This is a genomic window from Pseudomonas grimontii, assembly GCF_007858185.1.
GTDB lineage: Bacteria > Pseudomonadota > Gammaproteobacteria > Pseudomonadales > Pseudomonadaceae > Aquipseudomonas > Aquipseudomonas grimontii.
Genome location: NZ_VFES01000008.1, coordinates 1 through 55,723 on the forward strand (window position 1 = coordinate 1; position 55,723 = coordinate 55,723).

Below are 55,723 nucleotides of genomic sequence, written 5' to 3' on the forward strand. Positions count from 1 at the left end.
GATGAGATCGGAAGGCATTAAAGCGAAGGGGGAAGTCGGTCGGGCCATGCGCATAACCAATCCATGACATTGGACGCACAGTATATCGTTACCATTAGATAAATGAATTAACCGCTCAGTCCACTAGTGTTTTCCTGCGAGTAGATATGTCATCCATAAAATCTTCAGCGGGTATAGCCTTTGCCTTGTCATACATAGACTCGACCCCGTCGAGAGCGAAGAAGTAGACCTTATTCACCATTGCTACATCGGTGATGGAGTCTTTTCTGTTCGGTGGAGCTGAAATGTCGAAGCGCTCTGGACTGGTTTCCTCATCTTCGGTGGTCTCACCGGGCTTGGCATCCTCAACGCGACCAATGCAATTGGCGAAAACAACAAGTTGTGGATGATTGGCAGTACCTCTAGCCCATCGGTAAAGGTCGTTCGCCATATCTCTTACACCGAAATCGTCATTTGCCCACGCCAGCACGTTGTACTCGCCTTCAGCGTTGCTGAACTGCAGGTGGCCTTTCGTCCCAGACTCGCTGATCCAAGCAGAGTCTTTGTGAGACTTGAGGTAGCTCAGCGCTTTCACAGCTCTCATCACATATTTTCCGGAGGAGGCCATCTCTTCTAACGTAAAATCGTTATCGGGCCTTACTCCGTACCTGGTCTGATAGGCAAAGCCCTGCGAGTCTTTAATGCTTCCTGCTTGCACGAGTGTGTCAAGCCGCTGGAATTCTTCCTTTACCACGTCAAGATAATAAGCGTCCGGCGGATGACGGTCGAAGAGTTCGTGGAACTCTAGCGCAGCTGGTTCCAGGTCATCTTCGACTACACCATCTTGCAGTCTATGGCCCTTCACACGCTCCAGAGACCCATTCGCGTCCCATGTCAGCGTGAGCGTCATGCCACCACTGGTGCTCCTGCGCATGACACGGCTTGGAGGCTGTATCCCTGGTAGGCTCGAGCGGGTGCTGTGTGCTCCGTCTGCAGCTGGAAAAATCCCGGTTGCGCTGTGAATCTTCATCGCACAATTTCGCAGCTGCTCACTGTTGGCAGCCGCAACTACAACCGAAGAAGCCAGCCGTCTTGCGTAGTAATCCGGCAGAGATTTAGCGATCCCCTTGAGGTCGGAGATGTGTTGAGAGGCGAGGATCAGATTCTGTCGGCGTTGCCGATCGTCAGCTTGGCTCGCGATAATTCTCCGCAATTGAGAGTTTTTATTCTGGAGTGGATTAGTGAAATCATTTCCTAAGGTAGGCCAGACGATAAGATCCTTGAAAGCAAGCCTCAGAGAAATGTTACCTCGATCAAAGTCAGTATTATTGGGTTCGTTTTCGACCAGAACATAGCAGTTGATAAGCCCTTCGGCAGGGTCGGTTACCCAGCACCATCCCGCCCTGAATTTCTGTGCGGGTGCCGGCTTCCAAGAAGGGTCTATGGACGACATTCCGTCGGTTGCAGTCCAGTCGATCAACATAGCACCGGTGACCTCTCCGCATCCGACTACGAATACGAGAGGATTTGGGTAGGCTTTTACAAGGGCGTTTATGTCGCTCCACTGCCCAGGAGCAGCGCCTGCCGAACCTGCCGCGAGCACTACGGGGCGGTTACCAAAAGTTTGCTCGAATATCCCCACTTCTGGAGCAAGCATGGTCTGTAGAAAAGGAATTAAATCCTTACCTTGGATGAGTCCGATATTGAGTTGATCGCCCTCACGCAGCTCCCGATCAATGTACTCTGTACGGATCTTTTTCAGGTACGGCTCGTCAGCACCTGAAAGCGCTCCACCTTGAGATACTAGATAGTCACGAATGCTTTCGATAATCGCGGCGCTATCGGATTCTAGTTGGAAATAGGTACGTTTTACTGTTGGGTACTTTGTCACGAGGCTTGAAAGGCTATCTTTCTTGAAAACCGCAGTCCGTAAGTGCGGTATCCATTGCCAGACAATATTGCACAGCTCAGCTTTTGAGAGGTCTTTGAGCAGTGGGTGTTTTTTTAGGGTTTCAGATCTGGTGCGCACAGTGCCGCATTTTGTCTGGAAGGTCGCACGCAAATCATCAAAGCGCGCCTGCCCCGTGCCTTGCATAAACTCAAAAAGCTTGGTGCTGACGCTATCGGCAACTGCCACGTAATATCTAAAGGGAGTTCCCGGAGCCGAGCAGATTTGAGGTCTGATGTGAGCATATAAAAAGAATTTACAGATCTCATAAATCAGTGCTTCGAGCTCGAGTGTTGTCTTTAAGCGCTTGCACTGAATTACGCCGACGGGATTGCCATCGTTGAACAAAATTACGTCACGCCCTTGGTCTGCGCCGTCATTTAGACGACTTACAGTGTCGAACCAGTCCTCTGAGCCAGCTTTCAGTTCAGCGCGAAAGATATCAGCGACCAAAAGCTCAAAATGAGCATCACCCATTCGTTCGAAAGGTAGCTGACCGGAGTCGAGGGTGAACAGTTCGGGAGCTTGAGTTCTGTCCTCTCGAACAGCCGCTTCGTCTTCTGGGGAGATGAATGATACTGCTTCTTCAGCCAATTTTTGCTCCTAGCATTGAGTGACTGACATTGTGCGGGAAGCGTACTTTCCTCTTGAATGTAAGTCCTGACGACCATTTCGCGAATCGCGGAGCCCAGGATCCATCCGTTGTTAGAAAAGCTGCGTAGCTCCGAAACGCTCCGACAAGGAAACGGGGCAATGCCAAGCTGCCATCATCATAAGCCGTGCGGCGATGAGTAGCTAGAATGTCCAGACGAAGAGGGCGTGGCCAGCATTGCTGCGGTTCAATTGGTGACGTTCGGACTTTACCGTAGCAGGACTTATCTTCCACTACCCACCGCGTAACGCTCTCTAGTGCTAGGCGACCCGAAGTGGTGATCGAGCGACGTTCCTAACCGCCCCTGAAGAGGGAGCGCGATGGCAGAGTCTCATCACAGCCGCTCTCCGGGTTGGACAAGTGGTCGAGGTGGATGGCCGCAGTGTCGATTCGCTACAGCCTGGGGCACGAGCGGTTACGGTGCTTGACGACTTGGGGGATGTGAGAGTTCGAAAGCAGGTGCAGTTGTGGCTAAAGCATCGAATTGAAAAAAATATGAGGCCGCAAAGACCGTTATTGATCGTGAAAGTACTGAGTGCAGAGGACGAAAGCTGGCAAGTACTCGCGATACAGAACGTCGTAGGGATCCAATAGCCTGCTATGGAAATTTAAGCACTGACGATATTAAGAAAAGGATTGTCGGCAGGCACAATGTTGAGCAACAACGCCGGTGTCTCGAGTAAGTAACCTTTGAGATTTGCTTTCTTCCGAGGACCTTCGACCTGACAGATCCATATGTTCAAGCCATCGTCACGTTTTCTGTGGGCCTTCAGTTTCTCAAACTGCTTCTGCACCCAACGCCATTCTTCAATCTCTTGAGTGGCACCCTGTGAGATACCAGGAAACTCCTGAGCGTAGCGTTGGAAGAGGCCAGGTGTTACTAGAAACACAGTTCCGCTTACGGTATGGATTTTTGCCTTACTGTCGTTGATGATCAGCTTGTGGCTCAGGATGCCTTCCTTGACCCAATTTAGGAAAACCTGACCAGGGTTATTCGAAGGGGGAATTGAGATTTCGAGAGCGCTTTCTGACGGTGCGTCACTGGCCTCGGGGTCTGCCAATTCGAACATGTCCAGCAACGTTCCGAGGTAGTCGGCATCCTCCATCGCCATAGGATCTTCCAGCGATTGGTTTTGATGCGATCCTGTTCCGCCTGCCTTGGGGGCTAGTGCAGGTGCCGGAACGTCAGTCGGGTGGTCATCGAGTGCAATGCTCACCGTTCCGCTGAAAGCTTCTGGGCGGTCTTCGCTTCCCCATATCAATGCCGGTTGAATGCGCAGAAAGGTAAAGCTCTGCTGCCAGTTTCCCTGCGCGATAAGCGCGGTCCAGATGGCTTTGCCTTCTGGTGTGGACTCGACCAGCCCATGCGATTGCAGTTCGTCGAACACCGCGATGTTGGAGGAGGGAATGCCCTCAATCGATTGCGACAGCAGGTAGGCTCGCAGCTTGTCGGTGACGGTCTTGCTGACCAGCCAGAGTGCGTCTTGAGTCAACCAACCCGTGGCACCTGGCTGGTTGAGTTTCAGCTCGTGCTGAACCAGATGACGCAGTCCGCTGATCAAGTGATGTTGCAGCGAGTGAATCGGTGCTTGCAGCGCCTTGCTCGGGTTACCGCCAATGTTCTGCGCAGTGGAAACACGGTCGGCTTGAATGACCAGCTCACCCAGCACGCCGGCGCGTTCGTATTGGCCGGCCAGGACATACAGCAGGCTGGCCCAAAGCGACGGAAATCCACTGAGCCAATCCAAGATAGGTCGGTCGAGAATCTGGGTGTAGAGCAAGCCTGCGGCGGCGCCGTGCAGGTGGTAGTCGCGACCTTTGAGGTAGCGAAAACGGTAGGGCTGATCCAGGGGGCCGTGCCAAGGATGCCAAACACCGCCATCTTGGCGTTCGACCTGCAGGTCCACGGCGATCTTGCCGATGTCATGGAGCAGGGCCCCATAGGCGATGCCCGCGGACCAAGCGTCGGTCTGGGCGGCTTGGTCTTCGGGCGCGGCGCCGGTGGGAAGCAGATACGACTGACGCAGTTTCAAACTGCAAGCGACCAGCTCCAGGCCATGGTCGAGCATACCGCCGAGATACGCGTGGTGGTGGGTCTCGCTGGCCGGGAGTTGCTGGACCTGTTCGGCGTAGCGATGGATCGGATTTAAATAGAGCTGGATGAACTGCGCGTGGGAGAGGGCGGTGTACTGCCAGATGCGATCGAGCAACTGGCGGCGGTGCTCCGCAGCTAACAAGCTGTGAGCCGACTCGATGGGCAGGTAACCTTCGGCGACGTTGACGGTCAGTGGCGGAGAGGGCTTCTGCCTTTTGCGGCGAAACAGGCTGAGCATCTTGACCTCCGGGAAGTGGCTGGGTCAGTGGCCTTTTAGCCTTTTCGGATAGGGCTCTTACCCTTGACCCCCCATTCCTTTCCAACCCTTACCGTCCTTTTGGCGCGTGTCCCTTTGCGCGGCAATCGGAATATGGATACTGCTAGGCATCGTTTTGTTGGGGCTAGTACGGCAAAGACAAGAGTCGGTACACTGCGGTGCCTATTTTTTGGGTCTTGCCATGAACCTCACTGACGCCACGCTCGTGCTGCTGCTCGCGGCACGTATCCATGGGACCGACGAAGCCGTCCGGGCCTCGGCGAAGAGCGTGGTCAAGAAGTTGCCGCGCAGTAAGCGTGATCTGATCTACAAGGTAATCGATAGCCGAAGTCCGCTCGAGCTGGTGGATTTTCTGGCGCAGAACCTGGATGCGGAATGACAGGCTGCGAGTGTGTGCCCATCCCTGACTCTTTGCATCAGAGCCCCGCGGCATGGGGATTTTTCTGGGCGCAGAAAAAGGGCCCAACTCGCGTTGGGCCCGGTGATGCGATTGCAACGGTGAGTTAACGATCAAACTCCATCGTTCATGCATCGTGAGTCATCCATTACCATCTGCTTCAGCTGCTGCTCCAGGTTGAGTACATACTCCGAGGCGCTTCGGGCCAGACCACTGGCGCGAAAGATCGCGCGTTTGTCAGCCTTGAGCAGGCCGAGCCAGGAGTCGATGTAGCCCTCGTGCCGCAGCTCCCCCTGTATACCAGCGTAGGCACATAAAAAAGCAGCGCCCATCTCGGCGATCAACTCCTCAAACGCGTAGCCTGGCGAGCCGAACGGACAGGCTGACGTCATGCCTTCGCGCTGCAACCGAGAGTGATGCCCGGTCCAGTGCGTCAGCTCATGAAGTGCCGTGGCGTAGTACCCACCTTCATCGTGAAATTGTGCCTTTGTCGGCAGTTGGATGAGATCCCTGATCGGGTGGTAAAAGGCTTCGTCGGCAGGCCGATGAACGATGCGTGCACCTGAACTTAATAGCAGATTTTCCGCGGCGCTGTTGGGCTGGAAGGGATCACTCTGTTCCGTCTCGAGCAGGGTTTCATTGAGCATTTCGAGCCCCTCCGTTTGCTCGATGTTGAACAGAAAATGTGTCCTGAGAATGCCGAAGTGAGCGACCTTGGGCTGACCGTTTTCATCGAGTACGGGTTGGCCTGACTCGGTCTGTTCCTCGCGCTCCATCGGCTTGTAGAGCACCGCCAGAGTGCTGTGCTCACCCTTACGGATGTGCCCACCGGTCTTTTTGGCTTGGTTGAAGGTCAGCCAACGATCTTGAGTGAACCCCTGCAACCTAGCCTCGGCCCAGAGCAGCGGTAAATTGATGCCCGAATACGGACGTCGCGTGATGGCGTTGATGGGGTAGGGTTGATGACCGATGTAAGCGGAGCCACTTGAGGACCAGGGTTTGATCCAGGGAGCAACGCTTTGGTCTAACGCGGTAACGATCTTGTCAGTTACGTCTTGGTAGATATCGCGCATGGCAATTTCCTCGAGAGAAAAACGGAGGAACGCCTTGCCCGTCGGGGGAGGGTTCCCCGGTTGGGTGATGGGTTGGATTGATGCAGGTCTTGCATGCCGTCCGAATGTGGAGGCGGGCGCCGCCCATTACGCTTAGCGCTGGTGTTCTCCTGCAAGCGCTATCAGCAAGGCGGCAGGCTGACCAGGTTCTTGGAGTAGGCTCAGACTCAATTGCAGCAACGGGTCGTGGTCTAAGTGATCGGTTGGTTCAATGTGGATTACCTCGAACAGCACGTAGGGCTTGTGTGGATAGGCCAGGTGGGCTTCGAAGGCTGCGCGCAATACGTGGCTCAACCGATCGACCTGCAGCTTTTCAGCGTGATCGGATTGCTCGAGCAGTACTGCGCGTTGCCACGCGCCAGGGGTGAACACGATGGGCAACCGAAGGGTGTTCAGTGTTTGCGGTGTAAGTGAGTCGGGCATGGTATGTCTCCGTTTAAAACGCGAAGAAACCTGTCCTGTGCGGGGAAAGATTTCCCCGCAGTGGGTTGAAGAAAATCAAGAGGGCTTATCTCACGAGCAGCGCTCGAAAGGCGCTCAGGAGAGCAGTAGGCGTTCATCACCGTGGCAACGGTCACCGTGCGAGCCACCGAACGCTAATCGCACTTGGGGAGAACCATCACCGAAGTGACGTAGCCTTGAAGGTTCTGGCTACCTGGGAAAGTGCTGTCGATAACAGCGATCCGTACCTTGTATTTAACCGAGCAATTTGTGCGGGTCAATCACATCGGCGATACCATTCCAATGGTCTTGTCTGCTGACTTCCAGAGCGATAGTTTTGGCCCAATTACCTGATAAGCGGTCAAGTGCATGCTTGCGTTGAGCTGACACCACCGCGCCCCTGAAGACGCTATCCAGCGATCGCTCCTGACCGTGTTTTACCGATATGTGCTGGTCAACCTGAATGCGAAAATGCCGCGTATATCTGCGAGAAAAAGCCCCTCGATAGAGGGGCTATGAACGGATTTCCCGTCAGGACATCGATCAGGATATGACACAGGTAACTGCCTTAATCAGGCATTCAGTATGTTTTGGCAAGATTGCTGATCTTTATCGCATGCCCGTTTTTGTTTTCAATACTTCCATGTAAAGGTGAGTGTCGGTCGCGCGAATAATCAAGTCATCACCTGTCTCCAATAGCTCGGTAAGCAGTCCATCATTGACGTCCAAGTACTCGCTAAAATCGTCTCCTCCTAATTCGCTAATGGCGACGTTCCACCATTGCTCGAACTCATCGCGGTCCGGGTTGCAGCCAATCGCATAAACAAGGACCTTGCGACTGCCGTTGGGAGTTGTCTCGCCGACCTCAGACATGAGGTACACCCCATGATCCTTGACCAGAATGATCCGACAGTCGTTTGCTAGGGCTTCGGACAAGACCGCCCGCAGTTCAGTGCCTGCAAATTGCAGCATGATTGATATCTCCGTTGACAGTGCGAAGAAACCTGTCCCCATGCGGGAAAGATTTCCTCGCAGTGGGTTGAAGAAAAACAAGAAGGTTTGCCTGGCGAGCGACGCTCGAAAAGTGCTCGGGAGAGCAGTAGGCGTTCATCACCGTAGAAGCGGTTATCGTGCGAGCCACCGAACGCTAATCGCACTTGAGGAGAGCCATCACCGAAATGACGTAGCCTTGAAGGTTCTGGCTACCTGGGGAAGTGCTGTCGATAACAGCGATCCGTACCTTGTATTTAGCTGGACGATTTATCTGGGTCAATCACTGTAGAGACGCTGTTTCACGGGGTTTGTCTTCTGGCTTCCAATGAAGATTTTTCGGCCGGAAAAACTGATAAGCGGTCAGGCACGGGCGGTTTTCAGTAGTAGGCTGTTACTCTTGTCTCAACCATGAAAACGCTCAGAAGAGGGCGAGACCATGCCGACTCAGCAACCTGTTCAGAGTTCACGTGCCCACCGCTGGGCGTACGCCTGTGGTCTGTCGGTGAAGCGTGGTTACCGTAAGTTGAAAACGTTTGAATCCCGCGTGGTTGAGCGTGCGGAAACGGCAGGTATGCCCGCAGGTAAATTACTTGTTAGCGGGAGTTTTCTGACTGCCAAGTTTGCTCTGCTCGGAGCATTTCTTTTTGTTAGCTTCTGGTTGTTTGTGCTGATGTGCACAATCGTCGTATTAGCAGCTATCCCAATTCAAGATTCAGACACTCCAGGTATTGACGATCTCGATGATCCAACGCATAGAACGTCTTGGCCTGAGCGGTACGATAAATGGGGTTCTCTGAAGTAGCGTCTTGGTTATTTTGAGCTCGATTTACCCGAAACAATTCTTGCACCGCTCATCAACTGAGAGGTTCCGTTAGAACTCGCTGTCTGTGCTGCGTGGGTTCCCCTGCTGAGCATTCCTTCTACGCCTGAACCTACGCTATATCCGGCCCAACTCATGGCCCCTAGAAACAGCATCGGCAGCACGATGAACATCGCCCCCATCACATACTCGATCACCTGTGCCGTGACGGTTCCATCCATGAAGCCGGATGTGGGCAGCGATAAAAGCACTTGATTGGACACCGACACTTGGTTGTACAAGGTATCGAGCATGCTGGAGTCGACCCAGCGTGCTAACTCCCACCAGAAGCTCAACATGTGCAGCGTGAACAGCGCGAACGTCACCGTCATGACGGTCTTCAACTGGTAGGTACTGACCAGCAAGATCAGCGGCAAGCTGATGACGATGCCCATGATCAGGAAAGCCTGCACCATCGGCAGGGCGGCTCGTAGCGCATTCATTGCCGGGAAGTTGCTGAAGGAGCCGAGTGCCAATCCGGTATTGGTGGCGAGGTTATTGAGCCCCTGATTGATCGATCCGCCGCGGGCGCTGGAGCCATAGTCTTGGTACACCTGTCCGGGCGACATGGACATCGATTGATGGCGCGGGCTGACCAGCTCACGCAGGGTGGCATCCTCGATCTCGTTGCTCGAACGACCAGTTAACCAACCTTTCAGCTGAGTCAGCAGCGAGGGATCGACCTGCTGGATCAAGCGCTCGCGCAAGCCAACACCGCTATCACTCCACCACTGCTTGCAGGTGGGGTAGCCCGCGCCATTCTCCAGTCGCGGTAAGGAAACATCGCGGTTGTCGTCATACGGCCAGCTGACTCGCGGAGTGCGTGAACGATCCGTGTCGTAGTAGCCGGGCGTCTCGAGAAAATAGCTTGAACCGATCCACGCTGCGTCGTGACTTTGTGCCTTGTCCAACTGCGGACGGTTGGTGAATAGCCGAGAACGGGAATAGCCGTAGCAGTCGCGGGTGAAATCGGCGACCTCCTGCAGCAGCACCTGGCTGTCGATGCGCGAGCTGTCGATCTCCATGCGCATTTGCCGGATATCCGGTGCGCAGGGGATGGAAGCGGTGGCCGCGGCGCTCACGCCTTTGCTCAAGGCATGTACGAAAAACCACCAGATCGGTACGTTGGCGGAGCGTTCGCCGATAGTATTGAAGGTCATCCCCCAGGCGGTTTCCGTCGGTTGGGCCACACTCACGCCGCAGCGCTGACTCGCCGCATCATCGAACGTCATTGACGAGAGGCTCAACGGAAAGACCGGCGCGCAGCCGAACAACACGACGATGTAGGCCAGCCACAACCGGTTCTCGATCCGCGGTACCGAGAGCAGCCCCTTGTTGCCTTCATCTGCGCCTTGCTGGCGGGCCGATAGCCATTCTTGCAGGATGATTGCACCAAAGGGCGCGGCGAACAGCCCGGTGTCGGACAGGACGCTCCAGAGGCCGTTGTTGATGATCCAGGCCAGGAGAGAGAGGTAAAACTCCAGGTAGCTGTTGGTGCTCATGAGCATGGTGGTGACCTCACAGTCGGGTGAGTTCGACGCAGGTAAAGAGTACGAGCCCTAATGCTCCTATGCGTTTCACGCGCAGTCGATCCTGTGGTCGGTGGCGGTAGCGCCGAAGCAGATCCCACCAGAGCGCAAAGAGGGCGGCGTAGAGCAGGGCGCGCCACCACCGCAGATAGGGCCGTACGGATTCGAATGCCTGCTGCCAGGCCTCGAAACTACCTAGCGCAGTTCGGCCGATCCATGCAACTAATGCGGCGCTCAGGATCATCACCGCGGCAATCCCCAGACTCGCAAGCAAAGTGAATAGCGGTGAGCGTTTCATGGCTCACTTGCGCCTGGCGTCAGCATCATTGAGTCGACCGGGCTCGGGGTCGCCTTGCTCGACGGTACGCGAAGCATCGGCACCACCGGCATGCCGATCGAGCACCAGGCTGGCGGTATTGGTGGTCAGCATCTGCCGTATCTGCAGCTCGGTTTGCAGCAGGCGAATTTCTCGCTCCAGGGTGTCGATGTTTTTCGTCAAGGCGGTCTGCGCTGGTTCGGCGGAGGCGATGTTCGGTTCGTGACTGCCCGCCAGTAGCGTGCGCAGTAGCAGCAGTGCCTTATCGAGTACGCTGGACAGGGCCGTCTCGCTGGCTAGGCGTCGCGCCAGCAGATCCTGGTCGGGATCGTCGCGCAAGGCTTCGATCACGCCACGGGTCACCGGCAGCATTGGGCTCGAGGCTTTAGCCAGATTGTCAGGGGTAGGTGACAGTGAGCCGGACAGCAGCCCTTGCAGGGCCTTGAGACGTTCGCTGTAGGCCGCCTGAATCAGCGGCGTCAATCCGCTGCCAGCGGTAGCTCGAAGGGTTTCGCAGCTGTCGCAGGTCGCGACCTCGCTCTCGCCCAGCACGCGAACGGCCCATTCGGATTCCTCTTGGGGCGAGGCCCAGGTCTGGCAAATAGCCCCACCCAGGCAATCGCTGCTATTGATCGAGGCGCTGTCATCTACCGTTCGGTTATGCAGCAGGTTGTAGCCCGCGCGCACCACATCGGAGGTCACCCGGATAGGCGTCTGTCCGCTACCTCCAGCCTTCTGCCCGCCGACCCAGGACACCCCCTTGTTGCCGTTATGGGCCTCGGTGTTTTTCACCGCAGCCACCGCATCACCGCCAGATTGCTCCAGATTGCCCTGCATTTCTTGGTTCTTGGCCAGCGCGCCCCAGCCGGCTTGACCGACCTTGTCTGCCATCTTTTCGGCCATGGCCTGGCAGGTCAGTTTGGAACGATCGAAGTCGATGCGCCCCTGCATCACCCCGTTACTGAGCAACTCATAGAGACCGGGGTTGGCGCGCTGGATGATCAACGCCGGCAGCGACATCACCGCTTGGGTCGCGTTCTGCACGATGCTGCCCATGATCTGCTGGAAACCTTCGGTGACGCCGTTCAGCTGGTTTTGCAGGGTGTTGGTGAGGCTCATGTTTCCGCACATCATGTTCGCTCGCCAGGACCCGCCGACACCGAGACCACTGGGTCGGTAGAGCGAACTCGGTGAGCCGACTGCCGAGCCGCCACCAATGGTGTACATCACTCGGTCGTCGAGTACTTCGCCTTGAGTACCCAGGCGGTAATCGCCCTCGGCGGTGTGGGCATGAGTAGCCATGGCGAGCAGTCCACAGAGCAACAGACTCATCGCGCCCAACCAGGGTCGTGCGAGAAACCGACTCATGAAGCACCGCCTTCGAAGTCGATGCTGAACAGAAAGGTCTGCCCCTCACGTTTGCAGCAGCTATAGGGACGCCACAGCGACCAGGCGTAGCCGCCATCCGCGCTCTGTACCTGATTGCTGGGGAAGATGGCGCACGTGGGCTGAACCTGAGGGTAGAGCAATTGCCATTTGTGGGTCGAAGCGTCGTTTTCAACGATCGGGCCAGGCGGCCAGTAGCCGTCGCGTTTGGCGGGCGCGAGTGGTAAGTACACATGCGGCTGCCAGTTGCGGGTAATCACATCGCCGGCCCGTTGCGCCATGACTGCGGCCGCCTTGAAATCGTCGGGCTGTACCAGAAAACCCTGCCGGGGATAAACGTTGCCCCACATGTTTCCCGAGGCCTGACGACCGATTTCACGGATCCCCGGCATGAGCGACTCGGGGTAGAAACTTTCCGGGATGCCATGGCGCCAGGCCAGTGAGTCCAGGGTACTCAGGTAGTAAGGCATGAATGCAGTTGCACCGCTGGCGCAGGCATAGCCGGATTGCGAAGCCAGTTGCGTTGCGATCCAGCCACCGGGGTGGCCGATGCCATCGACGTTCTTGAAGCGGGGCAGGTTGTCGCGGTGGGTGTTCGGGGTGATCAGGTTGCCGCCACCTTCCGCACCGCTGATGGGCGAGGAGAGGGTGGCCATCTCGGTCCAAGGGTTATTGCCGGTGGTGGCGTAGCTCGAGACCACCAGTTCAGGAATGAAATGACGAACCTTGGTCGAGGTTTTGACTGTGCAGCCGAAGGGCGTGCAGAGGAGCCAGAAACAAATGCCGACGACCCTGTATTCGAGACAGTTTGGCGAAAGCACGGAGGACGTGATGCTGCCGGTGTCCAGCGCCACGCTTGGGCCGCACGCCAGCAGGACGCTCAGCGCCAAGGGTCGTAGCTTTGTGGGCGGGATTGACGAGCAGGCAGCAGGCATGATCCAGGCTCTTGGGGTATGGCCTGGGCAGGTTCGGTTACGGACTGAAGACTGTCAGTGGAAATTATGAAGGCGGATCTATCGGATTTGTGAGAAATGAGACTATTATTTGACGTGAAGGGAGCTGCGCAGGATATCGGGTTCTATAAGTAACTGATCTGCGGTAATTTCGAAAATATTGGCGAGTTTGCACAGGACCAACAGCGACGGATTGCCCGTGGATCGTTCGATTTGGCTGACGTAGGTGCGATCCACCTCGGCCATGAGCGCTAACTGCTCTTGGGTAAGGTTCTTTACGCGCCGCATCAAGCGGATGTTTTCCGCCAGTTGCAGACGAAGCTGTTCGTAGTCTTGAGTCATGCGCGCAAATTGCGCCTTGAGGGACTCTCAATCCACGGGATATAGTCTACATTGGCATTGATCTACGCCATTTGATGCTCATGCCTGTTATCGAGCGTTTATTTGGTTTCGTTAAGATTTTCGAAGCTGGGCCCAGCGTCTAACAATAAATCAGAAATCTAGGGTGTGTATGGACGAAAACTACATATCAATTCCTGCGGCGGATGGTTGCCCAAGTCTTCTGACACCTTGGAGCAGCGAATTCGCACCAATGATCGAGCGCGGCGTGCAATGCGCCCAGGCTTGGCTTGAGGCAACGACCGATATTCCTTTGTGGTGGGAACTGGCGCAAATCCGCAAGACCTTTCCTCTCGGTGACAGCCAGGATGCCTTTGAAGCCGGTTTTTTATTGAGGATTCAGCAGCGGCTCCGGGGCGTCGCACCGTAACCTTGTCGCTCATGGGCGGTTGCGTCAGCTTGAGTGCCCGTTAGCATTCAACCTGACACTTCGCACAGACCAACTGATTGCAGGTTTATACCGAGTGTCGCTTCTAGGAGGCGCGTTTTTGTCCAATTGCTGAAGAGCTAGGGATATCGCATCCCTTATTCGGGCACCGCGCGAAGGGCCGTGCTTGCCCCAAATGCCTCCGGTCATGCATCAAGCGTAAAATCTCTTGATGGGTATGGTTCCAGACGCCATTGCTCTAGAATGGGGGCTGACAGAAGTAGCTTTCGCCCTGTTCAAACAGGTTTACGTAGCTAAGATTCTGATTAAGTGCAGATTCTGCACGCTCTGAGAACGTGGAGCGCGATATGAAAGCCAAACGAGTGTTGAGTGACGATCTGGTGAGCCGACTGGAGGATAAGATCCCGGTCATGGCTGAAGGCGCCATCAATACCGCCTATATCAACGCCCTGGCTGCCGGCCGCAGTGTGATGGAAGTCATGAACGGCATGCTTGTTGAAACGACTGCTGACGGTAAGCACAAAGTCATTCGGGTGGCCAAGCCCAAGCACAAAGTGACTCTGGGTGGCGTCATTAAGGTGCGCCGTTGCTCATGACTGTCCCTCGGTTGAGGGTCTTTGCTGGACCCAACGGCTCCGGCAAGAGCACGATGAAAAGTGCCATCCCTTCCCACCTGATCGGTATCTACATTAACCCGGATGAAATCGAGAAGGCTGCCAAAGACAGCGGCCGTCTGGAGTTCAGTGATTTTCAGCTGGAAGTTGAGGGGGACGAAGTCCTTGATTTCCTCGGGACGCATCGACTGGTCAGGTCCTCCCAGCTCGATGAGGAGGCGGCCAAAATAGGCTTTAGCAGCAACGGTCTGAATTTCCAGACGGTCGCGATGAACTCCTATTTTGCCTCAGTGCTTTCCGACTTCATCCGGAATAAGCTTCTCGAAAACCAGCTATCTTTCACCTTCGAAACGGTGATGTCCAGCGACGATAAAATCGCGTTTATGGTCAAGGCGAGAGAGTCTGGATACCGAACCTACCTCTACTTTGTGGCAACTGACGACCCTGACATCAATATCAACAGGGTCCGTAACCGTGTCGCGGCAGGTGGGCATCCCGTTCCCACAGAGAAAATTATTCAGCGCTATGGCCGTTGCCTGAACCTGCTGCCTGCGGCTATTGCCACGTCGAATCGGGCCTACATCTTCGATAACTCCGGTGCCGACCTGGTGCTGCTGGCCGAAGTTTCAGATGGGACCGAACTTGAATTCAGGGTTGATGAGGTCCCTGACTGGTTCATGCATGCCTACGTTGAAAAGGTGTCCAACGGCTAGCTGCCGAATTGTCAGGGCCGGGGCCAAATCCCCCTTATTCCGGCTCTATTCCTCGCGCTCTGTCGATCCGTTCTGCTACCCGGTAGGCCGCTTCCAACTCCGAGTAGCCATTGTCTTGCATCAGTGTCCAGCGCTCGGCTTTTTCCTCGGGCTCCGTCATGGCCAGGGCGAGATAAAGACTGGGCGGCACGACTCGAAACAGTGTTTCGAGTTTCTTCGACAGCACCACGCCTTCAGTGTATTTGCCCGGTTCCTTGCTGGCTGAGAGCAACAAGGCTTTCTGTGCTGGTGAAAGCTTCTTGAAACGAGCGATCTCCTCGATTTCAGCGGGTGGCATATTCAAACAAATCCACCATTCGATCATATTGAGCATGGTCTGTGCGGCAGTCGGAAAGTCGGCGAGGTTCTGTGTCGCCAACCAGAACCATGCGCCAAGTTTGCGCCACATCTTCGTGCCCTTGACCACGAACGGTGCCAGCAACGGGTTCTTGGTGATGATATGGCCTTCGTCGGTGACCATGATGATCGGTCTTCCCAGATACTGGTCGCGTTCGGCAAGGTTGTTCACGGTGTTCATCAGGCTGATGTAGCTGATGGACATCTGTGCCTCGTAGCCTTCGCGAGCGTAAGTGGCCAGATCGACAATGGTCACATCGCGCTCGGGCCAAGGCGTGCCCTCGCGATCGAACAGTTCACCCTCGAAGCCCTGGCAGAACAGGTCGATGGATTCACCCATTTCCTGGGCGCGCTCGCGACGCTTCTCCGGCAAGTGCGTGTCGGCGGCGACGCGCAGCAAGGCGTCGCGCACGTCGTGGGTCAGTACCTGTCTGCTCGCCGCGACACACGTCTGCGCCGCATCGAGAATGCACTCGCGGATCAGACTGCGATCGGCTCGGCTCAGGCGCACTTCTTCCTTGGCCTCGCCGCCAGTGATCATCAAGCGGGCGGTGATTTCCAGTTCGCCGAGAACATCGCGCTGGTCTTCGTGACTGGTTACCACCTCATCGTCCCACTCATCGATCGACAGACTCGCCACCTGATCCGGCTGCTCGACCAGACGCCAAGCATCGGCGAACGGGGCGAGACTGACCGAGGCGCCAGGTTTCAATTGGACCTTGTTGACCGACAGGCCCTGTGTCACGAAGTACTCTCCCTGCAAACCGAATGAGTTGCCGGCCTCGACGATAAACAGGCGAGGGCGGTACACCGCCATGACCTGCATCAGCAGGGTGACCAGGGTGGCCGACTTGCCGGCGCCAGTCGGACCGAACAACAGCAGATGGCCGTTCATGGCCCGGTCTAGACGTGACAACGGATCAAAGCTCAACGGCGAGCCACCACGATTGAACAGGGTGATGCCCGGGTGGCCGGTGCCGGTGCTGCGGCCCCAGACTGGAACGAGGTTTGCCAGGTGCTGGGCGAACATCAAACGCGTGTACCAGTTGCGCGTTTCGCGGGCCGGGTTGTAAGCCATCGGTAACCAACGCAGGTAACTGTTGCAGGCGGCGACCTCGTCGCCTTCACGTACCGGTTGCAGCCCCGCACCCAGCAGTGCGCTGGCCAGGCTGACCGAGCGCTGGTGCAGTTGCTGTTCATCGTGACCGCGCACGTAAAACGCCAGGGTTCCCCGATACAGCTTGTGCTGGCGGCCGATGATCGCGCGGGCTTCTTCGACATCCTGACGGGTCTGGGTCGAGGCCAGGTTTTCACCGATGGCTTTTCGCGCTAGGCGATTCAACTGGTCTTCGAGCACATCTTGGGGTTTGACCACCAAGGTCAGACTCATCACCGTCCCTTCGGGTAACTGGTCGAACAGGGCATTCACCGCGTCGCCCTTGCGGGTTTCGCCAGTGAGTTGACCAATCGATGGTGCCCGCCGCAGTTTGTCCACCACCATGACCCGGTGGGGCTGATCGTCGAAAAACCAAAGTCCGCGTTGGACATCCGAACGCGGCTCATTGAAGAACAGCCGCTCGGCGAAGTCATGATCGAAGGGCAGTTCCAGCGACTCGCCGTCGCCCGACTCCGGATAGGCCACGTGTTGGTAGAAATCCTCGGGTGCTTCATTGGTGAGCGTGGGGGCTGGATTGAACCAGGGCACTAACCAGGCATACAGACCTCGGCCATCGACACGCGCCGATTGCACCCCGCACGCTTGCAATGAAGCCGTGACCCGTTCGCAAGCCTGTTGCAGGGATTGCACCGGGGTGAGTCCCGCCGCCTCAACGTCAGACTCAAGCCAGCGATAGACCACCAGGCGCACCCGGCGGTTATTGCCACGCCAGGGCAGGCGTGTCACCACCTTATCCTCAAACAGACCTCCGGGCTTGGCGATGGCCTTCAGATGACGGCGGCTGAGTTCCAAATACGCCTCGGTGAAGATGGTGTCTCGCGCACTGTCCTTAATATAATCAATGAGCCGGGTCAGGTAGGGGGTGAAGTCGTTGTCGTCCTGGCAGAAAAACTGCGCCACCCAAGGCGCTTGATCCAGCTCGTCAAAGCTATCCTGCAGGGCATCCTCAAGGGCATCGCGGGCCGCCATCAACCAATCGGGTTCGCGCCCTTCAGTGCCGATGGGCAGCAATTCGAACACCGCACCCACCGAGCGATTGTCATCGAGCAGAAAACATTGCTCGGTGTCGAGGTACTCGACCCACGGCAGGTGATCGGTGAAGCTGGGGTTGTGCGCATAGAGTGCGGCGTCATCGGCCAACGTGGCGCGAGGGCGTAATGGGTTGCGCCAGGTTTTCCACGCGGCAGTGCGGTTGCCCGAATCGCCGGTACGCACTACAAGTCGTCCTGACGTTCACCAGGTAATGCGTACTGCACACGTTGGTAGAACGGAAAGACGGTAGAGTACCCCGGAACCGGTGCCTGCTCGGTACCACTCAAATGCGGATACACGTACAGCACCAGATCGGGATTGGGCAGGCGAGGGAACAGATTATGGATCTCGTTCGTCGCTGTGCGAGTGTATGGTTCTTGGAGAGAGGCGGAGAAATCTGCCTGAGCCAGGGGGCGGCGTAACTGCTGCCGAGCGTCCAGCAGTTGCTGCTGAGTGCCTTGCGAACCAGCGCCGTTCCAGATGTCCAGCATGGTTTGCTCGCCATGGGGCAGCAGCGTCTCCTTGTTGGTGGAACACCCCGTCAGGACCCAGCAGGGCAAACTAATCCAGGTCAGGCAGAGAAGCATGGTTTTTTTCATGGCGAACGCTCCGGCCCTTGGGCTCGTAGTCGATGGTGATCTCATGGTCGAGGTGCAGTGCGACTTGGGCGGCCGGTGGGACGTACACGGCAGCAAAGGCCTCGCCATACAGTTTGGTGACCCACTCGCGGATGTCGCTGACCCCACCGCTGAGAATTGAATTCAGCGCGCTATTGCCACTGCTGCTGGTGACCCCGAGCGTACTGCCGCCCGAACTGATCACGCTGCTGTTGTTGTTCTGCTCACTCCCGAGCAAGGCGGCGACACCCGCGCCGGCCGCAGTGATCAGACTCTGGCTGCCGAGGTACTGCTGGGCGTTCGAGCGGCGCTCGCCGGCAATGCAAGGAATGCCATACGGATCGGACAAGTAACCGAGTCCACCGCGGATTTTGTCGGTGTTTGAGCTCTGGGTAGTGGAGGCATTGCGGCTGGCAACCGCCTTCGGCTGAGGCACCGTGCGGATGGTGCCATCGGTAAACACAAAGGTGATCGACTCGACCTGTCCGCGTACGCAAGACAGGGTCCAGTCACCGGACGCCGTGCCGCTCATCACGGCCCCCGCGACGTCCGGCAGGTCGATGCCGTTGGCAGTCAGATTCTCCGGACCGACCAGCACCTTGAAGGGATAGGGATCATTCACTGTGCCGTCCACCGGGACTCGGCCGATCAGCGCGGTCATCGCGACCGAGCCCATCAATGTCGCATTTTCGGAAATGGTGTAGACCGGCTTCGCGCCTTCGGTACGATCAACGGATCGTGTCAGATCACGCTCAGCCTTGGTGACTGCATGTAGCGGTTTCTGGCTGCGATCAATGGCGTTATCGTTCAAGCCTTCCAGCGAGTTGAACGCGGTAGGCAGACTCAGTGCGGAGGAGGTCTTGGTTTTGCCTCGGGCGTCGGTGGACGGAGCATCCGAGGGCTCAATCCACTGCAGCGCATCATTGGCAGAATGCTGCCCTTCGAATTGAGCACCGTCGCCCGGCTCAAGCCCCAATCCGATCGGCATATCCTTGCCTTTGCCGGTCAGCCCCGACAACTGGTCCTGCAATTGCGCCAGCAGACCACGGGCCTGGCGACTGTCTTGTTCCGCTTTGAGTCGGGCCTCGTTGGCTTGGCGGCGGCCTTCGTCGACTTGCTGGGTCACACTGCCAAGCGCCGTCTGGATACGCGAATCGACACTGCTTTCCCGCTCGCGCAGGCGGTTGTTTTCCGTCTGCAGTGAGTCATTGTGTTTCTTCAAACCGAGCATGTCGCTGCGCATGGCCTTCACCTGGCCGACCAGGGTGGCGACGGTGTCGCGTGGGGTATCGCCAGCAATGCCGAGCGACTTGGCTTGCTCGGCGGATAACTGAAGGTTGCCCTGATCAACCGGCTTCTCTGGAGAGGAACTACTGCTACCCGCGACCCAGGTTTTCAGGATGATAAACACCACGGCCAACAGTGCAGCCGGTACCAGCCATTTGAGCAAGGCGTTAGCCTTCATCGTCAGCACCTCGCGCAACGGGCGGGAGCAGCACGGCGTGTTCGAGGCCAGCACCGCGGGTGACGAGGTAGGCAACCGTGGTGTCTTCAGCGCTGCCGGCAGGCCCGAGGAAAGCATGCTGGAAGGCCGCGGCGAACAGCTTGGCCTGAAGTCGACGCGGGTCGAGTTGCAGAGTCTCTGAACCACGATTGCGCAACTTCACCGCCGTCACCCAGTAATCACCGAGTCGCCAGGCGGCGATAGGTGTGCTGGACACGTTTTCGGTTGGCAGCAGGGTTGGCAGTTCGGTGCGCAGCTTGAGCGGGACGCGGCGTACACCGTGCAGGGACTCCACAGTGCGCAGAGGCGCGTACAGGCTTTGCGCGGCGTAGCGCGTCAAAGAGACCGGGATCGGTGTACGTTCTGGAACAGGGGCGGTGCTAGATTCAGCCTCGGTAGCTTGCACCTGAGCATTCTTGAGAATGCGCAAGGGCTCCAGCGATTGATCGCCGGGAGTGGCCACGATATCCAGAAGGATGATCTCGCCCGTCGTGACTGATTGCAATTGCAGTCGGGTCGGTGCAATGGCTTCCGACGCGCGCAGGTACAGCGTGCCGCCAGTTGATTGCACGCGCAGCTTGCCCGTCAGGGTTGAGGGCACGCCGACTCGAACATCCTCATCGATAAAGACCACTCGTTCCTGATTGATCACCAGAGGGACCGCGAGGGGTAGGCGTTCCCAGCGCATCAGCTCGACGGCCTGCGCTGCAGCTCCCCATAGCATCAGTGCGATGGTGAGTCCCAGGGTAGAAATCCGCTTCATGGCTCACCTCCAGGCAGGGAGATTTTTTGCGGAGTGCCCTGATAACAATCTAGTGCCAGCCCCCACTTATTGCGTTCGGGGTCCAGATCAAAACGCACCACGCGTAATGGATAACGCACCACCACCCGTTTCACCGGTTCGGCGGCGTAATACTCATCTGCGTTGAGGTCGAGCTTGACCAGCCAGCTGTCGCGGTCGAGTTGCTTGACCCTGAGTTCCGGATCTTCGCTGTAGCCTCGGCCCAGAATTTCGTAGACGCCACGCACCCGCTGGCGCAGTTCGCCGGCGGCCTTGCGGTACTCGTAGTCGCCATCGAGGAAGGCCTTGCAGGAGGGTGTCAGGTAGGACTGCAAGCCATAGATGGCACGGCGATAGTCCTGCTCTCCATCTGAGGGCCAGCGGTTGAGCTGACCAAAGATGTACAGGGCAAAGGCATACACATTCTCTGAAGGGATATCCCACCACTTGCGAGTGCTGCCCGAGCGCAGATCCGGGGGGACATGCACGGTCAGGTCGGTCGGTGCTGAGCGCCAGCCATACCAGAGTCCGGCACAGACCAGGGCGAGGATCGCTACCGCCAGACGCAGGCTGAAGATATGGGCCTGTTGGGCATCGACCTTGTTCCGAAAACGGCTCACGGTTGCCACCCGGACAGAGCAGGGCGCAGCCGACGCGAACGGCGGACCGTCCAGGCACCGGAGTGCAGGATCAAACTTCCGCGTCCCAGGCGCCAACGGCTGGCGAGTATCCATTCGAGCTTGCGGTACAACCAGGTCTCGGGGCGAGCCCGTTTGGCCCGACGCAGCAGTGTGCCACCGGCAAATAACACCACCGCCATGCTTGCGATCATGCTGGTCGGCGCCACGGCAATGGAGGCGGTGGCGATCGCCAGAGGAACGCCCAGCAGCAGGCCAATGACTGCGCCGGTGCCAAGCGCTACCCACATCTCATCATTGGTCAAACCGCGTAATACGGCGGGATCACGATTGAGTCGCTCTGGTAGAAAGACCAACGTGCCGTCGGCAAGGCGTTCGATAGTGTCGTTCATGCCATCCTCACAGAACAGTGGCAGCCTTGGTCAGGAACCAGATGATGATCACCACCAGCAGGGCTCCGATGCCGACTACGGCACCCAAGTCTTTCCAGGTTTTGCGCTGGTTCTGCACGTCGGCATACACGGTCAGGGAATGCCAAGCCACACCGAGAAAAGCGAGCAGGGCGATCAGCAGACCGAGCAAGATGCCGCCGTCGTAGGCATAGTTTTTTATCGTCTCGATCAACCCGGATCCTTCGCCGCGCGAAGGGGCTTCCATGGTGGGGAGCTCGGCAAAAGCCAGGCTTGGGCCGAGTACCAGCAGCAGACCGATCAAGCGCTGGCTCGCACGATCACGCAGGTTGTTTTTCAGAGGGGCAAGGCACTTGAGCATGACGGTGATCTCCGGTGTTAGGACAGGGTGAAGAACATCAAAACCAGCAAGGTGAGCAGCACGCGCGCGGAGCTGCCGCCGAAGGCTCCAAAGCGCACACTACCGGTGGCCCAACCCCGGTAGGCCGTCCACATCACCCAGGCGCACCAAAGCAAAGCCAGAACGAGAACCAGGGACAGCCACAGCGTCGAACTGCTCTGTGCCGAGAAGCCGGAGGCGTTTTGGAAGGCAGCGGTCTGAGTGTCAGTCATGCTCATGGCGAAGGCTCCGAGGACGGAGTATTGAGGCGGTAATCGCCGACCAACTCACTGAGATCGCGCGGTTGGGCGCGAGAGGGGGACAGATAGCCCTGCACACCCTGGCGAATACGTTGGATGTCCTGAGACAGGCGGGGATAGTCGAAGCGATAGCGTTCATGGGTTTCAGACTGGCTGGATGCTTTAGCTCGTGCCGCTAGGCGCTCGATAGTGTCGAGCTGTTGCTGGACCAGGCTGAGCTGTTCCTGCTCATAAGCCGAGGCGGCATAGCAGCTGCCATGGATGATGGTCAGTACAAATAGTAAGGAGCGGCGAGAGACGGTAGTCGACATGATGCTGGCCCTTATGGATCTGAGGACAGAATCAAGTCAGAGGTCGAATTATTCAGTAGGAAATATGAGGTGTGATGAATCGCTTTTTCTGGGCGGGAGCACTGCGGAAATTTACGGACAGCTGTCCTTTCCTTGACGCTGGTGAATAGAAGGAGGCTAGGAGTATTTCGCCCTCGTCTGCTTCGCAGGCTAGGGTACATGACCAGTGCTTGTTACTGGAAAGTCGCCATTTACTCATTAGGCTCGCTGAGTCTAGCCTACGTCTACTATGGGGTGAGAGTGGATGTGCTTCATCGTCTTGGTTAACCGCACTACGGTTTGAGTTCCGGTCAAAAATGTATGCCGGAGACACTCACTTGACTGTGACATTATTGGCCCCTGATACGGCCTTACCCGAATTCATAAAGGGGCATTCATGCTTAACCTGGATCAGTTATTTCGCTCCAAAGAGAAACCAGAACCGAATGTAGCCACGATTGAGGGGCAGGGCGACGGATGCTTGCTGGCCGATCAGTATCAGGAAGCGCTGGACCTCTATTGGCAGATTGAATCGCCGGGTCGCTTGTTGCGCGAGAAAATCCTCTTCGCCAAGCTCTGCATTGGCAGCGTTGGTGGCAATGACGGTGATCTGATAGGTGATGACTTGAATTCTAGCTCTCAGATGGGGCTGGAGCTCCAAGTAGAAGCCATACACCGAATTCATCAGCGGTGGGATTCTGACCTCAAGCCTGATGAATATGAAAAACCGAAGGAATTAATTCGCCTGACCACGTGGATCAGGGACCACGTAGATTTTAATCCGTACGCAGGCCGTCTGGTGTTGATGTCTTGGTATGGTGTCAGCATGCACAACCGCCGTGGACATCAGTCTTTCATTGATCTTCATAGGGTTGTTTACCCCACGCTGACCACAGGTGGCAAGTGGCATTCGGAGTTGCTAAATGCCCTCGCAGATCGAGATCGCGATGCTGTCTTCGCCCTTTTGGACACCATCGATTTTGAAACGGCCCCTAATATGGCCACCGTTTGCCGTGCAGCCAATTTCGTCGCCAAAAAAGAAATTGCACAACAGGCCGCGCGAGTATTCGTCGCCCGCTACAGCAAATTGGAAGAGAAAATGTATAGAGCGCTGGTCAGCGCTGCGGTTATGAGCAACCAGGTAGATCTGCTTGACAGCATTCCTAATGAATACGCAGATGATTTTTTATCCGATCCTCTTGTAGAACTTTTTTCCTATGCGTCGAGTGGACAATTCGAGCGTGCTGCGTTTGTCTTAGAGCGCACGAATGTCGACACCCTGGTGTGTTACCAATCACCATGTATGGTTGAAGGTTACACGCGCTTTCTTCCCGAGGGCCCGTACGATTCTTGGCCGTCGATGTTCCAGCCATTAGACGGATTTGAACTTGAATTGTTTCGTCGACTGCCTAACACCGAGTCCTCAAACCGTTTTCGTCTTCTGCTGCTCAATGACGCTCAGTATGCGTTTGGAGAGGTGTTTACCAATTGTGTCCAACAGCTATGGGCTGAAGCTCCGTCCTACGAGGTTGCTGAGCTGCTCAGCGAATTTTCTACTAAGGACCTGAAGACCCTTGGTGCTTTGATGATCGACTACCTGGAGAAGTACGAGTTCGAGGAGGGAGAGGACGTTGATGCCCTGGAACTCTTGTCTGGATGGGATGACGTTGATTTGAAGTTCGGCCCTTTATTTGATGGGGCTAAAGCGCAGCTCAAAAAAGTTGCATCAGCGAATCGGCTCCGAGTGTTATCGATGCTGTTCCCTTTTGCGAAGAGAAACATTGCAAAGGTCAACCGTGATGAGGACTGCAGCAATAACTACCTTGGTTGGCTAGCTGAGCTTGCCGAGGTCGCTCCGACCCGGTACGGCGTTGAGTATATTTTCCGACAGGCCAATCTAGGTGACTATCAGGGGGCGCTTGCGTCGCTGGAACGCCTAAATCTTGAGCCTAGTAGAGATGTGGTATTTGCTTATGGTTGGGTGGGTACTAATACCGATAGCTACGCCCTGCTGACAGCTTTCGAGAAGGCAGTGGAGATTGACGCTAAGCTTCACGAGGTAGAGCGAATTCAAACGATTCGTCCAGAAGTTAGAGCAAAATTACAGCGACTTGCAGCAACGCAACTCCATTTGGATTTCGAGGGCGAGCAGGTTGTATGTCCGGTCCCTGCACCGTTGCCTGCTAACCTTTACTCTGCCATGGAAACCATTGACCAATCACTTGTCTCGCTCAGCCCGGCTGAGATCCTCACTCTGCAGATCTGGCTTGGCCAACGCTACAAAGGTATTGATAGTTCAATCCCTCCGGCGGCTGGGAATCACTTGGTTATCGACTCTTGGAATGGATGCCTTCGCAGGGCGAAACTGGCTTTGAAAGGGGAAAACCAAATACTGAGCTTGGCCAAACGTCACGGGTACTCAAAGGTGATTGAAGTTATGGCCGAAGCTTTTGCGCATGAAAGTAAACCAGATCTGGCACTGACGGCTCTTGCAAAAACTCTGGCACAGCGCATAGATACGGGGGCTAACGAGGTCGCTTATCTGATTGGCACAATTAGAAATCGTTGCAATTACCACAACCCGAATATCGTTAGGGAGCAGGTTCGCGAAGCGGCTAAACGCGGCATCTCGGTGAGTCAGCTGCAAGAGTTGGCGACCGAAATCAGCAGTTGGACTATGTGGAAAAATAAGGTTGAGGATTTACTCGAGAAATGAGTCGTCGTGTCGACAGGGGAATCGTGTTCTCTACCATAAGCACTCATCACCTGAAAGTTCGTAGGTAAAATCTTCAGATGTATTTTTTGAACGTTGCTGTTGTGATTGCCATGGTTACCCCAAGCATCATGGCGCAAGGCAAAAAAACGGCCATGGGATCGACCGAAAAAGGCAGGGATAGGTAAATAATCCAGGGCACGACCAGTAGTGGAATCAATGCCCGCTTGGCGCGGTGATAGACAAAACTGCTTTCCCGGCCCGCTCCAAATTTGCGTAGGTCGCGGCGCATCAAACCGTCGACAAAACCAGTGAACATGGCCAACAGAAACAGGGGTGTGGCCAGGACCAGAATAGTCAGGCGCACCACGAAGGTGAAAGTGACATACACCGCCGCCAGCACAAAGTCCTCGATAATCACGTAGAGCTGGTTGATCCAGCCCCAGAAACCATTGCCCTGAGCCGATACCCGCGCTTGATGGGAGAAGTCCGCAAAGCCAGTCTTGACCAGCAGCCACTGATTGAGAAAATCCAGCCACTGGACAATCGTTTGCCCGGGTTGTTGAAGGATGAGTGAAGATTTGAAGTGCTCGCTGAGCCAGCCCAACTCACTGGTCAGCATGGCCTGACTGTGACGCCAACCCTGATCGCCCCAAAACAGCAGCAAACCAGCGCATTCGATCAGGATCGAGAACAGCAACGACGCAATCAGCAAACCTATGATGCGCAGGACCAGGCTGATCGTCGTGATGATCAATCCCGGGCGCTGGATCGGTTGTGGCGGCGTGTTCTGGGCGGAAGTTGCCATTGTTCACTCCATCGCGTGCTGCAGAGTTGATGTGGGCACGACGCCTTCTGGATCGTTTTCTGCTGAGTCGAAACCTGTGGTGGGGCGGGCTACCCCACCTGATCCAGATCGAAGTTAGTTGTTGGGCCACCACCGCTTGCGCTCCACCATTGCCCTGCCTGATCATTGTAGGCCGCCCGCATCCGCTGAGTGAGTTCCTGCAGGTCTTTGGGCATGGCATCGTCGTTGGAGGGTTTTGGCAACGGCATGCGGACTTTCCAGAGCTGGCCACCGGCCTGGAAGGAGAACATTTGCCCTTTGGGCAAACTGACGATATGAGCAGGCTCGATCAGCGGCACACTGGTGCTGCTGACACGGTCCTGGGAGGACGAGGTGAAGTCCGTGTTGGCCTCAGGATCGGAGGTGTCGGTGGCACCCGACACCAGGGTCTTGGTCAGCACGTTAACCTTGGGCAACTGCTGGGTGAGTAGTTCAGCGGTAGCGGTTTCGCGCACCCGCAGCATCTGCAGGGTGTTGAAGTTGCCAATAACCTGGCCAGCTTTGGCGCGGTTGCCGATACGTGCTTCGATATCGCTGAGGGTCTGGGTGTAGGCGGTTACCTGGATACCGGCACCGCCGCCCTTGTTGATCAGCGGGATGAATTCATCGCCCATCAACTCGTTGAACTCATCGGCGTGCAGGTTGATCGGCAGCTTGTCACTGTTCCTACCCGACTGAGGCAGGCCGTGGTCGATACCATGTTTGTAGATGTGGCCCGCGACCGAGACCAAGTCGGCGAACATGGAGTTGCCCACAGCGGCGGCCACCTCGGCGTCAGTCAGCGCATCCAGACCGACGTAGACGATGCCGCGTTTTCGGATGATCTGCATCCAGTCGAAGATTGGCCGCGGGTCACCTAAATCAGTGTAGTTGGGGGCCAGTAACTGGGCGGTCTTGCCGGTGGTGAGTTTCTCCAGCAGCGGCAGTAGCGAGGCAACGATTTTGTCGAAGTAAGTACGGTCATACCGCACTGCTGAACGCAGTCCGTCCAATACCGGATCAAATACCCGCTTCACTGCCAGGTACTGCTCGATCGCCACCACGCGCTTTTCGCGCCCGATCATATGCCGGGGAATGTTCTTCTCGGTGAGCTTGCCTTCAAGCTGGACGATCACTTCCCACGCCTTCGGGTCGGTCTTGGCGAAAAACTGCTGGGCGTATTCGATGAACAGTGCGTCGATGTTGACCACATGTCGCTGGATCTGCAGGTAGTCTGGGCGCCGGCCCAACTCGATCAAAGCCCGGGCAATGATGTTGACAAAGCGCCAGGCGAACTCGCGAAAGGCTGCGGAGTTGCCTTCGCCACTGAGTTGCCCAGCGATGCGCGATGCTACCTCCGAGATGCGCCCGAAACGTCCCACAGCGTTGTAACGCGCGGAGATCTCTGGCCAGCCTAGATGGAAAACATAGAATTCCTTTTCCCGACCGGCCCGTTTGGCTTCGACGTACATGCGTTTGAGCAGGTCGGCATCGCCCTTCGGATCGAAGACGATCACCACTTCATGTTCGACGCGGTGAATGTCCTGGGTGATGTACACCTCGGCGAGTCGCGTCTTGCCGACACGGGTAGTGCCCAGCACCAGGGTGTGTCCGACCCGTTCGCCCAGCGGCAGACTGACTTCCGTTTCGTTGGGCTCGACCCCATGCAACAGCGGCGAGCCACCGACTGGGGGTAAAGGGCGCAACGGATTGAAGGCACTGTCCCAGGCGGTGACACGGGCCAATGTAGAGAGCGGAAACGGTGCATGCTCCAGGCGCCGTTCGAGTTCACGTGCCAGCCGGTAGTGGGTCGGTTGGTCGACATAATGGGCGACCGCCGGATCCTGGGCCTCGACCAAGCGCTGGGTGTGCAGGCGGGTCCAGCGAAAGCCGCGACCCATGAACAAACGCTTACGACTGACCGGAATCTGCCGGCTGGTCAGCTCGTAGCGGGGCAGCCGGCGGATATTGCGCCGATAGCGCAACACCTCCCAGGCTTGTCGCAGGCGGATCAGGCCGAACAGGGTATAGGCCAGCGCCGCAACCTGCCCGATCTCGGGTGACAGGGCCACGGCCCAGGGCGAGTACACGCACAGCACTGCCGCCGCGATGCAGATTGTTACGGTGTACAACTCGACCGCTGGCCGGAGCTTGGACTCCATCGCATGCTCGGCCATGACCTGACTCACTGTCCCAATGAGGTGGCGGTGATCAAGACGGGGTAGTGCAAAATCTGCAGGCGGGTGGCGATGTCGTTGCCGTTGACCGGCAGGATGGTGATGTCTGGAGCGGCTGCGCGAATTCGGGCCAGGGCTTCAGTGTCGGCTACTTCGACGGCGAGGCCAGCCGCGCCCATTTCCTGCAGTTCAGCAGCGCGCTGACGCAGCCAAGTCAGCGACAGGGGATCGTCACCGACCAGAAAAAATGGCCGCAAGCCCGGCATGTTCAGGGCGCGAGACGTGATCTGGCCGGGGCTCAAGTGGGGGCTACGGATGGGTAGTATCCAGGCCTCATCGGCAAACGTGGACAGGTCCGCATGCATAGCCCGATCAGGCTGGATCTTGTTGTTTATTAGCGGCCTGGCAACTTGAAAATGGTGTCGGGTGAAGTCGCTAGGCTGATCCCCGGCTACGGTCAGTTCCGGCTGGGCGAAAGATACCAAGAGCAGGATGAAATAACAGACGATGGGGATTCGCTTCATGGTGGTGTGCCCTGTTTGAAAGAAACCAGCAACCGTTCGAGTTGCCGGGAAAAGCCGGCGCGGTAACGCGCGGCCGGCGTTCCTCCTGCCGGGCGGTGATATCGGCCGGCAGCTGATACCCAATCACCGGTGGTGGCGTGATGCTCCTGCAACAGCGCGGCGGTCACGGCGAGATTTCGGTAAGGGTCAAGGGCTTCGCAGGGGCTGGAATAACGTTGCCCGTGGTAACCCAGGTTGGTTTGTCCAAGACCGACATCGACCCGCTTGGCGTCATGTCGCGCGAGCGCCTGAAGTAAGGCGTGACAGGCGGCCTGGCGAGTGGCGAAGCGGTAGGGTATTCCGGCGATGTTCAGGGTCCAGGGCCAGGGCAGCAATCGACCACGGACGTGGATACCACTCTCCTGCAGGGCAATTGCGAATAGCACCATAGAAGGGATGTCGGCGTCATGCGCCGCCAATTGATAGGCCGGAGGCGGAAGTTGGTCGGCCTGGACGGCGAGCACCGTCAGCACCAGCGCAAGACCACTCAGTCGAGGCGTTGCCATTGTCCATTCACCTGTTGAAATGTGGCAGGCATTGGCCCCGGGGCACCCAGGCTGAACCAGCGACCACGGTCATGGTTCAGGGTGATCTGCCGGCGTTGAACCTTGACGGGATCGATGCCCGCTTGCCGAGCCCAGCTACGGACGCGTTCATCCTCGCCTTTGCTGCCCACCAGGTAGATATCGAACGCCGTGTCGCTGCTTTGCAGACGCTGGGCTTCGGCGGTACACGCTGAGCAGTGGTCCTCCACAAATAGAGCCTGGCGCGGCGCGGCCGCTGAGCTGATAGGGGGCGGGGATGCCATGCCCTGGATCGGTAGCAGCCCGGGAAACAGCTTGGCCCAGGCCGCGGTGTAAGCGTTTTGGTAGGCCAACTCGCGCTCGGCGCGTTTGGCCTCCAGCGCTACCTGTAATTCGGCATAGCGCTGGCGCTCTTGGTCGGTCTGGGCCTCAACCCCGAGCGCGGTCAACGGATCGAGGTTCGGGCTCCAGAAACCGCGTGGGCCGGCTTGGATCTGTTCGAAGCGCGTCCACTCCTGCCCCGTCAGGCCCCAACTCGCTGCCTGTTCAGAGTGAGAGCGCCCCAGAGGAGCGACCTGCGTGTCCTGGTTCCGTGACTGTGTCGTGACGGGGGTGCTCATCGCAGCGCCCATGGCCAGTAGCGAAGCGAGACAGACAACGGTGGGCAGTAGTGCTCTGTTCATGATCGCTTCTCAAGGGAGGTGCACGGTCTGGTCTGGCTGAGTGGCCACTGCGAAGATGGCCGAGTTCGGTTCCAGCACTTTCAGGTGCCAAGTTCCGAGCTGCTCGCCGCTATGCAGCAGCCGAACATCCATGAGAGAGCGACTGTCATGAGGTGCGACCGCCAGAAAGCGCTCACCACCGCGGGACTCGACACTCAACACCGAGAACGGTGGCGAGAGTGGGGCAGGTGTAGGGCGAGTCTTTTTTTTCGGCTTGGCCGTGGAAGACGTCGATGGTGGAGTTGATGGCTGGGTCTTGAGCTCCACGAGCTGTTGCTCGACGTGCTCAAGGCGTACGCGTAGCGCAGTCATGTCCGCCTCGGTGGCGCGGGCTGCCAGACCGTCGCGCAGTTCCTGTATTTCTTGCGCCCACTGATCCAGCATCGGATCGAGGGTATTGGCCTGTTGCTCACTAGTATCGACCATCTGCTTCAGGTCTTTCAGCGCGTACTGCAGCTTCTCTTGTGCATCCTTGAGGGCGCTTGAATCATGTTGCAGGGTGTCCAAAGTTTGTCGGTATTGCGTGTCCGTGCTCTGCAGTTTTGCCATGCGTTGATACTGGTTATACAAACCACCGCTCAGCCCGGCGACCGCCAGGCAAAGGAGCCCGATGATGAGGGTTTGAAACGTTGAGGCTTTCATGACCGCGCCTCCGATTGATGGGGCAAGACGGGTGTAATCAGCGCGACACCGGCATCCGTTTTCTGCTGTTCGAAGCAGACCGAACGGCTGACTTCATCGGTCGTGAGTTGCCAGGCGGGGCCAGCCAGCACTTGTAGCGCGCGGCGCAAAGGGATTGGACCAAGCCGGTAATGGGCTGCAGGCAGAGGCCGGGTAAACAGCAACTTCACCGACGCAGTAACGGGGCAGAGCGAATAGCCCGAGCGCTGCAATACGTACTGCAACGCATCCTGCACTGAGGGGTTTAGGCTGGACGGGATGTTCACTTCAATGATTTGAGCGAGAAGATCGCGTTGTTCCGTGGTGGGCTCGGTGCTGACCAGCGTATAGCGGCCATAGCGGAGTTCTGTCGGATGGTTTCCTTCCGCTGTGCCCCTCGAAAGCTGGGCCCGATTGGAGCCACTGTCGATCTCTGGATGGGTCGGCAATGTATTGGGGATTTGCGCGGTGCAGGCGCTCAACAAACCCAGCAGGCAGACAGGCGTGAAAAAACGCTCCATGGAAAAAACCTCATGACAGATTCAGTGCAAAACCTGACATGAGGTGAAGGAGCAACTCAGTGAGAAAGTTGATTCAAGGCGGGTCGTGTTAACGCTGAACGCGTTGCTATTCATCAAAAATAGCGAGCCCATTCAAGACGGCAGCGTCGGGGTCGAAGATCAACAATCTCGCATCCGCCAATGCCGCCAGGTACAGTACGTTGACTAGGACTTCCGGTGTGCCTGCGTCGAGTTGCTCTTGTCTCAAGCTTGAATAACGTTTGCCCTCAATGTTCAGCAAGTTTTCGTCCGTCCATGGCGTGCCAATCAGCTTGCAACCGATGCCGCAGCAATCCGGCAACTCGAAAAGCTCGAACAAAAGGCCGGTTTGCCTCGGAGCGGAGTTACTTGCCCATCCTTCCAGATAGAACATCGCTTCTTCAGGAAGGTGTGCGGTACTGATCTCCCAGGCTCGACTGTAGTGCCCCGTTTCGAAGCTCAAGCGATGGACCATGGCTTGGGCTTCTTCCAGGGAGTACAGATCGCCGAGGTGATGCCGCTCGTTGAGCATGTCGCCCATCACGGCGTAGATCACTTGGCGCACCAACCCGGTGGACTGGCAGCGTTCATCCAATTCATCCGGAATGGATTGGCCTTCGCTGATCAAGGCGAAATCGTCATTGAACAGGCAGGTGAACAGTTGCAGCTCATTGTCGGGCAGATGTGCTTGTGAGTCGTGCACTGGTCGAACGCAGGGAGGGCAGTCGTTTTCGTAGGTGATCAGTAGCAGCCGTTCGATATGAAGGTTGTCGTAACCGCGAGCAAATGGGGTTGAGGCCATCAGCAGAGCTGGGGCTTGGTGTGCGGGGTTCATGAGGGTTCTCCAGAATGAAAATGAACAAGGCGCCCGAAGGCGCCTGTGAGGGTTAAAGCCAGCCGTATTCGGCAAGGGAGAGAGGACGACCTTCACCCACGATGAAGTGATCCAATACGCGCACTTCGATCAAGGCCAAGGCCTCCTTCAGCCGTGCGGTCAAGACGCGATCCGCCTGGCTGGGTTCTGTACAACCCGAGGGATGGTTGTGAACCAAAATGGCGGCCGCAGCGTTATGCGCTAGGGAACGCTTAACGACTTGGCGGGGGTAAACGCTGGCGCCATCAATGCTGCCGTGAAAGAGGACTTCGAATGCCAGCACCCGGTGCTTGGCATCGAGAAAGATCACACCGAAGACTTCATGCTCTTGTTGCGCAAGGTGCAGTTTTAGGTACGAGGTCACGGTGTCAGGCGACGTCAGGATAGGGCCACGGGCGAACAGCCGACGATCCAGAATACGCAGCGCTTCGTCGATCAGCCGATTTTCTTGGACAATGCGATCAGTCTCGAAATACGAAGTCTCGATCAGTGTGAGTTGGGTGCTCATGGCGGTACCTCCGAAGGGAACAATCAGGGGGTACACGCCCGAGGGGAGTGGTATCCCCAAGGTGGGTGTGGAGTCGTGGGCGTTAGCAGGTGACGTGTTGTTTACAGCCGAGTGAATCGGTGGCGTTTGCCGTGTAGATGTGAACCACAGCCGTCGCAAGGCAATGGAGAAAAGGCTCTTATTCCCCAGCCGGCTTCGGGATCGAAGTCGGCACTGATTGGCATCAACCGAACCAGCCCACGATGTATCGCGGCGATGCGTTGTTCGACCTCATCCTGCGAGTGATACAGCGATAACGTGCTGTAGTCCTCGTAAGCCGCAGCGAACAGGCAGTCGTCGCAAAGCCAGAAGGATTCCATGAGGGTTCTCCTGTGCGGATTGAAGAAAAGGCGCTCGAGGGAGCGCCTTGGTGAGAAACATCGAGGACTGTTCAGGCAGACTGAGCAGTACGGGAGGCGTCACGGTGAACCGTGCGTGGAGAGGATTGGGTTTCAGGTTCAACCCGAGCCTCTATTGGGTTTTCGGCCTCCTCAACTTCGGCATCAGCCGATGTTGGAGATGGTTCACTGTTTGGCGCTTGCTCAGCAGGTGCTGTTGCTTCCTGCCTGGCGGGCGCTTTGTATTCGAACGTGCCGTTGACCTTGATCCAGTCGATGAACAGCAAACGACCTTTCAGGCTGGCGCCCGGTTGGCCTTGTTTCTCGCCTTTCTCATAGAGAAACGGATCGATCCACAGGTCGCCGATACGGAACGACAGCAAGACCTTTTTCTCGGCGTTGACGGCGTCCATATAGAGACGAATTAAGCGTTCAGCTTCACCCCCAGCGACTTTGCAGTCGAAGCGGGTGTACTCCACCGCATCGGTGGCACCGTGCAGGGCTGCTATATCGCAGGCCATGAATGGTTGGCCGCGGCGGACTTGGACTTCACGAACACGGTTGAGGTAGCCGATACCGACGGTGTGCAGGTTGAAGTAAGTGTTCATTTCTTTGGATTGGTTGGCGTGGGCCATGGTGGTTCTCCTGTTTCAAGGGGACGCGGCGACGCACAGTCCCTGATGGGGAAGTGAGCCCCCGTCAGGGTGGGTAAGGTGAAGAAGAGCGATGAACGACTCACCACTGGCAAGCCGATGACGATCAGAACGATGCGTCTGGGGGGAATAACGGTGCAGCTGAGGAACGTCTGCGGTAGTGGTTAGCAGACATGAGGTAGTGGGCATTCATCACCGCTGAGGCGGTAACCGTGCGAGCTTCCGAACGCTGATCGCACTTGGGTAAACCACCACGAACGTGGCGTAGCCTTGAAGGTTCAAGCTACCTGGGCTGGGCTGTCAACGACAGCGAACCACACCTTTTGTATAAGCCTGTCAGAGGGGAGCGTCAAGGCGCTGCAACCCGATTTTTTACGCCTGGAATACAGTGGCAGTCACTGGAATGAAGAAAATGAAGAGTGGGCCTGGCGGGGAGCCAGGCGAGGAAGAGAAAAGCCACCTTTGGCGGTCTTACGCAGTCGACCAGCGCCTCGCAACACTTGGTTGAACTGCGCCATGATTCGCCAACCGACCCTTGTCGTGGCCTGGGTCGGAACATGCTGGCACGCATCCGCGCACAAAAGGTGCCCAGTGTTTCCCCGGCGGGCTCCGGGACTGAATACGATCGCCGAAGCGGATGACCGCTGTTGCCGGCTAGAGGCAACAGTGGTCATCCGCCACCACGATCAGGTCAAGCACAAAACGGGAATGAAATCCCGCAGAAGAGAAGGCTCCGAACTCGAAGAGTTCGACCGAGCTACCCGGAGCAAATCGGTCTTGGGTCGCCATTGGCGATGATCCTGAGGCACTACAGCAGAGAGGGTGGGACGACGTCAAGGCAGAGAACGCACCGTTCTCATAATGATCGTCCCATGGAACATCATGAGCGACGCGTATCTTTACTGATCGACACAGTGCCCTTGCAATCTGGGTAGCGGGAGCATGACCAGAACGGCCCTGATTTCCCCTTTCGCCTGAGCATTGAAGCGTTGCACATGGGGCAGCCCGGGCCGGTTTCGACCGCTATTGGCAAGATGAGCGTTCCGCAGTGTGCAACCAACTGCGCAATCCAGTTCGCCTGCTTGGCGACGAACGCATCAAGGGTTAGGCGTCCCGTTTCGATTTCGTCCAGGGCCTGTTCCCAGATCGCGGTCATGCCCGGATCTGCGATTGCGGCGGGTACCGCCTCAATCAGGGTATGGGCCGCTGCGGAGGCCATTAAGGCGCGTTTTTTCTTCAGCAAGTAACCGCGATCAATCAACCCCTTGATGATGCCGGCTCGCGTGGCTTCGGTACCGATACCGGTAGTGTCCCGAAGTTTCTGTTTCAGGCGTGGGTCGTTGACCAGCTTGGCCACATTTTTCATCGCCTTGATCAGGTCGCCTTCGGTGAGAGGTTTGGGAGCGGCAGTGCGCATGGACTTGAGTTCGACGTCGTTCACTGCGCACTGAGTACCCTGTTGCAGGACGGGCAATACTTGGGACTTGTGACTGGGCTCATCGTCTTCGGTGTTTTCGGAGAGCAAGCCTTTCCAGCCCTGGACCAGGATCTGTTTGCCAACAGCGGTCAATCGTTCTTCGCCACATTCCAGTTCGACCTGGGTTCGATCAAACTCATGAGACGGAAGAAATTGCGCGAGGTAGTGGCTACGAATCAGTTCGTAGACTTGGCGTTCTTGTTCGGACATCCGCGCGAGGTTCGCCGGCTCGGTGGTGGGAATGATGCCGTGGTGCGCGGTGACCTTGGCATCGTTCCACACGCGGGAGTGCAGTGATCGATCGAGTCTTCCGAATGCGGGCCGCAGGGTGGGATCGGTTTTGAGCAGGGCATCGAATACCCCAGGTACCTCGTTGAACATACTTTCGGGTAAATAGCGACAATCACTGCGCGGGTAGGTGGTGGCTTTGTAGGTTTCATACAGAGCCTGGGCGATATTCAGGACTTCCTGAACGCCGAGTCCCAACTTGCGCGAGCAGACTTCTTGCAGCGTGCTCAAGTCGAAGGGCAGGGGCGCCGCTTCGCGGAAATGCTCAGTCTGCAGCGAGAGTACTGTGGCGGTCTTGCTGCAAGAGATCGCTTGGACCGTTTGACTGGCAAGCGCCTGTTGCAGGCAACGACCCGCTTCGTCCTGTCCTGAGCTTGGCGGTAACCACGATGCGATGAATCGCTGACCCCTCGACGATAGGTGCACTTCAACGTTCCAGTAGGGCACCGGAACGAAACTGGCAATCGCACGATCCCGATCGACCACTAGGCGTAAAGTGGGTGTCTGTACGCGTCCAACCGACAGCACGCCGTCGTAGCCTGCCCGCCGACCGAGGAGGGTAAACAAACGACTGAGGTTCATGCCGATCAGCCAGTCAGCACGGCTGCGGGCGAGGGCTGAGTGATAGAGCGGGAAGGTCTCCTGACCAGACTTCAGCGAGGACAATGCTTTGCGAATCGACGCCTCGTTGAGTGCCGACAACCAGAGGCGCTGAACGGGGCCTCGATACTTGCAGAGTTCCAGTAACTCGCGGGCAATCATTTCACCTTCGCGGTCGGCGTCGGTCGCGATGACGACGGTGGTGGCTTTACTGAGCAGGCGCTTGATGACTTTGAACTGTGCCGCAGTCTTGGGTTTGACCTCGACCTGCCACTGCGCGGGAATGATCGGTAGATGATCTAACGACCAACTCTTGAAGTGTTCACCATAAGTTTCAGGCGGTGCTGTCTCCAGCAGGTGACCGATACACCAGGTGACGGTTGTCTCTGTGCCGATCAGGCAACCCTCACCACGCTGAGTGGCCCCGAGTACCTTGGCAATGTCTCGACCTTGAGAGGGTTTTTCGCAGAGGAAGAGGCGCATAGAACTGCTCCGGATTGAGTTCGGAACAGCGTTGTTGGTAACAGCAGTCGCGAGATATGAAAAACCTGAATTACAGGTTCCTCATATTAGAAGGTGAAGGCAGGCTTGAATGGGCCGCGGCTGCTAACCCGTTGCGGGTGGACGGCAGTGTGGATCTTCACGAGCAGCGTGTAGAAACACACCAGCAACTTCGCGCAAAGGCGCAATTTTTATGCCTGAAGTCTGTCAGTCCGCAGGTGGCTGCCCACTGCGCTTTCTGGGTTTCGCCGCTGGCTGCCCACTGCGCTTTCTGGGTTTCGCCGCTGGTGAACTGGCCTGTTCTGGACTTTTCCCGACTTGTGGCGCAGATGCCGCGGGTTCACTGGATCGTTCGCGCATAACCACGCTGTGCACCCGGTGAGGCAGAATGCCGACTCGACGGGCCTCGATTTTGAAGGTCACCCGCGCATTGTCTTCGCTGTCCTCCCACTCATCGCGTACGGTGCGGCCTTCGACCAGCACACGCATACCTTTCTGGTACAGCGTGCTCCAGTGTTCAGCCTCGCGGTGCCAGAGCTCAACCGGCGCCCAATAGCCGCCTCGATCTTCGTAGCCGCCCTCGCGTGGCACGGGGTTGTCGAAGTACACATTCAGCCGTAGCAAACGCCGTGGCTCGTCATTGCCTGAGGCGAATTCCTGGAACTCTGGCGCACTGCCGATGTTGCCTTCGCCGACGAAAAAAGTACTCATCGTGATATCTCCGCTGCGGTTGTGAACTGGCGCAGCAGCCGTTCGGCACTGGCCATTTTGATCGCGCAGGTCGAGGCCTGGCGGTAAAGCGAATGCACCACGCTCATCTGCAGGTTCAGTGCAATACGGTTGCATTCGAAACGGTGCAACCCCTCGCGTACGGCCTGCGGTTGGGTCTTGTTGCGGACCTGGCGTTCCCAGACCGCAACCCCCATGCGGGCGAAGTCACGGGTGCGCCAACGCAAAAAGGTGCTGCCCGCGCTGGTGTTCTGCAGCACCAATCGAATATCCAGCAGTGAGTACGGGGGCTGTCCGGCTTGCTGCACAACAGCTTCCATCAGGTGACATAACTGCGCCTCGATTTCCCTCGCCACCTGCGCCAGGTGGTCCAACTCCCCCTTACCCTTAAAAGGTTTTAAAAGGCCTTTTAGGGAGGCAGCGTGTTCGAGCTGTCGATAGGCATCCGGTGTTAACGCTTCGAAGGGCATTGGTTGAGCCGGGATCATGAGATTCATGCTTCGTCCTCCGGCTCATCCACCGTCGCAGATGGCTCTCTCGCTTCCTCTGCCAATGCGTCCGCGTCATCCACTGCCACAGCACCACGACGAATGATCGGTGGCGCGAACTGGGAGCGGCGATGACCCTCAAGAATGTCCATGGGGGGCAAACCCATCTTCTCGATGGCCGCCAGAGCACGGGCATTGTTCGCTGCCATGTCATCACGGGTGACGCCAGAATGCCGATAGCGCTGCGCCTGGCCGAACAGGCTGCGCAGCAGATGGGCGCCGTCATCGATCCAGGCTTCCATGTCGACGCGGCCGATCAAGGCTGTGTGATGGGCCAATAGGGTACGACGCACCAGGGTGTCGTAGTCGGTCAGCAGGTAGACCGCCAGAAAACCCAGCTGGCTGCCGATGTACAACGGCAAGGTGACGGGGTGGATGTTGAGGTTGTCGCCCATGTCGATCTGTGTCGGCAGGTCCTGTCTGATCCGATCCAGCTGTTGGGTCAGTTCCAGCATCCCAGCCTTGGCCTGCATCAGTTTTTCTTCGAGTTGTACGATGGCCCAGTCGGCATAGGGATCGTCCTGAGCCGCGGTTTGTTTGATCAGGTTGGTGACACTGATGTAGCCGGCCATGCCCATGATCGAGTGAACGCCTTCGCGTGCGGTCCGCCCTTGCCAGATACGGGCGGCGTGGTGAGTGTGCAGGGTCAGGGTGATGCTGCTGCGCAATGAACCCAGGTTGAGTTGGTAATGATCGGCCACGGCGTTGTCCTCGCATTCGCTTGGACGGAAACGTTGCGGCAGATGAGGGTCAAGGACAGCCAAAAAACTGAATGCGGTCTGTTCGGTTTGGTTTAAGAGGGCTAATTATGGAGACGTCAGTAGATTTGATGCCACCGGCATCAAATCTACTGACGTCTACGTTCATCGAAAGAGATGTCCCGGCTTTTCCCTAAGAGTTTCATAGTTTGGTCCGATGTGTTCGTAGAGTGGAACACCATGGATTTGATGCCACTGGCATCAAATCTACTGAGGTCCACCGCGTTTGCCACGCAGTTGGCGCAGCTCATTCAGGCACGCTTGTGCGAGGGCAGACGCGGGTTCGCCCTGTTGTCGAGATGGCCGCGAGGGAGCGGGTGGAGGTGATTCTGCAATGGGTGAAGGTTCGGCCTGACCTGCCCAAGGACGAAAGTCACCTTTCAGTGCGCGCTGGATCAGGCCCATCAGATACGCCGCTGGCTTGCGGATTCCACCGGCCGCACAACGTGCTCCCGCTTCGTTGAGCACCGCCTGCCGATCCGCTGGTTTGAGCTTGTTCAGCGCCACGGCGACGGCCTGACGCTCGCTTGGGCTCAGGTGCAGCGCAGCGGGCCAGTGCAGGTTATCCACCGCTGCGGTCGCGCGCGGTACTGTACAAATACTTTCTTTTAATACAGTACAGGCGGCGTTCGGATTCCGAACGGTGTCTGAAACATTGACGTTCAGGCCCGGTTCGGAATCCGAACGAGGGCCTGCACGATTCCGAACGCGGTGATCTTCCTCCCGTTCGGAATCGTGGAAGGCATCAACGGCTGGCTGATCCAATCCTTGCTGCGTCCAGTGTTCGCCCCAGCTGTCGAGCCGCGTCGGTAACCGATCACGATCGATATTCGTGTCCTGGCGGACTTCCTCCACAACGTGCTGAGCGACAATACGCACCGCCTTCGTCGCATGACCGAGGGCATGCCCGACCAGCGCCAGGTAATCCTGATCCAGTTCCATGGCTTCGGCGGGGGTTAACGGCTCATCGTGCAGAACATACAGAGAACCTTGAAGACGTCCGCTGAGCTGATCGCGTCCGCGACTCACCAAACTGAGCCAGCGCGTCAACCTGAGCATCGTCAACACCCGAGCAATGGTTTCACGGGAGGCTGACGCACCGTAGGGCACGCTCGACAGGTAAGGCTGCAAATCCTCATAGCGCGGCGTGACCACGCCCTGGCCTTGCAGCATGAGTCGAAACACCTGCCAGGCATTGCGTTCCAACGGCGTCAACCGACTATCCAACAGCAGCCGACGTGGCACGACTTCGTGAGATTGGCCACTGAATAGAAAGCCAGCTTGCAGGGCCTGGTTGGAGGGTTGTTCAGTGGTAGGGCGTACGGGCCAGCGTTCACTCAGATGCTGGGTGCATTGCTGCAGGACACGCTGCCAACGACTGAAAGGGGCTGTGTTCATGTGCCGTTGCTGTACTGGTCGATTTGTTGCCAGACGATGGTCAAGCTGATCTGTTGCTCCTCCGCCAGCATCATCATGGCGTCGAGCTGGTCCTCGGTACTGTCCTGAGCGCGTAGTTGGCACCAACGCTGCCAGAGCGCATGCTCCTGCGCCTCGCTCAAATTCTGAGGGCGACCTTTTCGGGTTTCTATCTTGAGCAGACGTCGACGCAGGGCGGTTTCCGAATGCGCCAAGCCAAAGCATTGGTACATGATGGTGCTGCTGGCGCCGAGCTTGAGCGCGCGGTTGATCAAGCGCTCGTTCTGCTCGTCACGTTCGGCTTGCTCGATCAACCGATGCAGCACCGGCGAGTCAATCTTGATCTCAACCCAGGGGATGGTTGCATGGGCCAGGCGCGACAACGTAGTGGGCGGTAAGGATTGCAACAGGTAGATGTCGTCCTCACCCAGTCCGAGTGCCTTGCAGCGCTGCAGGTTACCCTGGCGCAGCTCATGCAGTATCTGGGTCAGCATGGCCTGGTTGAGCACATTGAAGGACAGGTTCATGGCAGCTCCTTCGGTGAGCTATCTTCAGGGGGAATCGTTAAGTCGATCAGACGCCGGGCCAGGCGGATCAGGCGATACAGTTTGATTAACAGCCTGTCGGGCAGCCGCTCCAGTCCCACGTCCACGGCGGGACGATTTGTGAGCGGGAGTTGATAGATCCCCAGCAACAATTGGCCGAACAGCGCTGACGGCAGTTGCTTACGATCTTCCCAGTTGACGTCGTCTTGAGCGCGCAGCAGGGCCATGAGCAGTAGGTGAACGCCGGTTGCGTGAGGCGCTGCAAGATCAACTCGCTCGATGTTCAGGGCGAAGCCCAAGCCAAGCGGCTGACCGATGATGCTCTCGGGGTATCCGGCATAGGCCGCCATTTCTCGCGCCAGTCCGGCAATGGCTAAACGCAGTTGTTCGGGTGTATCCAGCGTTGGTGTGATCGTCCAGAGGTCGTCGATTGGGCAGGTTTCGACTGGAGACGTCGCTTTGGTGGCTATCTCGCGATCGATTTGCTCACGAATCTGTTGAACGCGTGATCGAGGATTGACCGCTGGTGAAACATTTGTTTCGGGTTCTGCGAGCAGTTCTTCTGAAACTGACTCTATCCTGCTCTCGACCTGGGTTGATTGTGATTCAGTGTCGGAGGAGGGCGGTTCTGCCGCGGCTTCATGTTCGCTTGGCGGATAGATGTTCTCTGAGGGCGTGGTAGTGACAGCCCCAGGCGTGGATACGACCCGTTGGGTATCGCTCAGCTCCAGGGCCAGCATACGGTAGGACTGTCCGAGCAAGCGGCTCATGCGTTCGAGTAATTCATCCTGGATCTGCTCAAGATCAAAGGATTCAGGATCGCAATCGAAGTAACCCATGGTTTCCAGCCAGAACTCTGCAAATGCAACTGTGGCAGTTGGATAACGGTTCCAGATTCGCTCAGCCTGACTACGTAGACCGATCAGACGCTCTATCTGAGGCTTACCCAACCCGGCATACAGAGTTTGTGGAATGGCGGGTAATAAGTGTTCGAGGGTGTCCAGCATCCGGCTGATGTGCGACTGTGAAATCGGATAGCCCCCAGCGGCAAGACGTCGAGCCAGCTCCCGTTGTGAGAGCTGTGGGCCATCCGATTCAAGCATGGTTTTGAGTTTGGCTACCGCCAGAGCCCGTTCGATGAACGTGAGTTGGCCGTGCAGATCGCTTTCCGCCAAATGGCCGAGTAGGGCGTTGGTTTCATTGCTCCAAGGTCGGAACAGGCAGTGAATCCGAAAGAAACGCTCGTCGCGAGTTTCCTGCCACAGCTCGCCGAGAATCGCCAAGCGCGTATTACCGCCGTTGCGGATGATGAAATAGGTTTCTCCCGGACGACGGGTAATCGGCGGTGGTTGATCCAGCCCGCGTTCACGGATCGAAGCCTTGATATCGTCATACAGCGGATTACGAATGAATCGAGGGTTGTGTTCGTAGGGCCGCAACTGCTCCAGAGTGACCAGCATAGACGTGTCAGTAAGTGGATCGGATAGCCGCTCCAGTTCTGGACCTCGAGGGAAGTGGTCCTGGTGCAGCTTGTCGGTGATCTGCGCCTGACTGAGCTTCTTCATCGGAACAACCTCAGTTAACGCCGGTTACGCAAATGGTCACCGACCTCGAACTTGACGATCTTGGCAGTCCCCGAACCTTCGAAATGTCTGGAAAGCTCTGCGAGGAGCCAACCCATGGCCGAGCGTCCACCCTGCAGGCGAAAGACGACAGTGCAGTATTCATCGCCAGATGGGTGGTGTGGTCGAGTGAATGGTGGAGCGATGATGGGAAGTTGATCCAACATCAGAAGACTCCTTGCCAAACGCTGTTGGCTATAAGGTCGAGCAAACACAATGATTGGGCGAGAAGTGCCGGCATGGTGAATGGTGTCATTTAACCTCCGTGCACCTGCCCACCCTAGAAATCGCTTCGCGCCATTCCGGAAACAACTCGATGGCCAGCGCTTGCATGGTTTCCATCGCGGATGGCGAGCGTCGTTCCCGTGACTGGCGTGTCTCGACTCGGTGGACCGGTAGGCCAAGGGAGGCGGCGTTGAGGTACGCCACTCGCTCCGGAATTGCGGTGTCTAGAACCGAGATGTTGTTAGCCCCTGCGAAGGTCTCGCGCAGGCCACGGATGATCATCCGGGTGTCCACTCGAATGGCATTCACCTGGTTCAGGAGCAGTCGTAAGGGTGGGGGTGGAATGCCCAGGTGGCGGAAAGGTTCGAGTTCGCTGAGTAGCTTCAAGGTGCCACGCTGCAGTTCGCGGGCGGCGAGCATTTCCGGGGTGATGGGAGAGAGGGCAAGGTCGGAGGCCAGGATGGCCATCTCCAGCAGCACGCTACGCGCACCTTGGGTGTCGATCAAAAGCAGGTCGTAACGGGCGCGGAAGTTGTCGAGCAGATTGCGTAGGCGTAATCGCCCGTCAGGGGCGTGCAGCAGCAAGGTACTCAGTCGACCTTGATCGTCGTTGGAGACGATCAGATCGAGCCCTGCAATCACTGTCCTGGAAATAATCTGGGCAGGCATAGCTAGGTTGAGTGCGATGAACTCGTACGCACCGACATCAGCCTTCTGGCTCAAGGCGTAATAGCTGGAGAGGGTGGGTTGGCTATCCAGATCCAGTAGCAGGACGCGTAGGCCTGCGTCAGCCAGTAGGCCGCCGAGATTGGCGGCTACTGTGGTTTTGCCCACCCCGCCTTTGGTGGAAACCACCGATACCACACGCATGGCATCAGGCCTGTTTGCCTAAGCGTTCAACGACCCACTGCTCGATTTCTAGCGAGTCCCAGCCGACTGCCCGCAATCCAATGCGTTTAGCCTGAGGGAATTTACCTTCCTTCATCAGGTTGTAGATGTGCGCGCGTTTGAAGCCGGTTTTTCGCTCCACCTCGTCACGTCGCATGATGTGGCGTTCTACCTGCAGTTGAGGTGCTTCAACGATGGGTAAGGATTGGCTGGACATGCTGGTCACTCCTGGCGCCGATTGGCGCGTGGTGGGAAGTGACCTGAATTGAATAGCAGAATTGGGGGAGAGTCATTGCACTGCAATCAGAGGTATTGCAGTGCAATTGCTCCACTCAGATATCTTTTTTGAGTATGCGATTGGCTGCGGCGAACTTTGCATCCAGCGTGCGTTTGCTCAGGCCAGGATCGTCTTTGCGATGAGCTGAGATGGAATTGACGATGGAGGATTGACTATCAAATACTGAGTGCGGTTTACCTGATGGCGAGTGTCCTAAGATTAGTTCAAGCAACGCCCCTATGACTTTAAGGTAGCCGATTTCACTGCGGTCACTGAGTTTACTGTTGGACTTTAGTAACTGATGGATATTTTCTCTTTCCAACCCCATTGCTTCAAGCTCATCGAGTAGTTGTTGATAAGACGCTTCTATATTTTTTATCCGCAATTGCATTGCATCTCGGTCGGCTTGTAAGGCCAGATAGGTGCCAGGGCTGATAGCTCCTTGTTGGTTGAAGGACTGTTCGAAAAGAAAGCTTGGTCTTTGGTCAGGGTAGTAGCGCGCCATCCAAACTCTGAGGTCAGTATGGCGGATAGTTATCTGACTGCAATCGATGGGCGTGCCAATCGTGACCGACACGCCGAAGCAGCCATAGGCCAGGTCGCCATGGCGAATGGCATCTATAATTTTTTCGGTATTTGCCTGTAGGCACGGCCATTGGGGGAAGTATTTTGACAGGAGCGCAGGACAGTCCCAAGCCGATTCTAGTATTTGGGTTTCATGAGCCATGAGATTGCACCAGCGTATAGCTGCGTCAATGGGCCGATAAAAAATTTTTGCAAAAACGTTGTAGCTGTCGGGTTCATACATAGGAGCAGCCTCATATTTGAGGGAACAGATCCGCTAACTACGTTTTTATGGCCTTTACTAGCTGGGCTTCCGTGCGGCAACTGTCCCTTGATTCGGTTTTATTTGTTGGTAAATCGATATCCTTTTTTTCGTGAGAGATCCGAGCATTAAGCACCTAATGCACTCTGGTTATCGAGTTCTTACGCTTGTTTCAATTGACGATTTAGACGCACAGCACCACGGTGCTTCTCCCAATAACCTATGCATCGCTAGACTTTGAAAGAGCTTATTCTGTGGTGCAGCAACTGACTTTGCTTATTCAGGAGTCGTGCTCCATCAGCCAGGTCATTGACATAGTGGGAGACTCCATCACTCAGTCGGTGAATGGTGATGATATTTTCGTTCACCGTTTCCGCGACAGTACTCTGCTCCTGAGCAGCCAAAGCAATGTGTTGGTTCATTTCATTGATGCCCTGAATGTTTTCGCTGATTCGCGTCAGGAACTCACCGACTTGCCGTGAGGTGCCCACCGCATCCTGCAGCGCATTCTGGCAACCCTCCATGGCTTCTCGTGCCTGATGCGCTGCGCCCTGTAACTGGGTGACAATATTTTCAATGACTTCGGTCGACTGGCGGGTCTTTAGCGCCAGGGCACGGACTTCGTCAGCGACCACGGCAAATCCTCGTCCTTGCTCACCGGCTCGTGCGGCTTCGATGGCAGCGTTCAGGGCGAGGAGGTTGGTCTGCTCGGCGATCCCGCGAATAGTGACCACCATCGCACCGATCCCCTCGCTGTCTCGCATCAAGTCACCCAGTTTCAGAGCGGTATGGGCTATCTGTGTCCCCAGGCGTTCGACCATTTGCTGGCTGGCGTCCATCATGGCGTTCCCTTCGCAGACATGGGCTGCCGACTCGCGTGTTTGTGCGCTAGTGCTCGAGGCGTGTCTGGCAACCTGGATGGCGGATCGAGCGAGTTGCTGCACGGAAGCGGCTACGGATTCGACCTGCTGAACCTGCTGGGCGGTAGCGTGCGAGGTGTGACCAGTTGTTATGTCCATTTCACCGGCATGCTGATCGAGAGCGCTAGAGACGAGCCCGACATCCGCAATCAGGTTCGATAGCCGTTCAAGCACTAGGTTGAAGTTGCCAGCCAACTCACCAATTTCATCAGGGCAACTGGCATCTAGGCGTTTACTCAAGTCAGCTTCACCTCGTGCTATCTGCGCCAGGCAAAGGCTGACCTCTTTGACTGGTCGCAGAATGTGACGCCGGGTCAATAGCCACACAGTCCCCAAGGTAGCGAGCAACAAAACTGCGGTGACTGCCAAGTTTTGCAGTAATACAGTTTTCAGGGTCGTTCTCAGCGCCTGGTTGTTGAACTCAATATCCAGCATAGCCAGCGCCTGACCATGATGCATTACCTGTGTGTTGAGCCGGAAGGAGACATTAGCCGCGTTTTTCTGACTGACAGAAGTTGAACGTTGCGTACGGGAATCGCGCACCGTTAGTCCATTAACATCGGGGGCGCGCAACAGTTCATTCAGCAAGTTTTCGATCTGAGCCTGATTACCACTCGCGAGCGGTTCGCTTAGGGATTGTGCCGCAAGCTCAAGTAACGTAGTGGCTTGCCTGAGTTGCTGTCTGCTCAACTCCCGAGACGTGAATTGATAGTTGAGCGTCGCGACAGCGAGTGAAACGCAAAGCATGACCAGTGTGAGCGTCATCATCATTTTGCCTGCGAGCGAATATTGCATCATGGATCTCGTTTTATTGGCGTGGTCTTTCAGCAGAAACGATGCAGGGTTAATTTCATCCTGATGCGACTCGCGGCATTGCGGAGTAGGCGAGATAATCGGCGAAACGCGGATCTGAAATTTGTGTAGAATTAAGAATTACTGAGGTAGCACAAGTCATAGGCGATCTCGGTGTGAACGACGGATATGTTCTCGGTAGCGCTAATCTTCAGTGCAGCCGGACAAACGCAAAAGACACACGAACGGCTATTGTGCTCGGTAGGAGTTACCTGCAGATTGCCGTTCAGCTCGTTGAGGCCCACCTTCCATTTGTCGACCCACTTCCATATCCAATATTTATTTCGACGAACGGTTAACTTGGAAGCCAACGCGTCCGTGGCGGGGAAGAGTTGAGCGCCACCTCGACGTATCGCTACATCGAGGATAATGCTCTTGACCTCAAAAGGTGTGCGCGTAACGTACCTGCACGACGTAGTCGTTGCGTGCGCGGTTCTCTACTTCGGTCTCACGATAAGTGTTGAACCAGACACCATCACCATCGCCTACTTTCCAGAACACCCCAGGGCCAATCCCAAGCACTTTTTCGCGAGAGTCGGCGAGGCGGTGACCATTGACCTCATCATCACTTATTTGTTTGAAGTAATACCCATTGAGGCCAACTGAGACGTTGGGTATCACTTCATAGGAGGCAGTAAAGTTAATCCATGCTGCTTTGCCTGCCTGGGTATCACGCACAGGCTGACCTTCGAACAGTTGCACTGAACTGCTGGCTGGGTCCTTGTTTTTAAAGTTTTGCAGATAGTGCAAGCGCCAGCTCACTTCCCAGCGGGGTGCGGGCATCCAGGTCGCCGCCCAGTAAGGATTGATCGAGTAGAAGTTAGATCCTTGGTTGAGGTCCTTGTGTTCATCGTATTTACCGACGGGTAACAACACATCCAGTGCCAGGCGCTGGACGAAAATAGGTCGTCCATGCTCATCGACAATAGGATCGAACTGCACCAGCGGGCCGGTGGTGACGTCGCCAACTCCAGTGGCGTTGTCCTTGAGTTGTGGACCGTTGCTACCAAAGTCACCGTCGAGTGAAACGATCGGCACAATGATGTTCCAGCCCAGGTGTGCGCCCGCGCCAATAGTGTTGGGCGAGTAATAGCTGAGTTGGTTGATCAGGCTGGTGACATTGATCTTCGGGTTATCAAAGTCTTTGATTTCCTTACCCGAGTTATTTCGAATCGAACTGGCGCTGGTGTACTTCAAGTATTGCTGGAACGAAAAGCCGGGCAGGCCGGCAAATCCATCGTAAAAACTGGTGCCTCCCAGATTGATCCCGTTCGGCTCCCCAACGCTAGGCGGTGGAGGGCCGTTGGCGGCTACAGTTTCTAGGGACGAGAGAGTGGCGAGGACTAGGCTCTGTACGTAAAGTATTGTCGCAAGCACCGCATAGCGCAGGCCAATGAGACCATCGCCGCAAAACTTGTTGCGAGCTTGTCGAAGCGCGTCACGATGCGACGGTTCTCCTTCAGCCAGCCAAACATGCGTTCGATGATGTTGCGCTGCCGATATTTGGGGCGATCAAAAAGTCGAGGCAATCCTGGCTTGGTTTTGCGCTTCATGCTTCGCAACGGAATGACTGGCTGCATGCGATAACGATCACAATACTGGCGCAGCGCTTCAGCGTCGTAACCCTTGTCAGCCAGCAACCAGCGGCAACGCTTGCGTGGGCGACCGCGCAGGCTGGGTATGCAAGCCTGATCGAGTAGCGGTTGGGCATAGGCTATATCGCTGGCTTGTCCGCCTGACAACAGGAAACGCAGAGGCACACCATTGGCGTCGCACAGCATGTGAATCTTGGTCGTCAGGCCACCCCGGCTGCGCCCGAGCGCGTGGTCTTGCGGTTCTTCAAATCCCCTTTTTTCCCGGCACCTGATGAGGCCCGGGTTGCTCGTACGGCAGTGGAGTCGATCATCCATGTTTCCAAGTCAATCAAACCCTGCTCATTCAATCGGATATGAAGACGCTTGAGCATCTGATCAAAAGCTCCGCAATCACGCCATCCCCGGAACCGTTGATAGATCGTTGACCAAGGGCCGAATCGTTCGGGCATGTCTCGCCAGGCTGCGCCAGAGCAAAGCACCCAGAGAATACCGTTTAGCATCAGGCGATCATCGGCCCGAGGGCGCCCGGTGCGCTGATTTTTGGTGAAGATATCTGCAACCAGATCCCAGGCTGCGTCGGGGAGTTCATACCGCTTTGCCATCTTGGCCTCCTGGCTTTAATGGCGGTGTATTTTACAGAAAATCGTATTTCTTGGGTTTACGTACAGAGCCTAGCAAGGCTGGACAAATTTTTTTTATTGTGTTCATCGTTGTTGGCTCTATTGTTATTTTTTTTGGCGCTATTTGGTAATTCCCAGAGTGCTTTTGCATCAAGCAATCTGGTACCAATGTGCTTTTGGCACATTATTTTTTTGCTTGCGTGGTACCTGGGCTCGCGGCATCAGACGCTGAGGGCTTTGCTCTGAATCGATGGAAAGGGCAACCCGCGACTTTCGCCTGCTCGCTCTGCTGATCTGGTGTTTTAGATGCACCCGCAGCGCGCTTGGCGGCATGCGCCACTTGCCGGCGTTCCGTGAAGGTGTCCTTCGGATCAGGGATCACCTTTTCCCCCATCCACAGAAAACCGGCAGTAAACAAACGCAATGCTTTCCTGGCCAACGGTGAGGGTCGTTTGAGTTCGTAGGCGCGGATCAGATGATCGGGATAAAGACTGATCACCCAGGCAAATACCAGAGAGTGTGAGAACTTTGGAAAATAACGATCGGCGAACTGTTGGATTATTGCTCGCGCCGCCGGTGGGCCCATGTCGTGTTTGGGAACATCCTCACTTTCCCAGCGATCCATGAAGGCCATGATTCCATCAAAGGAATCAGGGAAGCCTGTAATCGCTTCGCCCGTCCCGGCGTTGCGAAAAATGGTTGACATCTGGTGCCAGTATTTAACAGCGGCGAGCTTCTCTTTTTCGCTCATGCCCGCCATACCTACGCGTTGCATCAGGCGATGCATGCCGGCTGCTTCATAGCAAAGCGTGTAGACGTAGGTGTCGTTGCGGCTGAAGCTCTCGCCAAATCGCTGAGCGTAGTGGGAGTGTATTTTGTTTATCGACTCAACGTTTTCGCGGGTCTTGTCGTGGTGTGAACCGTAATGCCACCAAACCTGCATCTTCCAGGATGTGTCATCGGAGCGTCTGAATGAGTTTTTTAGAATTTTCCCGTCACCGTTGTCAATGAGAGGCAACGCGTCCAATTCCCTTACGAAGAAGTGAGGGAAAGTGACGGCGTACACAAGATTCATGATGAAGTCGGTTGGCCGATAAGCCGCAGAGAGTTTCCAGATCTCGTCATAGTCGGTAGCAGGGTCGAGCTGATCAATACGCGCGGCGATCCATTTGCGGGTCATCGGGTTTTCCTCTTATTTTTGTTGTCATCTCACTGGGCGCATGGTCATTGCGCTTCCTGCGGATGGCTTACAAGTTAGAAGAAGTACCGAGCGCAGTCATTAGGCCGGAAAACCAAAATAATGATTGGTTTTGGTATTGCAGTACGGCGGCCCTCGAGCGCTTGAAACGTGCGTTGATGGTCTATCGACTGGGATACATCAATCTCACTGTTTACCTGTTTCTATTCCCTTTCATGCTTGAGGACACGGCCCTCGTACTGGGTGATCAGGTGCAAGGCGCAGCGTATTTCGAGCTCTCGTTGCTTGATAGGACAACCCAGCAGTAGTTCTATCTGTTGCAGTCGATACACTAGCGTGTTGCGGTGAATACCTAGCGCTTCAGCACCGTGGAGCAAGCTGTTGCCTGACTGCAAGTAAGCGCTGAGTGTTTGGCGGTAGCCGCCGGCTTTCTCTGATTTGTTTGCCAGAGGTCCGAGCACGGAGTCGACATACCACGCGGCCTTTTCAAGATCCTGACCGACCAGGATCGTCAGGACATGGTCAGCCCAGCGCATGACGCCTTTGATTGGGGAAAGGATTGCAACGCTACTGACATCTCTGGCTTGAAGATGAGTACGCCTGAACCCAGCAGGGCCCTTCGCTGGTTCACCCAGTGCACATTGAGTTCCACTTAATTGCCCCAGTGTTTCTTCAAGTCGTTTCAGTTGGGTCGGAGTAGGGGCGCGCGGTGTACTGACCCAAGCCCATGTCAAATGCTGAGTGAAGGAAACTACCAGCGGTGTATCGCCGATGATTGCATCTTGTAAATTGCGTTGTAACTCACCCAAGTCTGAGCTGAGCTTGGTGTTGAGATCAGAAATAATGATACCGACATGGAAATGCTCAAGATCCAGGCCATGATCTTTTTTGATTTGCTTTAGCTCGAATGGTTGAAGCGCGCCCGCATTGCCGATCAACTTTTCCACAAGGGCGCGGCGTCTCGCGATTTGACTTTCCATCAGCACCTGACGCTCGTCCAGGTAGCACAGCACAAAGTGCTCGATGATTTCATCCACCACGCCTGCACCGTTGGTGACTAACCGTTGAACCGTTGAGGGTGCAAAAGTCCTGGACGCCGACGCGGTGAAAAAATGATTGACCCAGATAGTCTGGTTGGCTCGCATGTTTTTGACGATGCTGCTGAACGGTACTTCGCGACGTGCAGCTTGTCGCGCCATTGAAGGGATCAATTTCAGCGTAAAGTGCTCACTGTTTCTCGATAACGAACTCATGAATATATCGAGGATGAGCGTTTCAAGGTTGAGGCGTATCTCTGGCGTCGGCAAGTCAGGCACCGTTTGAAATTCGTCCTGCAAGCGCTTGAGGGAACTGGCGGCCTCCTCAAGCGCCCAGGCCACCGCACCTTCACCCATCTTCAACACAGCATTGGTCAGATGATGCTGACCAATCACCGCCTTGGAAAAAGCGTCCTCGACCGAGCCTTTTGGCTGCAGGTGAGAATAGAGATCAGTAGTCAAACGGTACTCCCTGTGAGTCGTAATGATTATTTATGTACGCATCACGCAGCCGCCCGTGGGGATCCAGCGCACTGTGATTGCAGTATAGCGTCGCGGTGATACTGCAATACCAAAAACGCCGTCGAGCTTGGATGGACAGACCGGAGACTGGCCCGGGGCGAGGCCCTATCGTAAGTGGTGGTGTTTTTAAATCGAGAGCACCCAGACGTTGCGCCATGAGCGCTTCTGTCTGACGACTGAAGGCCGCTGATCAGAGGCCTCTATTTTCGTATTCACTATGTGCACTCAAGCGAAGAGAGGATCTACATGTCTGCCCCTAAAAAGTGGATTCAAGCCAAAATCCAAAGCCTCGACCCAAGCAAGGATTACATTGAAATCTGGCGTTTATCGAACAGCTACGGGCTGAACGACTTCATGCAGAACTTCATCTACGCGTTGACCTTCCCTAATTTTGTCGTCACCGATTGGGGCTCCAGAGCGGTCTGGCGTGAAGACGGTGGCAAAGTCGTTTCACGGTCCACCTCGCGTGTAGAGCAGACCGGCAGCGCCAATGCGCTGTGGTGGTTCTACGGTCCTGAAGACAGCCGCACCATCAAGTCGGTTGAAGGTATTAATAATCTTCATGCGCATTGGGCCAAGCAGTATCCCGGTGCCTTTTCTTATAATGACGATTACGTGTACGTCTGTGCATTCACCGCCATCACAATGCACCGTCTGAAGTTGAAGATGGGCGCCCCGGGCCTCTCCGAGAACGAGAAGATTGCCGCGCACTTGTTCTGGCGTGACATGTGCAAACTCTTCCGTGCTGAAAACGATCAGCCGATCACTGGTTACCCGGATAGTTTCGACGCGCTCGTGGAATTTTGCGAAGCCTTCGAAAATGCTCCAAAACCCAAGCTTGAACGTGGCAATCTCATTATCACGGCGATTCATGAGCAGTTTGTCTTCCGCTTCTTCCCCAAGGAGTTGCATTGGTTTGGCCATCAGTTACTGCGCGCCATGTCATTGACCACCACGCTCGACACCATGCAGGTCGACCGCCCTGACCCCGCCGCGGCCCAGCTTTTGCCGCAACTGGCCGGCTACATGATGGGCATGATGGAAATGAATGCCGACGATCCGACTGAAGCCTATATCGAAGAGCGGATGAACATGTCCAGTGAAGATAAAGCCGAAGTGCGAAAGGGCATCCAGGCGCTGGACAAGCAATTCCCCGAGCATTACGTCGAAACGTACAAGAACGATCCTAAATTTGTCGGTTGCCCTTTTCATGCCGCTTTGGGCGATGGCGTTACACCGCAAAATGCAGCCGACAAACAAAGCATCAAGTCCATAGAGGCTCAGGTAGCGGCTTTGGGCGGCGACGAGTAACGCCAACTCACCTTGTTGCCCTGCATGACAATCAGCCCCGACAGGGGCTGACTGCGTGGTGCATTAAAAAGGGTAGTGGTGACCACCTGGCTGCCAGGTCACCCAGTGTGCGCGAGTGAATTCATCGACGGCATAATGACCGTTGAAACGCCCGAGCCCGGAGTTCTTTTCACCTCCGAAGGGCGCGTTTGGCTGGTCATCGACGGTGATGTCGTTGATGTGCGTCATGCCGGCGACGATGCCACGAGCGAACTGCAACCCGCGCGCCATGTCTTGGGTGAATACCGCACTGGACAACCCATACTCGCTGGCATTCGCAAGTCGCAGGGCGTGCGCTTCATCGTCGGCTATGAGCATTGGTAACAGTGGGCCAAATGTTTCATCTACCGCCAGGGCGTCATCGGCTTTTACGTTGCCGAAAACATGCGGTGGGAGCAACAGACCGTTGGCTGAAGCGCCGAACAGTTTAGTCAGGCCAGCGCTGTGTGCCTGATCAATCTTGCGTAACAGGCCATTCAATTGCGATTGATTGACGACAGGCCCAATCACGGTGTCCGCATCATTAGGGTTACCCACTTTCAGCTTGCTGACCCTCTCCACCACAAGTTCTGCAAACGCCGGGTATAAGGTGCGATCAACAATCACTCGGTTGACGCTCATGCATATCTGCCCTTGATGCAGGAAACGGCCGACCACGGCTGCGTGAGCTGCCACTTCAACGTCGGCATCATTCAGCACCACCAGTGGCGCGTTACCACCGAGTTCAAGAGCAACGCGTTTGATGTGCTTGCCACCCGTGGCGATGCGCCCGACATTGCGCCCCACGTCCGTAGAACCGGTGAACGAGATCAGCCTGGGTACTCGATGTTCCACGAAGGCGTCACCGATTTCCGATCCGGCGCCCACAACAACGTTGATGGTGCCCGCAGGGAAGCCCGCCGCCTCCAGTAGGTAGGCGATCAACAATCCGCCGCTGACAGCGGTATCACTCGCAGGTTTCAGCACTACGGTATTACCTAATGCCAAGGCCGGAATAACGGAGCGCATGCTTAGATAAAGCGGAAAATTCCATGGGCTGATCACCCCCACAACGCCAAGTGGATCACGGAACACAAAGCTCTGTTCGCCGGGCTTGTAGCTGGTCAAGATCCGACCCTCTACTTGCATCGGCATGCTCGCGCATTCTCGGACCAGGTTCAGCGTGCTTTGCCACTCGATGCCAGCCTTGATTCGAGTGCTGCCCGACTCTTTGATGAGCCAGTCGATAATTTCTTCACTGCGCTGCGCAACGATAACGGCAAGCTTTTCAAGCAACATAACCCGTTGGCCGGCGTGTAGCGCAGCCCACTCCAGCTGTGCCTTTTCGGCGGCCAGATAGGCTTCATCCAGATCGGCGACCGAGGCGAGCGGCATGTCCAACAGCAACTCGTTGTTGAAGGGGTTGCGGTTGTCCAGGCGTTTGGTTGAGCGACCTGGCTGCCAGCGGCCGTTAATGTATTGATGACCTTGAATGGCAAATGGAGCGGGTGCGTTCTGGTTGTTCATTTAGGCGACTCGATCAATTTAATGGATTGACTTCCCTGCAAAATCAGGTGCGCATCCAGGCGCGGCCCCAGGAGTTAAGAGTGTGCTCACTCTGCGGCCATACGCCGGCTTCACGGTCTGCTGGCGCCAGTTCAAGTTCGGCCGAGAATTCCAGTCGGTTCCGATCGGCATCGACCACCATGAAAAACAGATTGTTGCCCGGACCATGACGGCCAGGGCCGAAGAAAATGCTGATGCGCTCCTTGGCAAACCGGTCGCCCCAATCACGAATGTCATTCCACTCATTGGTTTCGTAGCAATGGTGGTCCCATTCATTCTTCGAACCGCGGAAAAAGGCGAGGGAGTGATGCTCGTCATCGGAGCGCAAGAAACACACCATGACCTGGCCGGTTTCCTGGTCAACCACGTTGTCGGAAATGGTGAAGCCAACGGTGTTGACATAAAAATCGACGATCGCCTCAAGCTCGGTTGTCTGGAAGACAACGTGCTGCAACCTCGACGGCATGCCTTGCAGATCAGCACTTGCATCGGGAAGTGCTACGCCAAATATCGTCTGGCGACCCTGTGGATCCCGAATGGCAAACGCGCCTGGCTCAAGCAAAGGCGAGGTCACCGGGTCCATCTGGCATTTACGCTCATTCAGGTTCTGACGCAGCGCTTCCAGTTTGGCATTGGAGTGGAGGTTGAAGGCCGCGGCCAGCAGGCCACTGTGATCGGCTGGCGAAATGATTGCCGCGCGTTTAGGCCCGCGCATCACCTGACTTCCGTCTGTCTGTGGTGAGGCGCGCATGTCCATCATTCGCGTATAAAAATCTACCTGGCGTTGGGGTTCTTTGCTTGCCAGGTGCAGGTAGCACAGTTGAGCAGGCGTCGAAGTCTGAAGGGTTGTCATGGAAAAACTCCGCGATCAAATAGTAACTGGGGAATGGGCGGTATTGGCAGCCGCGACGGCGACTGTCGTAGCCTGTGCAATGCCCAACACGGACTGAAGAGCCAGAGCTGTTTCTGACTCCTGAGCCTGGTTAAATATGGCGGCGACATAGCGGTCGGGACGTAGCAGCAGGAAGGTGCTGACCTCGGTAAACAGTGCGCTTAGTTCACCGTTGCGATCATGTACGATCGTGAACCCCGCCAAAGGCGGCGGAAGCGGAGCGTCTTGTGGAATGATCACGATGCGTTTGGCATCCAGGTGGTCCCAGAGCGGGTGCTGCAATTGATCCATGCGTTGGCTGTGAAGGTCGCCGTATTGAATTAAGGCGAAGCCAGGGCCGACATACTCATCCAGCAGTCGCGCGCCGCCTTGCGAATCGAAGAGTGTCGGCTGCGGGAACATTGTTCCGGCGCGCAGGTTGCCGGCCTTACCTTGGGATAACACCAGGCCCTGGGTAAAACGAGGCTTGGGTTTAAATTTCATCTGCAGGAAGTAATCGCGCAGAGGCGGTATCAGCCCGATCACACGGAAGGTGCTGGTAATGAGCTTGGCGCGCAAGGTCGAAGCTGGCGCCATGACCACCCCGAGATTCAATGCCAGCTTGATCAGCGCCCAGGCATGATCGCGGCGTTCGCTTTCATAGGTCAGGAGGGCGCTTTGCGCCATTTGTCCGCGGAGTACCGCCACGAGCTTCCAAGCGATGTTATGCGCATCGCGCACACCGCTGTTCATGCCTTGCCCCGCGTAGGGCGGGGTCAGGTGCGCAGCGTCCCCGGCGAGAA

General features: G+C 56.4%; 55 protein-coding genes and 2 pseudogenes (1 of these 57 cut by a window edge). 7 read left to right on the forward strand and 50 right to left on the reverse strand.

Annotated elements, in window-relative coordinates; genetic code table 11:
- Nucleotides 1-115: 115 nt before the first annotated feature.
- Nucleotides 116-2,521, reverse strand: coding sequence for an ABC-three component system protein (locus FIV39_RS13905; protein ID WP_090406538.1), 2,406 nt, complete (start codon nucleotides 2,519-2,521; stop codon nucleotides 116-118).
- Between the two features lie 666 nt (nucleotides 2,522-3,187).
- A complete protein-coding gene (mobH, locus tag FIV39_RS13910) occupies nucleotides 3,188-4,912 on the reverse strand; it encodes a MobH family relaxase (RefSeq protein ID WP_090406535.1) in 1,725 nt (574 codons plus the stop codon).
- 220 nt (nucleotides 4,913-5,132) lie between these two features.
- On the opposite strand from mobH, the gene FIV39_RS13915 reads away from it, so the two are divergent.
- Entirely contained in the window at nucleotides 5,133-5,330 is a 198-nt protein-coding gene (locus FIV39_RS13915) for a DUF7740 domain-containing protein (protein WP_007901093.1), read from the forward strand.
- Between the two features lie 131 nt (nucleotides 5,331-5,461).
- Here the strand turns inward: FIV39_RS13915 and FIV39_RS13920 are convergent, their stop codons facing one another.
- The 3 genes from FIV39_RS13920 to FIV39_RS13930 form a co-directional block, all read right to left on the reverse strand.
- Entirely contained in the window at nucleotides 5,462-6,421 is a 960-nt protein-coding gene (locus tag FIV39_RS13920) for an ArdC family protein (RefSeq protein ID WP_090406532.1), read from the reverse strand.
- A gap of 132 nt (nucleotides 6,422-6,553) precedes the next feature.
- Nucleotides 6,554-6,883, reverse strand: coding sequence for a hypothetical protein (locus tag FIV39_RS13925; protein ID WP_090406527.1), 330 nt, complete (start codon nucleotides 6,881-6,883; stop codon nucleotides 6,554-6,556).
- Nucleotides 6,884-7,510: 627 nt separating this feature from the next.
- Nucleotides 7,511-7,873 (reverse strand): DUF3085 domain-containing protein, encoded by a 363-nt coding sequence (locus tag FIV39_RS13930; RefSeq protein ID WP_186731526.1) that lies wholly within the window; start codon nucleotides 7,871-7,873, stop codon nucleotides 7,511-7,513.
- Between the two features lie 457 nt (nucleotides 7,874-8,330).
- Between FIV39_RS13930 and FIV39_RS13935 the strand changes: the two genes are divergently transcribed.
- Nucleotides 8,331-8,696, forward strand: coding sequence for a DUF3742 family protein (locus FIV39_RS13935; RefSeq protein ID WP_090406524.1), 366 nt, complete (start codon nucleotides 8,331-8,333; stop codon nucleotides 8,694-8,696).
- 8 nt (nucleotides 8,697-8,704) lie between these two features.
- Here FIV39_RS13935 and FIV39_RS13940 read toward each other — a convergent pair whose 3' ends face one another.
- The 5 genes from FIV39_RS13940 to FIV39_RS13960 form a co-directional block, all read right to left on the reverse strand.
- The gene (locus tag FIV39_RS13940) at nucleotides 8,705-10,261 is read right to left on the reverse strand and encodes a conjugal transfer protein TraG N-terminal domain-containing protein (protein ID WP_090406521.1); all 1,557 of its coding nucleotides are present in this window, start codon (nucleotides 10,259-10,261) and stop codon (nucleotides 8,705-8,707) included.
- A gap of 10 nt (nucleotides 10,262-10,271) precedes the next feature.
- Nucleotides 10,272-10,580, reverse strand: a complete 309-nt coding sequence (locus FIV39_RS13945; protein WP_090406519.1) for a hypothetical protein — start codon at nucleotides 10,578-10,580, stop codon at nucleotides 10,272-10,274.
- A gap of 3 nt (nucleotides 10,581-10,583) precedes the next feature.
- Entirely contained in the window at nucleotides 10,584-11,966 is a 1,383-nt protein-coding gene (locus tag FIV39_RS13950; RefSeq protein WP_090406516.1) for an integrating conjugative element protein, read from the reverse strand.
- On the reverse strand, nucleotides 11,963-12,919 hold the full coding sequence (locus FIV39_RS13955; RefSeq protein WP_090406513.1) for a TIGR03756 family integrating conjugative element protein: 957 nt from the start codon (nucleotides 12,917-12,919) through the stop codon (nucleotides 11,963-11,965). The genes FIV39_RS13950 and FIV39_RS13955 overlap by 4 nt, the downstream gene beginning before the upstream one ends.
- 105 nt (nucleotides 12,920-13,024) lie before the next feature.
- A complete protein-coding gene (locus tag FIV39_RS13960) occupies nucleotides 13,025-13,279 on the reverse strand; it encodes a helix-turn-helix domain-containing protein (protein ID WP_090406510.1) in 255 nt (84 codons plus the stop codon).
- A 169-nt stretch (nucleotides 13,280-13,448) separates the two neighbouring features.
- Between FIV39_RS13960 and FIV39_RS13965 the strand changes: the two genes are divergently transcribed.
- The 3 genes from FIV39_RS13965 (at nucleotide 13,449) to FIV39_RS13975 (ending at nucleotide 15,051) form a co-directional block, all read left to right on the forward strand.
- On the forward strand, nucleotides 13,449-13,706 hold the full coding sequence (locus FIV39_RS13965; protein ID WP_090406506.1) for a LasR-specific antiactivator QslA: 258 nt from the start codon (nucleotides 13,449-13,451) through the stop codon (nucleotides 13,704-13,706).
- A gap of 365 nt (nucleotides 13,707-14,071) precedes the next feature.
- Nucleotides 14,072-14,320 carry a hypothetical protein gene (locus tag FIV39_RS13970; protein WP_020300912.1) on the forward strand — a complete coding sequence of 83 codons (249 nt, stop codon included), beginning with the start codon at nucleotides 14,072-14,074 and terminating at the stop codon, nucleotides 14,318-14,320.
- A gap of 53 nt (nucleotides 14,321-14,373) precedes the next feature.
- Nucleotides 14,374-15,051, forward strand: coding sequence for a zeta toxin family protein (locus tag FIV39_RS13975; protein ID WP_390620700.1), 678 nt, complete (start codon nucleotides 14,374-14,376; stop codon nucleotides 15,049-15,051).
- Nucleotides 15,052-15,085: 34 nt separating this feature from the next.
- On the opposite strand, the gene FIV39_RS13980 is transcribed toward FIV39_RS13975, so the two are convergent.
- The 9 genes from FIV39_RS13980 to FIV39_RS14020 are packed head-to-tail and all read right to left on the reverse strand — an operon-like array spanning nucleotide 15,086 to nucleotide 22,556.
- A complete protein-coding gene (locus FIV39_RS13980; protein ID WP_090406500.1) occupies nucleotides 15,086-17,839 on the reverse strand; it encodes a conjugative transfer ATPase in 2,754 nt (917 codons plus the stop codon).
- A complete protein-coding gene (locus FIV39_RS13985) occupies nucleotides 17,839-18,255 on the reverse strand; it encodes a TIGR03751 family conjugal transfer lipoprotein (protein WP_090406497.1) in 417 nt (138 codons plus the stop codon). Before FIV39_RS13985 ends, FIV39_RS13980 begins: the two co-directional genes overlap by 1 nt.
- Nucleotides 18,218-19,738, reverse strand: a complete 1,521-nt coding sequence (locus FIV39_RS13990) for a TIGR03752 family integrating conjugative element protein (protein WP_090406494.1) — start codon at nucleotides 19,736-19,738, stop codon at nucleotides 18,218-18,220. Before FIV39_RS13990 ends, FIV39_RS13985 begins: the two co-directional genes overlap by 38 nt.
- On the reverse strand, nucleotides 19,728-20,540 hold the full coding sequence (locus tag FIV39_RS13995) for a TIGR03749 family integrating conjugative element protein (protein WP_090406491.1): 813 nt from the start codon (nucleotides 20,538-20,540) through the stop codon (nucleotides 19,728-19,730). The genes FIV39_RS13990 and FIV39_RS13995 overlap by 11 nt, the downstream gene beginning before the upstream one ends.
- Nucleotides 20,537-21,178: a PFL_4703 family integrating conjugative element protein gene (locus tag FIV39_RS14000; protein ID WP_090406488.1), complete on the reverse strand. Its 642-nt coding sequence runs from the start codon at nucleotides 21,176-21,178 to the stop codon at nucleotides 20,537-20,539. The genes FIV39_RS13995 and FIV39_RS14000 overlap by 4 nt, the downstream gene beginning before the upstream one ends.
- Nucleotides 21,175-21,588 carry a TIGR03750 family conjugal transfer protein gene (locus FIV39_RS14005; protein ID WP_090406485.1) on the reverse strand — a complete coding sequence of 138 codons (414 nt, stop codon included), beginning with the start codon at nucleotides 21,586-21,588 and terminating at the stop codon, nucleotides 21,175-21,177. Before FIV39_RS14005 ends, FIV39_RS14000 begins: the two co-directional genes overlap by 4 nt.
- 7 nt (nucleotides 21,589-21,595) lie before the next feature.
- A complete protein-coding gene (locus tag FIV39_RS14010; protein WP_090406482.1) occupies nucleotides 21,596-21,967 on the reverse strand; it encodes a TIGR03745 family integrating conjugative element membrane protein in 372 nt (123 codons plus the stop codon).
- Nucleotides 21,968-21,984: 17 nt separating this feature from the next.
- Complete coding sequence (locus FIV39_RS14015) at nucleotides 21,985-22,224, reverse strand: TIGR03758 family integrating conjugative element protein (protein ID WP_090406479.1); 240 nt, start codon at nucleotides 22,222-22,224, stop codon at nucleotides 21,985-21,987.
- On the reverse strand, nucleotides 22,221-22,556 hold the full coding sequence (locus FIV39_RS14020) for an integrative conjugative element protein, RAQPRD family (protein WP_090406476.1): 336 nt from the start codon (nucleotides 22,554-22,556) through the stop codon (nucleotides 22,221-22,223). The genes FIV39_RS14015 and FIV39_RS14020 overlap by 4 nt, the downstream gene beginning before the upstream one ends.
- A gap of 415 nt (nucleotides 22,557-22,971) precedes the next feature.
- Between FIV39_RS14020 and FIV39_RS14025 the strand changes: the two genes are divergently transcribed.
- A complete protein-coding gene (locus FIV39_RS14025; protein ID WP_090406473.1) occupies nucleotides 22,972-25,290 on the forward strand; it encodes a hypothetical protein in 2,319 nt (772 codons plus the stop codon).
- A gap of 73 nt (nucleotides 25,291-25,363) precedes the next feature.
- Here the strand turns inward: FIV39_RS14025 and FIV39_RS14030 are convergent, their stop codons facing one another.
- The 28 genes and pseudogenes from FIV39_RS14030 to FIV39_RS14160 all read right to left on the reverse strand — a co-directional run bounded on the left by FIV39_RS14030 (nucleotide 25,364) and on the right by FIV39_RS14160 (nucleotide 51,094).
- Nucleotides 25,364-26,095, reverse strand: coding sequence for a TIGR03747 family integrating conjugative element membrane protein (locus FIV39_RS14030; RefSeq protein WP_090406470.1), 732 nt, complete (start codon nucleotides 26,093-26,095; stop codon nucleotides 25,364-25,366).
- 89 nt (nucleotides 26,096-26,184) lie between these two features.
- Nucleotides 26,185-28,290 carry a type IV conjugative transfer system coupling protein TraD gene (gene traD / locus FIV39_RS14035; protein WP_090406467.1) on the reverse strand — a complete coding sequence of 702 codons (2,106 nt, stop codon included), beginning with the start codon at nucleotides 28,288-28,290 and terminating at the stop codon, nucleotides 26,185-26,187.
- An 8-nt stretch (nucleotides 28,291-28,298) separates the two neighbouring features.
- On the reverse strand, nucleotides 28,299-28,814 hold the full coding sequence (locus FIV39_RS14040) for an integrating conjugative element protein (RefSeq protein WP_090406464.1): 516 nt from the start codon (nucleotides 28,812-28,814) through the stop codon (nucleotides 28,299-28,301).
- On the reverse strand, nucleotides 28,811-29,359 hold the full coding sequence (locus tag FIV39_RS14045) for a lysozyme family protein (RefSeq protein WP_020300897.1): 549 nt from the start codon (nucleotides 29,357-29,359) through the stop codon (nucleotides 28,811-28,813). Before FIV39_RS14045 ends, FIV39_RS14040 begins: the two co-directional genes overlap by 4 nt.
- Nucleotides 29,341-30,060 (reverse strand): TIGR03759 family integrating conjugative element protein, encoded by a 720-nt coding sequence (locus FIV39_RS14050; protein ID WP_090406463.1) that lies wholly within the window; start codon nucleotides 30,058-30,060, stop codon nucleotides 29,341-29,343. Before FIV39_RS14050 ends, FIV39_RS14045 begins: the two co-directional genes overlap by 19 nt.
- A 9-nt stretch (nucleotides 30,061-30,069) precedes the next feature.
- The gene (locus FIV39_RS14055) at nucleotides 30,070-30,741 is read right to left on the reverse strand and encodes a chemotaxis protein (protein ID WP_090406459.1); all 672 of its coding nucleotides are present in this window, start codon (nucleotides 30,739-30,741) and stop codon (nucleotides 30,070-30,072) included.
- Entirely contained in the window at nucleotides 30,738-31,280 is a 543-nt protein-coding gene (pilL2, locus tag FIV39_RS14060; RefSeq protein WP_090406456.1) for a PFGI-1 class ICE element type IV pilus protein PilL2, read from the reverse strand. The genes FIV39_RS14055 and pilL2 overlap by 4 nt, the downstream gene beginning before the upstream one ends.
- Before the next feature lie 106 nt (nucleotides 31,281-31,386).
- On the reverse strand, nucleotides 31,387-32,133 hold the full coding sequence (locus FIV39_RS14065) for a DUF5983 family protein (RefSeq protein WP_090406453.1): 747 nt from the start codon (nucleotides 32,131-32,133) through the stop codon (nucleotides 31,387-31,389).
- 52 nt (nucleotides 32,134-32,185) lie between these two features.
- Nucleotides 32,186-32,680 (reverse strand): RadC family protein, encoded by a 495-nt coding sequence (gene radC / locus FIV39_RS14070; RefSeq protein ID WP_090406450.1) that lies wholly within the window; start codon nucleotides 32,678-32,680, stop codon nucleotides 32,186-32,188.
- 101 nt (nucleotides 32,681-32,781) lie between these two features.
- Nucleotides 32,782-33,039: a hypothetical protein gene (locus tag FIV39_RS14075; RefSeq protein ID WP_090406447.1), complete on the reverse strand. Its 258-nt coding sequence runs from the start codon at nucleotides 33,037-33,039 to the stop codon at nucleotides 32,782-32,784.
- Nucleotides 33,040-33,110: 71 nt separating this feature from the next.
- Complete coding sequence (locus FIV39_RS14080; protein ID WP_090406444.1) at nucleotides 33,111-33,692, reverse strand: STY4534 family ICE replication protein; 582 nt, start codon at nucleotides 33,690-33,692, stop codon at nucleotides 33,111-33,113.
- An 898-nt stretch (nucleotides 33,693-34,590) separates the two neighbouring features.
- Nucleotides 34,591-36,558, reverse strand: a complete 1,968-nt coding sequence (locus tag FIV39_RS14085) for a DNA topoisomerase III (protein WP_090406441.1) — start codon at nucleotides 36,556-36,558, stop codon at nucleotides 34,591-34,593.
- Nucleotides 36,559-36,783: 225 nt separating this feature from the next.
- The gene (locus FIV39_RS14090; RefSeq protein ID WP_090406438.1) at nucleotides 36,784-37,287 is read right to left on the reverse strand and encodes a single-stranded DNA-binding protein; all 504 of its coding nucleotides are present in this window, start codon (nucleotides 37,285-37,287) and stop codon (nucleotides 36,784-36,786) included.
- Nucleotides 37,284-37,802, reverse strand: a complete 519-nt coding sequence (locus FIV39_RS14095; RefSeq protein ID WP_032903630.1) for a DUF3158 family protein — start codon at nucleotides 37,800-37,802, stop codon at nucleotides 37,284-37,286. The genes FIV39_RS14090 and FIV39_RS14095 overlap by 4 nt, the downstream gene beginning before the upstream one ends.
- Entirely contained in the window at nucleotides 37,799-38,554 is a 756-nt protein-coding gene (locus FIV39_RS14100) for a PFL_4669 family integrating conjugative element protein (protein WP_020300887.1), read from the reverse strand. Before FIV39_RS14100 ends, FIV39_RS14095 begins: the two co-directional genes overlap by 4 nt.
- 264 nt (nucleotides 38,555-38,818) lie before the next feature.
- The gene (locus FIV39_RS14105; RefSeq protein WP_090406435.1) at nucleotides 38,819-40,009 is read right to left on the reverse strand and encodes an STY4528 family pathogenicity island replication protein; all 1,191 of its coding nucleotides are present in this window, start codon (nucleotides 40,007-40,009) and stop codon (nucleotides 38,819-38,821) included.
- Entirely contained in the window at nucleotides 40,006-40,554 is a 549-nt protein-coding gene (locus tag FIV39_RS14110) for a DUF2857 domain-containing protein (protein ID WP_020300885.1), read from the reverse strand. The genes FIV39_RS14105 and FIV39_RS14110 overlap by 4 nt, the downstream gene beginning before the upstream one ends.
- A complete protein-coding gene (locus tag FIV39_RS14115) occupies nucleotides 40,551-42,137 on the reverse strand; it encodes a ParB family protein (protein ID WP_090406431.1) in 1,587 nt (528 codons plus the stop codon). Before FIV39_RS14115 ends, FIV39_RS14110 begins: the two co-directional genes overlap by 4 nt.
- A 14-nt stretch (nucleotides 42,138-42,151) precedes the next feature.
- Complete coding sequence (locus FIV39_RS14120; protein WP_076964377.1) at nucleotides 42,152-42,361, reverse strand: hypothetical protein; 210 nt, start codon at nucleotides 42,359-42,361, stop codon at nucleotides 42,152-42,154.
- Between the two features lie 85 nt (nucleotides 42,362-42,446).
- Entirely contained in the window at nucleotides 42,447-43,289 is an 843-nt protein-coding gene (locus FIV39_RS14125; protein ID WP_020300883.1) for a ParA family protein, read from the reverse strand.
- Between the two features lie 4 nt (nucleotides 43,290-43,293).
- On the reverse strand, nucleotides 43,294-43,524 hold the full coding sequence (locus FIV39_RS14130) for an AlpA family transcriptional regulator (RefSeq protein WP_020300882.1): 231 nt from the start codon (nucleotides 43,522-43,524) through the stop codon (nucleotides 43,294-43,296).
- A gap of 115 nt (nucleotides 43,525-43,639) precedes the next feature.
- A complete protein-coding gene (locus FIV39_RS14135) occupies nucleotides 43,640-44,392 on the reverse strand; it encodes a hypothetical protein (RefSeq protein WP_069551383.1) in 753 nt (250 codons plus the stop codon).
- Between the two features lie 248 nt (nucleotides 44,393-44,640).
- Nucleotides 44,641-45,429, reverse strand: a complete 789-nt coding sequence (locus FIV39_RS33920; RefSeq protein WP_371101270.1) for a methyl-accepting chemotaxis protein — start codon at nucleotides 45,427-45,429, stop codon at nucleotides 44,641-44,643.
- Nucleotides 45,430-45,498: 69 nt separating this feature from the next.
- A pseudogene (locus FIV39_RS33925) lies at nucleotides 45,499-46,128 on the reverse strand (HAMP domain-containing protein); the annotation flags it as partial.
- Nucleotides 46,129-46,563: 435 nt separating this feature from the next.
- On the reverse strand, nucleotides 46,564-47,547 hold the full coding sequence (locus tag FIV39_RS14145) for a SphA family protein (protein WP_090410070.1): 984 nt from the start codon (nucleotides 47,545-47,547) through the stop codon (nucleotides 46,564-46,566).
- Nucleotides 47,526-48,379: pseudogene (locus FIV39_RS14150) on the reverse strand (IS5 family transposase). The gene FIV39_RS14145 and the pseudogene FIV39_RS14150 overlap by 22 nt, the downstream one beginning before the upstream one ends.
- A 202-nt stretch (nucleotides 48,380-48,581) precedes the next feature.
- The gene (locus FIV39_RS14155) at nucleotides 48,582-49,577 is read right to left on the reverse strand and encodes a hypothetical protein (RefSeq protein WP_090406428.1); all 996 of its coding nucleotides are present in this window, start codon (nucleotides 49,575-49,577) and stop codon (nucleotides 48,582-48,584) included.
- A gap of 221 nt (nucleotides 49,578-49,798) precedes the next feature.
- Complete coding sequence (locus tag FIV39_RS14160; protein ID WP_090406423.1) at nucleotides 49,799-51,094, reverse strand: PucR family transcriptional regulator; 1,296 nt, start codon at nucleotides 51,092-51,094, stop codon at nucleotides 49,799-49,801.
- Nucleotides 51,095-51,400: 306 nt separating this feature from the next.
- On the opposite strand from FIV39_RS14160, the gene FIV39_RS14165 reads away from it, so the two are divergent.
- Complete coding sequence (locus tag FIV39_RS14165) at nucleotides 51,401-52,465, forward strand: hypothetical protein (protein ID WP_020300876.1); 1,065 nt, start codon at nucleotides 51,401-51,403, stop codon at nucleotides 52,463-52,465.
- A gap of 63 nt (nucleotides 52,466-52,528) precedes the next feature.
- Here FIV39_RS14165 and FIV39_RS14170 read toward each other — a convergent pair whose 3' ends face one another.
- The 3 genes in view from FIV39_RS14170 to FIV39_RS14180 are tightly spaced (at most 43 nt apart) and all read right to left on the reverse strand, a layout consistent with a single transcriptional unit that may run on beyond the window.
- On the reverse strand, nucleotides 52,529-54,010 hold the full coding sequence (locus FIV39_RS14170) for an aldehyde dehydrogenase family protein (protein ID WP_047531102.1): 1,482 nt from the start codon (nucleotides 54,008-54,010) through the stop codon (nucleotides 52,529-52,531).
- Nucleotides 54,011-54,053: 43 nt separating this feature from the next.
- Nucleotides 54,054-54,902, reverse strand: a complete 849-nt coding sequence (locus FIV39_RS14175; RefSeq protein WP_090406420.1) for a VOC family protein — start codon at nucleotides 54,900-54,902, stop codon at nucleotides 54,054-54,056.
- Nucleotides 54,903-54,917: 15 nt separating this feature from the next.
- A protein-coding gene (locus FIV39_RS14180) for a bifunctional 3-(3-hydroxy-phenyl)propionate/3-hydroxycinnamic acid hydroxylase (RefSeq protein ID WP_167361124.1) crosses the window boundary here: on the reverse strand, nucleotides 54,918-55,723 show its 3' end. It continues 850 nt past the right edge of the window; only the last 806 of its 1,656 coding nucleotides appear in the window; its start codon lies off the right edge, out of view — the gene reads right to left on this strand; it ends in the stop codon at nucleotides 54,918-54,920.

What these genes read in the sequence shown, in the direction of transcription:
- FIV39_RS13985 (WP_090406497.1), bottom strand. Translation starts at nt 18,255, where the DNA reads ATGAAAAAAACCATGCTTCTCTGCCTGACCTGGATTAGTTTGCCCTGC.
- FIV39_RS13940 (WP_090406521.1), bottom strand. Translation starts at nt 10,261, where the DNA reads ATGCTCATGAGCACCAACAGCTACCTGGAGTTTTACCTCTCTCTCCTG.
- FIV39_RS14015 (WP_090406479.1), bottom strand. Translation starts at nt 22,224, where the DNA reads ATGAGCATGACTGACACTCAGACCGCTGCCTTCCAAAACGCCTCCGGC.
- FIV39_RS14110 (WP_020300885.1), bottom strand. Translation starts at nt 40,554, where the DNA reads ATGAACCTGTCCTTCAATGTGCTCAACCAGGCCATGCTGACCCAGATA.
- radC (WP_090406450.1), bottom strand. Translation starts at nt 32,680, where the DNA reads ATGAGCACCCAACTCACACTGATCGAGACTTCGTATTTCGAGACTGAT.
- FIV39_RS14055 (WP_090406459.1), bottom strand. Translation starts at nt 30,741, where the DNA reads ATGAAAGCCTCAACGTTTCAAACCCTCATCATCGGGCTCCTTTGCCTG.
- FIV39_RS13950 (WP_090406516.1), bottom strand. Translation starts at nt 11,966, where the DNA reads ATGAGTCGGTTTCTCGCACGACCCTGGTTGGGCGCGATGAGTCTGTTG.
- pilL2 (WP_090406456.1), bottom strand. Translation starts at nt 31,280, where the DNA reads ATGGAGCGTTTTTTCACGCCTGTCTGCCTGCTGGGTTTGTTGAGCGCC.
- FIV39_RS14025 (WP_090406473.1), top strand. Translation starts at nt 22,972, where the DNA reads ATGCTTAACCTGGATCAGTTATTTCGCTCCAAAGAGAAACCAGAACCG.
- FIV39_RS33920 (WP_371101270.1), bottom strand. Translation starts at nt 45,429, where the DNA reads ATGGACATAACAACTGGTCACACCTCGCACGCTACCGCCCAGCAGGTT.
- FIV39_RS14075 (WP_090406447.1), bottom strand. Translation starts at nt 33,039, where the DNA reads ATGGAATCCTTCTGGCTTTGCGACGACTGCCTGTTCGCTGCGGCTTAC.
- FIV39_RS13930 (WP_186731526.1), bottom strand. Translation starts at nt 7,873, where the DNA reads ATGCTGCAATTTGCAGGCACTGAACTGCGGGCGGTCTTGTCCGAAGCC.
- FIV39_RS14175 (WP_090406420.1), bottom strand. Translation starts at nt 54,902, where the DNA reads ATGACAACCCTTCAGACTTCGACGCCTGCTCAACTGTGCTACCTGCAC.
- FIV39_RS14010 (WP_090406482.1), bottom strand. Translation starts at nt 21,967, where the DNA reads ATGCTCAAGTGCCTTGCCCCTCTGAAAAACAACCTGCGTGATCGTGCG.
- FIV39_RS13955 (WP_090406513.1), bottom strand. Translation starts at nt 12,919, where the DNA reads ATGCCTGCTGCCTGCTCGTCAATCCCGCCCACAAAGCTACGACCCTTG.
- FIV39_RS14050 (WP_090406463.1), bottom strand. Translation starts at nt 30,060, where the DNA reads ATGAACAGAGCACTACTGCCCACCGTTGTCTGTCTCGCTTCGCTACTG.
- FIV39_RS13915 (WP_007901093.1), top strand. Translation starts at nt 5,133, where the DNA reads ATGAACCTCACTGACGCCACGCTCGTGCTGCTGCTCGCGGCACGTATC.
- FIV39_RS13925 (WP_090406527.1), bottom strand. Translation starts at nt 6,883, where the DNA reads ATGCCCGACTCACTTACACCGCAAACACTGAACACCCTTCGGTTGCCC.
- FIV39_RS14105 (WP_090406435.1), bottom strand. Translation starts at nt 40,009, where the DNA reads ATGAACACAGCCCCTTTCAGTCGTTGGCAGCGTGTCCTGCAGCAATGC.
- FIV39_RS14040 (WP_090406464.1), bottom strand. Translation starts at nt 28,814, where the DNA reads ATGAAGCGAATCCCCATCGTCTGTTATTTCATCCTGCTCTTGGTATCT.
- FIV39_RS13995 (WP_090406491.1), bottom strand. Translation starts at nt 20,540, where the DNA reads ATGAAGCGGATTTCTACCCTGGGACTCACCATCGCACTGATGCTATGG.
- FIV39_RS14130 (WP_020300882.1), bottom strand. Translation starts at nt 43,524, where the DNA reads ATGTCCAGCCAATCCTTACCCATCGTTGAAGCACCTCAACTGCAGGTA.
- FIV39_RS13965 (WP_090406506.1), top strand. Translation starts at nt 13,449, where the DNA reads ATGGACGAAAACTACATATCAATTCCTGCGGCGGATGGTTGCCCAAGT.
- mobH (WP_090406535.1), bottom strand. Translation starts at nt 4,912, where the DNA reads ATGCTCAGCCTGTTTCGCCGCAAAAGGCAGAAGCCCTCTCCGCCACTG.
- FIV39_RS14135 (WP_069551383.1), bottom strand. Translation starts at nt 44,392, where the DNA reads ATGTATGAACCCGACAGCTACAACGTTTTTGCAAAAATTTTTTATCGG.
- FIV39_RS13960 (WP_090406510.1), bottom strand. Translation starts at nt 13,279, where the DNA reads ATGACTCAAGACTACGAACAGCTTCGTCTGCAACTGGCGGAAAACATC.
- FIV39_RS14155 (WP_090406428.1), bottom strand. Translation starts at nt 49,577, where the DNA reads ATGACCCGCAAATGGATCGCCGCGCGTATTGATCAGCTCGACCCTGCT.
- FIV39_RS14065 (WP_090406453.1), bottom strand. Translation starts at nt 32,133, where the DNA reads ATGAACCCCGCACACCAAGCCCCAGCTCTGCTGATGGCCTCAACCCCA.
- FIV39_RS14095 (WP_032903630.1), bottom strand. Translation starts at nt 37,802, where the DNA reads ATGAATCTCATGATCCCGGCTCAACCAATGCCCTTCGAAGCGTTAACA.
- FIV39_RS13935 (WP_090406524.1), top strand. Translation starts at nt 8,331, where the DNA reads ATGCCGACTCAGCAACCTGTTCAGAGTTCACGTGCCCACCGCTGGGCG.
- FIV39_RS14080 (WP_090406444.1), bottom strand. Translation starts at nt 33,692, where the DNA reads ATGGCCCACGCCAACCAATCCAAAGAAATGAACACTTACTTCAACCTG.
- FIV39_RS13945 (WP_090406519.1), bottom strand. Translation starts at nt 10,580, where the DNA reads ATGAAACGCTCACCGCTATTCACTTTGCTTGCGAGTCTGGGGATTGCC.
- traD (WP_090406467.1), bottom strand. Translation starts at nt 28,290, where the DNA reads ATGGCCGAGCATGCGATGGAGTCCAAGCTCCGGCCAGCGGTCGAGTTG.
- FIV39_RS14045 (WP_020300897.1), bottom strand. Translation starts at nt 29,359, where the DNA reads ATGGCAACGCCTCGACTGAGTGGTCTTGCGCTGGTGCTGACGGTGCTC.
- FIV39_RS14120 (WP_076964377.1), bottom strand. Translation starts at nt 42,361, where the DNA reads ATGTTGGATCAACTTCCCATCATCGCTCCACCATTCACTCGACCACAC.
- FIV39_RS14125 (WP_020300883.1), bottom strand. Translation starts at nt 43,289, where the DNA reads ATGCGTGTGGTATCGGTGGTTTCCACCAAAGGCGGGGTGGGCAAAACC.
- FIV39_RS14030 (WP_090406470.1), bottom strand. Translation starts at nt 26,095, where the DNA reads ATGGCAACTTCCGCCCAGAACACGCCGCCACAACCGATCCAGCGCCCG.
- FIV39_RS14165 (WP_020300876.1), top strand. Translation starts at nt 51,401, where the DNA reads ATGTCTGCCCCTAAAAAGTGGATTCAAGCCAAAATCCAAAGCCTCGAC.
- FIV39_RS14115 (WP_090406431.1), bottom strand. Translation starts at nt 42,137, where the DNA reads ATGAAGAAGCTCAGTCAGGCGCAGATCACCGACAAGCTGCACCAGGAC.
- FIV39_RS14170 (WP_047531102.1), bottom strand. Translation starts at nt 54,010, where the DNA reads ATGAACAACCAGAACGCACCCGCTCCATTTGCCATTCAAGGTCATCAA.
- FIV39_RS13975 (WP_390620700.1), top strand. Translation starts at nt 14,374, where the DNA reads ATGAAAAGTGCCATCCCTTCCCACCTGATCGGTATCTACATTAACCCG.
- FIV39_RS13990 (WP_090406494.1), bottom strand. Translation starts at nt 19,738, where the DNA reads ATGAAGGCTAACGCCTTGCTCAAATGGCTGGTACCGGCTGCACTGTTG.
- FIV39_RS13920 (WP_090406532.1), bottom strand. Translation starts at nt 6,421, where the DNA reads ATGCGCGATATCTACCAAGACGTAACTGACAAGATCGTTACCGCGTTA.
- FIV39_RS14005 (WP_090406485.1), bottom strand. Translation starts at nt 21,588, where the DNA reads ATGAACGACACTATCGAACGCCTTGCCGACGGCACGTTGGTCTTTCTA.
- FIV39_RS14020 (WP_090406476.1), bottom strand. Translation starts at nt 22,556, where the DNA reads ATGTCGACTACCGTCTCTCGCCGCTCCTTACTATTTGTACTGACCATC.
- FIV39_RS13970 (WP_020300912.1), top strand. Translation starts at nt 14,072, where the DNA reads ATGAAAGCCAAACGAGTGTTGAGTGACGATCTGGTGAGCCGACTGGAG.
- FIV39_RS14085 (WP_090406441.1), bottom strand. Translation starts at nt 36,558, where the DNA reads ATGCGCCTCTTCCTCTGCGAAAAACCCTCTCAAGGTCGAGACATTGCC.
- FIV39_RS14090 (WP_090406438.1), bottom strand. Translation starts at nt 37,287, where the DNA reads ATGAGTACTTTTTTCGTCGGCGAAGGCAACATCGGCAGTGCGCCAGAG.